53 protein-coding genes and 1 tRNA gene (2 of these 54 cut by a window edge) are annotated in these 57,671 nt (G+C 46.5%); 29 read left to right on the forward strand and 25 right to left on the reverse strand.

Annotated features, from left to right (window positions below):
• Together MF542_RS15775 and MF542_RS15780 are read right to left on the reverse strand one after the other, a co-directional pair.
• Window positions 1-1,976, reverse strand: the 5' portion of a protein-coding gene (locus MF542_RS15775; protein WP_247021213.1) for a TonB-dependent receptor. It extends 205 nt beyond the left edge of the window; only the first 1,976 of its 2,181 coding nucleotides appear in the window; its start codon is at window positions 1,974-1,976; the stop codon falls past the left edge of the window.
• Window positions 1,977-2,236: 260 nt separating this feature from the next.
• Window positions 2,237-4,453, reverse strand: coding sequence for a TonB-dependent receptor (locus MF542_RS15780; protein WP_247021215.1), 2,217 nt, complete (start codon window positions 4,451-4,453; stop codon window positions 2,237-2,239).
• A gap of 200 nt (window positions 4,454-4,653) precedes the next feature.
• Here MF542_RS15780 and sfsA point away from each other — a divergent pair, with 200 nt between their 5' ends.
• The 4 genes from sfsA to MF542_RS15800 are packed head-to-tail and all read left to right on the forward strand — an operon-like array spanning window position 4,654 to window position 7,383.
• Complete coding sequence (sfsA, locus tag MF542_RS15785; RefSeq protein WP_247021217.1) at window positions 4,654-5,346, forward strand: DNA/RNA nuclease SfsA; 693 nt, start codon at window positions 4,654-4,656, stop codon at window positions 5,344-5,346.
• 29 nt (window positions 5,347-5,375) lie between these two features.
• Complete coding sequence (gene map / locus MF542_RS15790) at window positions 5,376-6,203, forward strand: type I methionyl aminopeptidase (protein ID WP_247021219.1); 828 nt, start codon at window positions 5,376-5,378, stop codon at window positions 6,201-6,203.
• A 19-nt stretch (window positions 6,204-6,222) separates the two neighbouring features.
• Window positions 6,223-6,912, forward strand: coding sequence for a RadC family protein (radC, locus tag MF542_RS15795; RefSeq protein WP_247021222.1), 690 nt, complete (start codon window positions 6,223-6,225; stop codon window positions 6,910-6,912).
• A gap of 21 nt (window positions 6,913-6,933) precedes the next feature.
• The gene (locus MF542_RS15800; RefSeq protein ID WP_247021223.1) at window positions 6,934-7,383 is read left to right on the forward strand and encodes an NUDIX hydrolase; all 450 of its coding nucleotides are present in this window, start codon (window positions 6,934-6,936) and stop codon (window positions 7,381-7,383) included.
• On the opposite strand, the gene MF542_RS15805 is transcribed toward MF542_RS15800, so the two are convergent.
• Window positions 7,384-8,283, reverse strand: coding sequence for a LysR family transcriptional regulator (locus MF542_RS15805; protein WP_247021225.1), 900 nt, complete (start codon window positions 8,281-8,283; stop codon window positions 7,384-7,386). It abuts the gene before it with no gap.
• Window positions 8,284-8,375: 92 nt separating this feature from the next.
• On the opposite strand from MF542_RS15805, the gene MF542_RS15810 reads away from it, so the two are divergent.
• A complete protein-coding gene (locus MF542_RS15810) occupies window positions 8,376-8,654 on the forward strand; it encodes a DUF1330 domain-containing protein (protein ID WP_247021227.1) in 279 nt (92 codons plus the stop codon).
• A 36-nt stretch (window positions 8,655-8,690) separates the two neighbouring features.
• Here the strand turns inward: MF542_RS15810 and MF542_RS15815 are convergent, their stop codons facing one another.
• A complete protein-coding gene (locus MF542_RS15815; protein ID WP_247021229.1) occupies window positions 8,691-9,980 on the reverse strand; it encodes an amidohydrolase family protein in 1,290 nt (429 codons plus the stop codon).
• A 204-nt stretch (window positions 9,981-10,184) separates the two neighbouring features.
• Between MF542_RS15815 and MF542_RS15820 the strand changes: the two genes are divergently transcribed.
• The 5 genes from MF542_RS15820 (at window position 10,185) to MF542_RS15840 (ending at window position 15,229) form a co-directional block, all read left to right on the forward strand.
• Window positions 10,185-11,747 (forward strand): alkaline phosphatase D family protein, encoded by a 1,563-nt coding sequence (locus MF542_RS15820; RefSeq protein WP_247021231.1) that lies wholly within the window; start codon window positions 10,185-10,187, stop codon window positions 11,745-11,747.
• A gap of 97 nt (window positions 11,748-11,844) precedes the next feature.
• Window positions 11,845-13,146 carry an adenylosuccinate lyase gene (gene purB / locus MF542_RS15825; RefSeq protein WP_247021233.1) on the forward strand — a complete coding sequence of 434 codons (1,302 nt, stop codon included), beginning with the start codon at window positions 11,845-11,847 and terminating at the stop codon, window positions 13,144-13,146.
• A 127-nt stretch (window positions 13,147-13,273) separates the two neighbouring features.
• Entirely contained in the window at window positions 13,274-13,780 is a 507-nt protein-coding gene (locus MF542_RS15830) for a PAS domain-containing protein (protein ID WP_247021236.1), read from the forward strand.
• A 76-nt stretch (window positions 13,781-13,856) separates the two neighbouring features.
• Entirely contained in the window at window positions 13,857-14,663 is an 807-nt protein-coding gene (locus MF542_RS15835; RefSeq protein WP_247021238.1) for an RNA polymerase sigma factor, read from the forward strand.
• Between the two features lie 173 nt (window positions 14,664-14,836).
• Complete coding sequence (locus MF542_RS15840) at window positions 14,837-15,229, forward strand: YybH family protein (RefSeq protein WP_247021240.1); 393 nt, start codon at window positions 14,837-14,839, stop codon at window positions 15,227-15,229.
• Between the two features lie 31 nt (window positions 15,230-15,260).
• On the opposite strand, the gene fghA is transcribed toward MF542_RS15840, so the two are convergent.
• Window positions 15,261-16,103 (reverse strand): S-formylglutathione hydrolase, encoded by an 843-nt coding sequence (gene fghA, locus MF542_RS15845; RefSeq protein ID WP_247021242.1) that lies wholly within the window; start codon window positions 16,101-16,103, stop codon window positions 15,261-15,263.
• Window positions 16,103-17,206: an S-(hydroxymethyl)glutathione dehydrogenase/class III alcohol dehydrogenase gene (locus MF542_RS15850; RefSeq protein ID WP_247021244.1), complete on the reverse strand. Its 1,104-nt coding sequence runs from the start codon at window positions 17,204-17,206 to the stop codon at window positions 16,103-16,105. The genes fghA and MF542_RS15850 overlap by 1 nt, the downstream gene beginning before the upstream one ends.
• Before the next feature lie 131 nt (window positions 17,207-17,337).
• Between MF542_RS15850 and MF542_RS15855 the strand changes: the two genes are divergently transcribed.
• From MF542_RS15855 to MF542_RS15870, 4 genes are all read left to right on the forward strand, one after another.
• Entirely contained in the window at window positions 17,338-18,222 is an 885-nt protein-coding gene (locus tag MF542_RS15855; protein ID WP_247021246.1) for a LysR family transcriptional regulator, read from the forward strand.
• A gap of 51 nt (window positions 18,223-18,273) precedes the next feature.
• Entirely contained in the window at window positions 18,274-19,023 is a 750-nt protein-coding gene (locus MF542_RS15860; RefSeq protein ID WP_247021248.1) for a competence/damage-inducible protein A, read from the forward strand.
• A 138-nt stretch (window positions 19,024-19,161) separates the two neighbouring features.
• Complete coding sequence (locus MF542_RS15865; protein WP_247021250.1) at window positions 19,162-20,217, forward strand: CPBP family intramembrane glutamic endopeptidase; 1,056 nt, start codon at window positions 19,162-19,164, stop codon at window positions 20,215-20,217.
• A gap of 17 nt (window positions 20,218-20,234) precedes the next feature.
• The gene (locus MF542_RS15870; protein WP_247021252.1) at window positions 20,235-20,645 is read left to right on the forward strand and encodes a helix-turn-helix domain-containing protein; all 411 of its coding nucleotides are present in this window, start codon (window positions 20,235-20,237) and stop codon (window positions 20,643-20,645) included.
• 12 nt (window positions 20,646-20,657) lie between these two features.
• Here the strand turns inward: MF542_RS15870 and purU are convergent, their stop codons facing one another.
• A complete protein-coding gene (gene purU / locus MF542_RS15875) occupies window positions 20,658-21,515 on the reverse strand; it encodes a formyltetrahydrofolate deformylase (RefSeq protein ID WP_247021254.1) in 858 nt (285 codons plus the stop codon).
• 106 nt (window positions 21,516-21,621) lie between these two features.
• A complete protein-coding gene (locus MF542_RS15880) occupies window positions 21,622-22,506 on the reverse strand; it encodes an alpha/beta hydrolase (protein ID WP_247021256.1) in 885 nt (294 codons plus the stop codon).
• A gap of 193 nt (window positions 22,507-22,699) precedes the next feature.
• On the opposite strand from MF542_RS15880, the gene MF542_RS15885 reads away from it, so the two are divergent.
• Both MF542_RS15885 and MF542_RS15890 read left to right on the forward strand, forming a co-directional pair.
• Window positions 22,700-22,786 (forward strand) — tRNA-Leu (locus MF542_RS15885).
• A 66-nt stretch (window positions 22,787-22,852) separates the two neighbouring features.
• On the forward strand, window positions 22,853-23,326 hold the full coding sequence (locus MF542_RS15890; protein WP_247021258.1) for a hypothetical protein: 474 nt from the start codon (window positions 22,853-22,855) through the stop codon (window positions 23,324-23,326).
• Between the two features lie 60 nt (window positions 23,327-23,386).
• On the opposite strand, the gene MF542_RS15895 is transcribed toward MF542_RS15890, so the two are convergent.
• The 3 genes from MF542_RS15895 to MF542_RS15905 all read right to left on the reverse strand — a co-directional run bounded on the left by MF542_RS15895 (window position 23,387) and on the right by MF542_RS15905 (window position 26,247).
• Window positions 23,387-25,528: a TonB-dependent receptor gene (locus tag MF542_RS15895; RefSeq protein ID WP_247021260.1), complete on the reverse strand. Its 2,142-nt coding sequence runs from the start codon at window positions 25,526-25,528 to the stop codon at window positions 23,387-23,389.
• 41 nt (window positions 25,529-25,569) lie between these two features.
• The gene (locus tag MF542_RS15900; RefSeq protein ID WP_247021262.1) at window positions 25,570-25,869 is read right to left on the reverse strand and encodes a hypothetical protein; all 300 of its coding nucleotides are present in this window, start codon (window positions 25,867-25,869) and stop codon (window positions 25,570-25,572) included.
• 78 nt (window positions 25,870-25,947) lie between these two features.
• Complete coding sequence (locus MF542_RS15905) at window positions 25,948-26,247, reverse strand: hypothetical protein (protein WP_247021264.1); 300 nt, start codon at window positions 26,245-26,247, stop codon at window positions 25,948-25,950.
• Between the two features lie 311 nt (window positions 26,248-26,558).
• Between MF542_RS15905 and MF542_RS15910 the strand changes: the two genes are divergently transcribed.
• Window positions 26,559-29,018 carry a M1 family metallopeptidase gene (locus MF542_RS15910; protein ID WP_343264993.1) on the forward strand — a complete coding sequence of 820 codons (2,460 nt, stop codon included), beginning with the start codon at window positions 26,559-26,561 and terminating at the stop codon, window positions 29,016-29,018.
• Window positions 29,018-29,524 carry a DUF6702 family protein gene (locus tag MF542_RS15915; protein ID WP_247021268.1) on the forward strand — a complete coding sequence of 169 codons (507 nt, stop codon included), beginning with the start codon at window positions 29,018-29,020 and terminating at the stop codon, window positions 29,522-29,524. The genes MF542_RS15910 and MF542_RS15915 overlap by 1 nt, the downstream gene beginning before the upstream one ends.
• A gap of 36 nt (window positions 29,525-29,560) precedes the next feature.
• On the opposite strand, the gene MF542_RS15920 is transcribed toward MF542_RS15915, so the two are convergent.
• From MF542_RS15920 to MF542_RS15935, 4 genes are all read right to left on the reverse strand, one after another.
• Window positions 29,561-30,226, reverse strand: coding sequence for a hypothetical protein (locus MF542_RS15920; RefSeq protein WP_247021270.1), 666 nt, complete (start codon window positions 30,224-30,226; stop codon window positions 29,561-29,563).
• 10 nt (window positions 30,227-30,236) lie between these two features.
• Complete coding sequence (locus MF542_RS15925) at window positions 30,237-30,740, reverse strand: RNA polymerase sigma factor (protein ID WP_247021271.1); 504 nt, start codon at window positions 30,738-30,740, stop codon at window positions 30,237-30,239.
• A 113-nt stretch (window positions 30,741-30,853) separates the two neighbouring features.
• Entirely contained in the window at window positions 30,854-31,930 is a 1,077-nt protein-coding gene (locus tag MF542_RS15930; protein ID WP_247021273.1) for a threonine aldolase family protein, read from the reverse strand.
• A gap of 49 nt (window positions 31,931-31,979) precedes the next feature.
• The gene (locus MF542_RS15935; protein ID WP_247021275.1) at window positions 31,980-32,480 is read right to left on the reverse strand and encodes a S24 family peptidase; all 501 of its coding nucleotides are present in this window, start codon (window positions 32,478-32,480) and stop codon (window positions 31,980-31,982) included.
• Between the two features lie 160 nt (window positions 32,481-32,640).
• Here MF542_RS15935 and MF542_RS15940 point away from each other — a divergent pair, with 160 nt between their 5' ends.
• The 6 genes from MF542_RS15940 (at window position 32,641) to MF542_RS15965 (ending at window position 41,250) form a co-directional block, all read left to right on the forward strand.
• Window positions 32,641-34,275 (forward strand): EAL domain-containing protein, encoded by a 1,635-nt coding sequence (locus MF542_RS15940; protein ID WP_247021277.1) that lies wholly within the window; start codon window positions 32,641-32,643, stop codon window positions 34,273-34,275.
• Between the two features lie 238 nt (window positions 34,276-34,513).
• Window positions 34,514-36,625: a flagellar hook-associated protein FlgK gene (gene flgK / locus MF542_RS15945; RefSeq protein WP_247021278.1), complete on the forward strand. Its 2,112-nt coding sequence runs from the start codon at window positions 34,514-34,516 to the stop codon at window positions 36,623-36,625.
• 11 nt (window positions 36,626-36,636) lie between these two features.
• Window positions 36,637-37,569 carry a flagellin gene (locus tag MF542_RS15950; RefSeq protein ID WP_247021280.1) on the forward strand — a complete coding sequence of 311 codons (933 nt, stop codon included), beginning with the start codon at window positions 36,637-36,639 and terminating at the stop codon, window positions 37,567-37,569.
• Window positions 37,570-37,631: 62 nt separating this feature from the next.
• A complete protein-coding gene (locus MF542_RS15955) occupies window positions 37,632-38,132 on the forward strand; it encodes a flavin reductase family protein (protein WP_247021282.1) in 501 nt (166 codons plus the stop codon).
• Window positions 38,133-38,391: 259 nt separating this feature from the next.
• On the forward strand, window positions 38,392-39,510 hold the full coding sequence (locus MF542_RS15960; RefSeq protein WP_247021284.1) for a DUF2336 domain-containing protein: 1,119 nt from the start codon (window positions 38,392-38,394) through the stop codon (window positions 39,508-39,510).
• A gap of 36 nt (window positions 39,511-39,546) precedes the next feature.
• On the forward strand, window positions 39,547-41,250 hold the full coding sequence (locus MF542_RS15965) for a PAS domain-containing sensor histidine kinase (protein WP_247021286.1): 1,704 nt from the start codon (window positions 39,547-39,549) through the stop codon (window positions 41,248-41,250).
• A gap of 81 nt (window positions 41,251-41,331) precedes the next feature.
• Here MF542_RS15965 and MF542_RS15970 read toward each other — a convergent pair whose 3' ends face one another.
• Window positions 41,332-42,081, reverse strand: a complete 750-nt coding sequence (locus tag MF542_RS15970) for a CPBP family intramembrane glutamic endopeptidase (RefSeq protein ID WP_247021288.1) — start codon at window positions 42,079-42,081, stop codon at window positions 41,332-41,334.
• A gap of 128 nt (window positions 42,082-42,209) precedes the next feature.
• On the reverse strand, window positions 42,210-42,968 hold the full coding sequence (locus tag MF542_RS15975) for an NAD kinase (RefSeq protein ID WP_247021290.1): 759 nt from the start codon (window positions 42,966-42,968) through the stop codon (window positions 42,210-42,212).
• A gap of 235 nt (window positions 42,969-43,203) precedes the next feature.
• Between MF542_RS15975 and MF542_RS15980 the strand changes: the two genes are divergently transcribed.
• Window positions 43,204-43,818, forward strand: coding sequence for a M15 family metallopeptidase (locus tag MF542_RS15980; RefSeq protein WP_247021292.1), 615 nt, complete (start codon window positions 43,204-43,206; stop codon window positions 43,816-43,818).
• A 6-nt stretch (window positions 43,819-43,824) separates the two neighbouring features.
• On the opposite strand, the gene moaA is transcribed toward MF542_RS15980, so the two are convergent.
• Complete coding sequence (gene moaA / locus MF542_RS15985) at window positions 43,825-44,853, reverse strand: GTP 3',8-cyclase MoaA (RefSeq protein WP_247021294.1); 1,029 nt, start codon at window positions 44,851-44,853, stop codon at window positions 43,825-43,827.
• Window positions 44,854-44,912: 59 nt separating this feature from the next.
• Complete coding sequence (locus MF542_RS15990) at window positions 44,913-45,242, reverse strand: hypothetical protein (RefSeq protein ID WP_247021296.1); 330 nt, start codon at window positions 45,240-45,242, stop codon at window positions 44,913-44,915.
• 128 nt (window positions 45,243-45,370) lie between these two features.
• Here MF542_RS15990 and MF542_RS15995 point away from each other — a divergent pair, with 128 nt between their 5' ends.
• Window positions 45,371-46,006, forward strand: a complete 636-nt coding sequence (locus MF542_RS15995) for a DsbA family oxidoreductase (protein ID WP_247021298.1) — start codon at window positions 45,371-45,373, stop codon at window positions 46,004-46,006.
• Window positions 46,007-46,132: 126 nt separating this feature from the next.
• Here MF542_RS15995 and MF542_RS16000 read toward each other — a convergent pair whose 3' ends face one another.
• The 3 genes from MF542_RS16000 to MF542_RS16010 all read right to left on the reverse strand — a co-directional run bounded on the left by MF542_RS16000 (window position 46,133) and on the right by MF542_RS16010 (window position 50,710).
• On the reverse strand, window positions 46,133-46,681 hold the full coding sequence (locus MF542_RS16000) for an outer membrane protein (RefSeq protein ID WP_247021300.1): 549 nt from the start codon (window positions 46,679-46,681) through the stop codon (window positions 46,133-46,135).
• A 197-nt stretch (window positions 46,682-46,878) separates the two neighbouring features.
• The gene (mfd, locus tag MF542_RS16005; RefSeq protein ID WP_247021302.1) at window positions 46,879-50,373 is read right to left on the reverse strand and encodes a transcription-repair coupling factor; all 3,495 of its coding nucleotides are present in this window, start codon (window positions 50,371-50,373) and stop codon (window positions 46,879-46,881) included.
• A gap of 34 nt (window positions 50,374-50,407) precedes the next feature.
• Window positions 50,408-50,710, reverse strand: a complete 303-nt coding sequence (locus MF542_RS16010) for an FAD assembly factor SdhE (protein ID WP_247021304.1) — start codon at window positions 50,708-50,710, stop codon at window positions 50,408-50,410.
• A 97-nt stretch (window positions 50,711-50,807) separates the two neighbouring features.
• Between MF542_RS16010 and recG the strand changes: the two genes are divergently transcribed.
• From recG to MF542_RS16025, 3 genes are read left to right on the forward strand one after another with little or no spacing between them, the layout of a single operon-like run.
• Entirely contained in the window at window positions 50,808-52,892 is a 2,085-nt protein-coding gene (gene recG, locus MF542_RS16015) for an ATP-dependent DNA helicase RecG (RefSeq protein WP_247021306.1), read from the forward strand.
• 3 nt (window positions 52,893-52,895) lie between these two features.
• Complete coding sequence (locus MF542_RS16020) at window positions 52,896-53,609, forward strand: CPBP family intramembrane glutamic endopeptidase (protein WP_247021308.1); 714 nt, start codon at window positions 52,896-52,898, stop codon at window positions 53,607-53,609.
• A 4-nt stretch (window positions 53,610-53,613) separates the two neighbouring features.
• On the forward strand, window positions 53,614-55,134 hold the full coding sequence (locus tag MF542_RS16025) for an acyl-CoA carboxylase subunit beta (RefSeq protein ID WP_247021309.1): 1,521 nt from the start codon (window positions 53,614-53,616) through the stop codon (window positions 55,132-55,134).
• A 60-nt stretch (window positions 55,135-55,194) separates the two neighbouring features.
• Here the strand turns inward: MF542_RS16025 and MF542_RS16030 are convergent, their stop codons facing one another.
• The 3 genes from MF542_RS16030 to MF542_RS17850 all read right to left on the reverse strand — a co-directional run.
• On the reverse strand, window positions 55,195-55,794 hold the full coding sequence (locus MF542_RS16030; protein WP_247021311.1) for a hypothetical protein: 600 nt from the start codon (window positions 55,792-55,794) through the stop codon (window positions 55,195-55,197).
• On the reverse strand, window positions 55,787-56,923 hold the full coding sequence (locus MF542_RS16035; RefSeq protein ID WP_247021313.1) for a hypothetical protein: 1,137 nt from the start codon (window positions 56,921-56,923) through the stop codon (window positions 55,787-55,789). The genes MF542_RS16030 and MF542_RS16035 overlap by 8 nt, the downstream gene beginning before the upstream one ends.
• Before the next feature lie 65 nt (window positions 56,924-56,988).
• On the reverse strand, window positions 56,989-57,671 hold the end of the coding sequence (locus MF542_RS17850) for a lipopolysaccharide biosynthesis protein (RefSeq protein ID WP_247021315.1). The gene runs 841 nt beyond the window's last position; the window shows 683 of its 1,524 coding nt (coding positions 842-1,524); the start codon falls outside the window, past its right edge; its stop codon occupies window positions 56,989-56,991.

The raw sequence follows: 57,671 nt of genomic DNA on the forward strand, positions 1-57,671 counted from the left end.
GCATAAAGAAGCAGGTTCGTGTCACCTTGTAGAGCATAATCTGCAAAGATGAAGAATTCGCCATCGTCGCCTACTGGCTGGTGATAGTCAGCTGTGAAGTTAACTGTCCAGTCAGGTGCCTGTGGTAGCGGGTTTCCGTCGATGATAGCAAAGCCATTCGCATCAACAGGGTTCGTTACTGTACACTGCTGCGAGCCACATGTTGGAATACGGATGTTTGTATCGTTGATTTCTGTATTAGCGTAACCAACACCAGCGGTGATTGTCAGGTTCTCAGACGCTAGCCATTCAATGTCTGTCTCGAAACCGTAACCAATAACTTCTTCAAGGCTTTCAAGGCGCACACTGTTATCAGCACCACCAACAGCAGTTACCTGAAGATCAGATACATCGTAGTAGAATACAGCACCATTCCAGCGAAGCGTGTTTTCAGCGAGTACCGCTTTGAAACCAGCTTCGTAAGAAATGATTGTTTCTTCAGGCGCTGTTGTTGGAACACCAAAGAATGCTACGTCACGAGACTGAATTGTTGGTGCGCGGAAACCGCTTGCAACACGAGCGTAAACAGAGAGGTCGTCGTTTACAACGTGGTTCACGGCTGCGTCCCAGCTAACGTGATTGCCGTCTAGCTCAACAGTCGGAAGCTGTGAACCAAATGCACCTGAGAATGCATCAGCTGTTTTTTCGTCGTCTGTGTAGCGAATACCAACTGTTAGAGTAGTATCCTGAGTGAAGTCATAAGCAACTTGACCAAATACCGCCCATGTTTCGTTCTGGTGGCGAACAGTTGAGTCAGGTACAAAGAACGGACGCGTACGAACTGTGAAATCACCATCGAAGTAGTAGAAGCCTACTTGATAGAAGAGATTGTCAGTTGCCTGTTGAGATAGACGAAGTTCTTGAGTGAACTGGTCCAGATCATCAAGGCCATCTTGTGTTGCTGATTGGAATGGGATAACGCCAGGGCCGGTTGGGTTACCGCCATCGATATCACCGCGGCTGAAACCTTCAGCGTTTTCGTAAGCAGTTACAGATGTAATGCTCATACCGTTCTCAAGGTCATACTCCAGTTTCAGGCTTGTGCCCCACTGGTCATATTCTTGAGGGTTATTTGCTTCATCATCAAAGAAAACAGTGTCGCGATCGAAGTTATCATTCAGATCGTTGCTACCTGTTGTCAGGATGTTTGCGCGGAATACCGCAGCTGTACCTTCAATGGAACGTACGTGAACATTTGCAAGTGCGCGGAAATTGTCCGTTGGATCAAATTGAAGCTGTAGACGTGCCGCTTTTTCATCAAAGCCGCCTAGAGCATCGCGTTCGCCTGTGAAACCATTGTCAATATAGTCACCACGGCGCTGATACAGACCAGAAACACGAGCAGAAACTTTTTCAGAAATACCACCGCCGAGAGCAGCTTCTACAGTTGTCGTGCCAAACGAGCCGTAACTTGCAGATACATAGCCTTCAGTTTCTTGAGTAGGCTTGCGTGTATCGAATTTGATGATGCCAGCAGGTGTGTTGCGGCCAAAGAGTGTTCCTTGTGGGCCACGAAGTACTTCTACGCGGTCAACGTCGAAAAGCGGGAAGCTCTTCAGAATTACGTTTTCCATTACCACGTCATCAACAATTACAGATACTGGCTGTGAAGCTGCTAGATCAAAGTCTGTGTTACCGAGACCACGCAGGTAAAAACGTGGGGCAACACGGCCGTTTGAGGATTCAGCATTCAGACCTGGTACGCGTGAGGAAAGAAGACGAATATCTTCACCACCAGCGGAGAAGTTATTCAGCTTTTCACCACCGATTGCAGTGATAGAAATCGGAACATCCTGGAAGCTCTGCTCACGCTTTTGCGCGGTTACAACGATTTCTTCAAGAGCAAGTTCTTGCGCTGAAACTGCACCAGTTGTCAGTGCAAGCATAGAACAGCCCAGAGCCAGCTTGGCTACTTTTGAAAGTGGCGTATTGTTCATGTGTGTTTCCTTATTCAAAGGCAATTTAAACTAAAACTAATTGCTTTAGGGCGGGGTGAAGCAAAACCTAACAGACTTCAATGTCCCCACTTATTCACGCGCGACAGTGTGCATAAGTGTCACTGAATTGCCACGCAAATTTAACAATCAAGGAAGGCTGAGGGTTTCCTGCGTCTGGAACTGTTGCGAAAACACCACGTCTTGATTGGGTTTTGTTTCCTCAGGTAGGGCTATCGCAACCCTACCTGAGGATTTATTTTCTAAAGGCCGCCAAAGCGCTTTGTGAAGCGCAGGCCAAATTCACTGCGGTCATTACTGCGAACAACGCCAACGAAACCGTGGAATGTGTTGTTCAAACGACCTTGGTCATAAACTTCATTGAATACGTTTTCACCGTATAGATCGATGCTCCACGTACCATCTTCGCTAAGATACTGGATGTTGAAGCCAAACAGATCACGAGCCTCTAAGAGTTCAGTTTCTGAATTAACAACCTGACCGAACATATCGTCGCGGAATGAATAGTCAGCCTGGAAACTTAGCTCAGCGCCGTTTGAAAGAACTGTGCGGTAGCCTGTTACAGCAGAAATGGTCCACTCAGGAGCAAGCGGTAGTTTGTCGCCTACTGAAATACCAAGTACTTCACCTTCAAGCTCACGAATTTCTGCATCAAGATAGCCAATGCTTGTGTTGATGTAGAAGCCATTATCGAAGGAAGTTTTAGTTTCCAGTTCGAAACCGCGGCCGCGTGCTTTCGCTGCGTTACCGGCACGTGTAACGAAACCGCCTGCTTGAGGTTCTGAAACCTGTACAACGAAATCATTGTAGTTTGTTGTGAAAGCAGAAGCGAGTAACAGGAAGTTATCTGTGATCTGGCTCTTGAAACCAATTTCATAGTTAATTGCTGTTACTTCATCAAACGGATCAAACTGTGCTTCACCGCCGAACGGACGAGGAGGTACACCACCTGTTTGGTAACCACGTGCAACTGTTGCATATACAGATGTTTTTTCATCAATTGAGTAATTGATGTTGGCATCCCAGGTTACAGCGCTTGAATCAACTTCTTCAAAGTCGCGTACACCGCCAAAGCTTGGGAATAGGGCGTTTGCTTCTTTGCTATCATCAGAATAACGAAGACCACCACCGATCGTTAGCTGTTCGGTTACATGGTATGAACCGTTAGCGTAAATAGCGATTGCATCTGTTTCCTGTGCAAGTTCGAAGAAATCACCATTTGCGATTGTGCCGATTGTATCAACCGCACCGTTGAACGGAGCGAAGTTAAACGGACCAGAGAAATTTTCACCATCTTCATTAAAATAGAAGAGGCCTGTTACAAGGTCGAAGTTATCCCAGGAACCATTTACCTGTAGCTCAACGCTATACTGCTCAGCTTCACCTGTTTCAGGGAATTCAGAGAGATTGAAGGCTGTAGCGTCATCGTCCAGGCCACCAGTATATTCTGTTCTGCGCCAGCTACCGATGAGTTTAGCATCAAGGTTTTCTGTCATTGCCCATTCGGCAGTAACAGAGGCACCAACACCGCTGCTTGAGGTGCTTTCGATGCCTGGAACTGTTGTCGCTAGATCATCTGGATCAGCAGGCAAATCAGCTGCTGTTAGTGTGGGGAGGCCAAAACCTGGAACCGGATCACCAATAATTTCAATAGTGTATGGTGATTGGCCAGAGTTGTTGTCTACACCGTCAAATGCGAAGAGAAGGGAGAAATCGTCAGATACATCCCAAAGAGCTGCAACACGGCCACTGAACTCTTTTTCTTCACCAATTTCAGCTTCAGGATTTGGCAGATTTACTGCTTCACCAACACCACCACGGTGCTTGAAGTTACCTGTAAGGGAAACTGCGAAATTGTCTGAAAGGCGTGTGTTTGCATAAAAACCAGCAGCATAACGTTCGCGAGTACCGATTGTTGCGTCTACTTCAACGCCTTCTTCGTCACCTGGGCGACGTGTCACGATATTTACAGCGCCACCAAGGGTGTTCCGGCCGTAAAGCGTACCTTGTGGACCACGAAGAACCTCAACGCGTTCAATGTTTTTCAGTGTAAGGTTGGAACCCATCTGACGGCCAAGATATACACCATCAATATAAACACCAACGCCTGGGTCTGTGGTGATTAGGTGATCCTGAATACCAATGCCGCGGATAAATACTGCGGCAGCCGATGTGTTACCAACACCAAAACGCGATACGTTTAAGTTAGGTACGTACTTCCCAACATCGTCAAGGTTACTTACGTTCAGAGCCTTCAGGCCTGTTTCACCAAAAGATGTTAGGGATGTCGGGGAGTCAAAAATAGATTCCTGACGCTTACGAGCCGTTGTAACGAGGATTTCCTCGAGTACATTATCAGTTGCTTGAGAGCTATCTTGCGCAGAAACGGGGGAAATGCCAGGAGCACATGCCAACAGGGCTACTGATCCTAGGAGACCTAGGCGTCTAGTTGCTTTCATGAGTTAGTCCTTACTGAGCCATTCATTATAATTTATTCTTGAACAGCGGCCTTTAAATATGCGTTATTCCTCTTTGACGCACACAAGACACAGTTGTCCAAATATGTTTGTAGCAGCGAGATTACAGACCTTGACTAATTAGTCAATAATGCCGCCTTGGGTAATTTGTTAAATAAATATTACAGAAATATTAAACGACTATGATTTACGATATCGCCTTAACCAAAGGTACTTTAATTAAACGCTACAAGCGATTTTTAGCTGATGTTGAGCTTGAAACCGGTGAAGTCGTTACGGCTCACTGCGCAAATTCAGGTTCCATGTTAGGACTAAAGGATGAAGGAAATACGGTTTACCTTTCTCCGAATAACAATCCAAAAGCAAAGCTTGATTGGCGGTGGGAACTGGTCGATGTGGGTTCCAGCCTGGTTAATATCAATACATCTCGTCCCAATGTGCTTGTAGAAGAAGCTATTGCAGACGGCACTGTTGTTGAGCTTCAAAGTTTTGAAAGCATGCGACGAGAAGTGAAATATGGCGGCAACAGTCGAATTGATATTCTGCTCGAAGGGCCGGGCCTGTGTTATGTTGAGGTAAAGAGTGTTACCCTGAAAGAAGGCAAAGGGGCCATTTTTCCTGATAGTGTAACTGCACGTGGTACCAAGCACCTAAACGAACTGATGGATATGGTGAAAGAGGGGCATCGTGCCGTTATGATGTATTTGGTTGGGCGTAGTGACTGTGAATATTTCGCACCAGCAGATGAAATTGACCCGACATATGCAAATACGCTAAGAGAAGCGGTAAAAGCTGGTGTTGAGGTTCTTTGTTATACATGCGAACTTTCACCGCAAGGAATTACAGTAAAAGGCACGCTTCCCGTAAAGCTTTAAGATGCCTCGAATAGTAAGGTTTATTTGAAATGACATATGTTGATGCAGCAACGGCACCGTCATCCCGCACAGGCGCTATTAAGTTATATGGCCCTGAGGCATTTGAAGGTATGCGCGCTGCTGGTCGCTTGGCCGCTGAAACTCTTGATTTTATAACACCACATGTTCAGCCGGGCATTACAACCGAAGAATTGAACACGCTCTGCCATGATTTTATTCTTAAGAATGGTGCTACACCAGCACCGCTTAATTATCGTGGATTTCCAAAATCAATCTGCACATCAATTAACCATGTGATTTGTCATGGTATTCCCGGGCCAAAGAAACTTAAGAACGGTGATACGCTTAATATTGATGTGACAGTTATTCTGGATGGTTGGTTTGGCGATACAAGCCGTATGTTCTTTGTTGGCGAGCCTAAATTGCTCCCCAAACGTTTGTGTCAGGTAACGTTCGAGGCCCTCTGGAAGGGTATCGAAGTTGTAAAACCCGGCGCGCATCTCGGTGATATCGGTGCCGCCATTCAGGAGCATGTGGAAGCACACCGCTACAGTGTTGTTCGTGATTTCTGTGGCCATGGTATCGGGCAGGTATTCCATGATGAACCAAGCGTTATGCATTACGGTACTAAGGGTTCAGGCCCTGAGCTTAAACCGGGTATGTTCTTTACAATTGAACCTATGGTGAATGCGGGTAAACCAGCTTGTAAAGTATTGGGAGATGGCTGGACAGCTGTGACACGGGATAAATCATTGTCGATGCAGTTCGAACATACGCTTGCTGTAACCGAGGATGGCTATGAGGTATTTACCAAGTCTCCAAAAGGGTGGGAATTCCCACCTTACGTACTCGATTAAGAAGGAATAAAGGCTGCTTATGGGGGAAGAAGCCAAAAAAGATCACCGGAGCGGGCATCGTGCCCGCTTGCGAGAACGGTTTTTAAAGGGTGGACCGGAAGGTTTGCCTGATTATGAACTTCTGGAACTTATTCTTTTCCTCGCCATTCCCCGCCGGGATGTGAAACCTCTTGCAAAAGAACTAATTGCTCGCTTTGGTAGTTACGCCGCTGTTCTCTCTGCTGATGTGGAAGCATTGCGCGCCGCACCGGGCCTTGGTGAAACTGCGGTAGCTGCCATTAAATCCGTACAGGCTTCAGCACTGTATCTTTCTCGGGAGCAGGCTAAAGAGAAACCGGTGCTTTCGAATTGGGCAGCAGTTCAGAACTACCTTCAAGGGGCAATGGCACATCTGACACGTGAGCAATTCCGAGTATTGTTTTTGGACAGAAAAAACACGCTCATTGCTGATGAAACACTCAGTGAAGGGACGGTTGATCAAACGGCTGTGTATCCGCGTGAGGTGTTGAAATCAGCACTTCAGAACGATGCGTCGGCATTGATCCTTGTTCACAATCATCCCTCAGGTGATCCAACGCCCAGTAAAGCTGATATGGTGATGACACAGGAAATTAAAGAAGCTTGTGGTAAGCTCTCAATACAGGTACATGACCATATCATTATTGGTAAGTTCGGGCAGACCAGTTTTAAAAAGCTCGGGCTTTTATAATCAAGCTTTGGAGAGCTCAGGGTGTATTGGCAGCAAATCGAAGAATCCAAAATGGATTTGGAAAACCTACCTGTTTCCGCGAAAGTCGTTGTTGTTTCAAAAGATGGCAAGGTGCTCGTACTCCGTAAAAGCAGCGGCATCGTTGATCTACCGGGAGGTAAGGTAGAGAAGGGTGAAGACCTTTTTGAGGCTATGGAACGTGAACTTAAGGAAGAAGTTGGTTTTAAAGCCAAGAACTTCCAGTTCGTAACCAGCTGGGTGAAAACCAATAAATCACTGGGCGACCGCTTGGTCATTGTATTTGAAGCGCACCTAAAGAAAAAAGCCAAAAAGATGGAAGTGAAGCTTTCAGATGAGCATATCTGGGGTAAATTCCTGTGCCCTGAAGGTGTGGATGAAATTGGTGATATGCCGCTTGGGTACGGTAATGCAATTGGCTTGTGCTTCAACCGGTTTAAAGTGAACCAATAATCACACAGCGATTGATCGCCGCATATGTATATTAATCAAATCATAAAGCCTGCTGATATGAGCGGGCTTCTCTCTTTTGTAACCATGTAGAAAATGAAGCGGCCATTCTTTTCCTGAGTATTCAGGCGCTATCGCTTTCAGTTTTCCTGTGAACAGATGCTGGGTAACCGCAATTTTAGGTGCAAAAACGAAGCTTAAGCCATGTAGGGCAAAATGAATAGCTGAGCTTAATGAGTTACACTCACTGGTGCGTTCAGGGGTGATAGCGAGCCTGCTGTCTCGCTGAAAAATTTCGATAGTTTCCTTTTGCCAAGGAGCTTTGGCCCATGATGCGGCCTCTAGTTTTTTTAAGCTGTTATCTATTGAGAGTTTTTCTATAAACTCTGGTGTTGCGAATAATTGTTCCTTGAGAGGTGGAAGACGAAGAGCTCTGTAGTCACTGTCGGGTAGAGTGCCGCTGAAAAGCGCGACGTCTATATTATCATCGATCAAATCCAGCGGAGCATCAGTGATGTTAAGCTGCGGTATAATGTTTGGATATTCTTCTGCGAACTGTTTTAAGGACGGCAGTAATACACTGGTTTCCAGAGAGTAAGGGGCTGTGATTGAAAGAGGGCCCGTCGGCTTTGTTTGTTCTTTATGAATATCTTGGAGAGTTTCATTTACTTGTGAATTGAGTGCGGAGCAATTTACTGCAAGCTTTGCTCCGAAAGGTGTCAGGGATATCTTTCGTGTGCTTCTGATTATAAGCTGCATCCCTAGTTCTTTTTCTAAACGGGAAATGCTGAGGCTAACAGCAGCCTTGCTGAGGTTTAACTGTTTTGCAGCGCCTGTGAACGAAAGCTGCTGTGCAACTTCAGCGAAAATCAGTAAATCAGATGTAAGTTTTATATTGTTCATAATATTAAACATAGTGTCTTATTTTTGCATATTGTTAAATATATTAGCTCTCCATAAATAAGCTTCAAGATCATTCACTAATGGAGCTTGAAATGACTGCTTATGTAATTGTGGAACTAGAACCTAAAAATCCTGAAAAAATGGCGGAGTATAGCGCGCTAGCCGCGCCGCTCGTTGCTGCCTATGGTGGTGAGTTTATTGCTAAAGGGCCAGCTGAAATATTGACCGGAGAATTAGGTAAGCCTGTAAAAGTGCTGATTTCTTTCCCAAGTAAGGAAAAAGCAAAAGCTTGGTATAATTCTGACGACTATCAAGCGATTGTCCCGACAAGAGATGCTGGAATGGACAGTAATTTTACTCTTATAGGATAAGAACGAAAGAGGGCTGCATGCGCAGCCCTCTAATCTCTATTTGTTACGTGCAGCGATATCTGCGAGTTTTACATCAATATCTGCACGGCTATACCAGCGGCCCGCAGCCATTACTCCAGCCTGTTTGAAAAGGTTTTTAGAGTTTTCAAGAGGGTTGGCATCTAAAAGTAAAAGATCAGCGCGCATACCTGCCTGAATGGTGCCGAATTGATCTTTATCTTTAAAGTATTCCCCAGCATTGCGGGTGCCAATCACGAGTATATCTTCTGGTGTAACACCAGCTTTGATAAGGGCTTCAATCTCTCGCCAGATGGAGAAACCCGGCACGCTGTAGAGCTGTGGTGCATCACTGCCCAGCACTATATTTGCGCCTGATTTATATAGTTCCGCCAGCATACGGTCCCGGTTATCTTTGATATAGGAATTCGCACGTTTGTTGATCGCCTTAATGCGGTTATGCCAGTTATCCCGTGTCTCAGGTGAAACATATTTATTTTCAAAGCGGCGACTAAGGCGGATAACGTCACCACCACCGATAAGGGTGTTGAATAGTGGTTGGGTTGGTACAATCCATGATTTGAAGGTATTATTATATTGTTCAACAACACGCCTGATTTGCTCGTCTGACAGGCTCTCGTCTGAGCCACCAGCAAGCTGAATGAAACCATCCATATGGTCGATAGATGCTTGCCCTTTGTTGAGAGCATGAATAAGGCCAACGTCCGCAGGCACATGACCACCAAAGCCGATGCCAACTTCATGAGCTTTCTTTGCGATTGCATCATATTCTTTAAGCGTCAGGCCAGGGTGGATTTTAAGTAGATCCCATCCCTCGTTATGATAACGTTCAACAAGCATAGCTCCTTGTTCAGGTGAACTTACTGTGCTGCCATTCAAGCTTGGTGCAGCAAGATAAAGTGTAGGGCCATCAAGCGCCCCTTCTTTTATCATCTGCCGCATTTCGAATTGAACAGGGTTACCCAGCATACCGCGTACGGTGGTAACGCCGCCAGCGAGATAGAGAAACAGTGTATCCTTGGCTTGCTGAGAGTTAGCTACCCCTTGTGGCAGGTGTCCGTGCATCTCGGCCAAGCCGGGGATCAGGAATTTTCCTGTACCGTCAATGATTTCTAAATTTGAAGCGTCTTTCGGGTCATAGCGCCCGTTGCCGATATATTCGATCCTGTCACCGCGAATATAAACATAAGCCCCTTCAATAACCTCATCGCCCTTCATAGTGATGGCTGTTACATTTGTAATGAGTGTGTCTGCAAACGCAGAAACGCTAAGCAAAATAGACGCTAGCAGGCTAAACGCCAATCGCATGATATCCTCCCTCAATAATCATGACTGCCAGCATAACACAGCAGGTGTGGAGGTTCTGTCAATAATGCAATGAAGGGTGATCACAAGCTTGCGATGTGAAGACATTATTCAGAGTTGCTTCACCGGCTTCATCAAAGTTTCTTTTGTATTTATCGGTATTTGCCGTAAGTTTCGTGTGATTTGTGAAATTGGTAGAGATGCATCATGGTACTTACACGGCGTAGCCTTTTGAAATCAGCAAGCCTGCTCGGTGCAGCAGCTTTTGCGCGCCCGGTTTTGGCGGCTCCCTGGATAACGAGTAAAGCAAGGTTTTTGGACTATCCTTTTAAACTGGGAGTGGCGTCTGGGGACCCTCTGCCAACAGGTTTTGTCCTTTGGACACGTCTGGCACCATCTCCACTTGATGCTGCTGCTACGGGGAGTGAGCCTATTCCTGTGGGGTATGAGATTGCTGAAGATGAAAACTTCCGCAAAATTGCGCAGCGCGGGACGGTAGTTGCCTATCCTGAAAATGCTCATGCTGTTCATGTAGATGTAACGGGCCTTCAAGCTGGCCGACCGTACTGGTACCGATTTAAGGCAGGTGATGAAATCAGCCCTGTAGGCCGTGCTATTACGACGCCTGCTATTGGAACTGCTGTTGATCAGTTCCGTTTTGCTTTTGCCTCTTGCCAAGAGTTTGAAGCAGGTTTCTTTAAAGCTTACCGGGATATGATCGCTGAAGAAGCAGACCTTATTGTCCATCTTGGGGATTATATTTACGAGAAGAGCTATGGCGGTTTTAATACGCGCCGTGTTCCCATTACAGAGGCGCATAGCCTAACAGATTACCGACAACTTCATGCGACCTACAAGCTTGATCCAGACCTTCAGGCCGGGCATGCGCATACAAGTTGGCTTATGACATGGGATGATCATGAAGTAGCGAACGACTATGCAGCCGACCAAGGTGAAAACTATGAACCCGTACCTGAATTCCTAAAACGTCGGGCAGCAGCTTATAAAGCTTACTATGAACACATGCCATTACGGGCAGCAGCACGTCCAATGGGGCCAGATAGCAGAATTTATCAGCGTACCGTGATTGGTGATTTGCTTGAAATAAACATGCTCGATACCCGTCAGTACAGAACAGATCAACCTTGTCAAACACCAGATAACGGTGGCTGGAAAATCATTGATGGACAGCTGTGCGAGGAGCGATTTGATCCAAACCGCACCATTCTGGGAGAAGAGCAAGAGCGCTGGTTGTTGCGCGGGTTAGGGCGTTCACGTGCTCAGTGGAATGTTCTCGCGCAAGGGATGCTTTTCTCTCAGCATGATTATAGAGTGGGCGCTGGCTCAGAGCACGGCAGTGAATACTGGGATGGTTATACTGCTTCTCGTGATCGTGTATTGAATACGATCGAGCAACGCAGTGTATCAAACCCTGTTATTATCGGCGGTGATGTACATGCGACATATGTGTGTGATGTGAAAAAGGATTTTAACAATCCTGATTCCGCAACGCTAGCAAGTGAGTTTGTGACAACCTCTATCACCAGCGGTAACTGGTACCATGACCGCAATACAGCAACGCTTGTGGATAACCCACACATCAAGCTCTATGAAGGCCGCCACCGCGGGTACACGCTCGCAACCCTTGATAAAAAAGAATGGCGTACAGATTTACGAGTGGTCGATGATGTGAAAAAACGCGATATGAAAGCGCGGACATTAAAGTCTTATGTAATCGAAGATGGTGTTGCTGGTGTTAATGAAGCGTAAGGTCACGTGATAGTGAAGTGTTGCTTGCGATTGAGGCCCGTTTCTGTTAGAGCGGCGGCATAAATATTCCGCACCACTCGTTATAGGAACTGGACACATGATCCCTCGTTACTCACGTAAACAAATGGCAGACATTTGGGAGGCGGAAAACCGTTTCCGCATTTGGTTCGAAATTGAAGCGCACGCTTGTGATGCAAACGCTAAGCTTGGCCGTATCCCTGAAGCAGCTGCAAAAGCTGTATGGGAACGTGGCAAGTTTGAAGTTGCTCGTATTGACGAGATAGAGCGTGAAGTAAAACACGATGTAATCGCGTTCCTTACGAACCTAGCTGAACATGTGGGTGATGAAGCACGCTTTGTGCACCAGGGTATGACATCTTCTGATGTTCTGGATACATGTCTTTCTGTACAGCTTATGCAGGCGGCGGATATCATCATCGAAGACCTTGAGAAGCTTCTTGTGGTTCTTAAGCGCCGTGCGGAAGAGCATAAATACACAGTATGTATTGGCCGTAGCCATGGTATTCACGCTGAACCAGTAACATTCGGTCTAAAGATGGCGCAGGCATATGCTGAGTTTGATCGCTGCTTGAAGCGGATGAAAGATGCTCGCGCTGAAGTGGCAACATGTGCGATTTCTGGCGCTGTGGGTACATTTGCGAACATTGATCCGTTTGTGGAAGAGCATGTAGCAGAGAAAATGGGACTTACTATTGAGCCTGTTTCCACACAGGTTATCCCGCGTGATCGTCATGCGATGTATTTCTCTGTGCTCGGTGTGATTGCAAGCTGTATTGAACGACTGGCTGTTGAGGTTCGTCACCTTCAGCGTACAGAAGTTCTTGAAGCGCAGGAATACTTCTCAAAAGGTCAAAAAGGCTCTTCTGCGATGCCGCATAAGAAGAACCCGATCCTTACAGAAAACCTAACAGGTCAGGCGCGTTATATCCGCGCTATGTGCATTCCAGCAATGGAAAATGTGGCGCTATGGCATGAACGTGATATCTCGCACTCATCTGTTGAGCGTTATATTGGCCCGGATGCAACAGTAGCACTTGATTTCTCACTTGCGCGCCTCACAAACGTGATGGACCAGCTTCTGGTATATCCAGATAACATGCTGGATAACATGAACAAAATGGGCGGCCTGCCAAATAGCCAGCGTGTACTGCTTGAACTAACGCAAGCTGGTGTAAGCCGCGAGGATGCATACCGTCTGGTACAGGAAAATGCTATGAAGGTGTGGGATAGCCGCGGTGAACTGCAGCTTCTTGATCTTCTTAAAGCTGATGAAACTGTAACCAGCAAGGTTTCCGCAGAAGAGCTGGATGAGCTCTTCAATATGGATTATCACACCAAGCATGTAGATACGATTTTCAAACGTGTGTTTGGCGAATAGGTCAAACGAGAGATTTTAAAACTTCTTAAAGCGCTGCCTCTTTGGTAGCGCTTTTTTAATAACTTTCGCGAATAATGATGGGTGATCTGTTCATGTATGCCGATTGTTGGGGGCATGTGGGAGTGCTATGTTACCGAAAGTTGATATCAAGCCTGTTGGAATTGATGGTGGTATCGTAAAATACCTAGATGCGCCAGAAGCACCAATTCCTGTTAAACTGTATGAACTGTGGAAAACAAAATGTGCGGAAGGGCAAACAAGTATCCCTGGTCGCCACGCTTTTGATCCACGAGAGATGACGGTTGATTTGCCGTACATCTATGTGCTTGATGTCCATGAAGGCGCTTCAGACTTCACCATGCGCTTGTTTGGTACGGGGCTTGTTGCAATCTTTGGTAAAGATTACACAGGCATTCAGCTTTCTAAAACTCCTCCTGAGGGACGTTGGCGCGGCGAAGCCTTTCGCAAAGCTGCTTTAGCGCGGGAGCCGCTTTTTTCTATCTTTAAATGTTGTGATGAAAATGAAGTTGTTTTCTTCACTGAAAACATATTTTTGCCTATGATGGCGGCCGACGGCGAAACTCTGATGCTGTTGTGTGCTTCAGAGATAATCGACGATCCAGAAAAAAGTTAGCTTATTTTCAAAAAAAGCTGTCACACATTCTTTCCTCTAACTGTCTAACTATATAAATGTTGGAACAGGAGGACATATGCAGCCTGATATTTTAGATATTGTTAAGCTAGCTCAATGCGGTAATCAGGAAGCTCTTTCTGATGTGGTAGGGCATGTTCAAGACCAAGTATACCGCTTGGCAATGCGTATGCTCGTTAATCCTGATGATGCAGGTGAGGCGACACAGGAGATATTGATACTTGTTGTTACCAAGCTTTCTACATTTGAGGGGCGTAGCCAGTTTTCCACATGGGTTTATAAGGTTGCTGTAAACTACCTTCTATCAGCTAAGAGAAGCTTGGAACGTAACAGGGGGTTAAACTTTGATGTATTTCAGGCTGATTTAGAAGATGGTTTACTGGTAGATCCCACACCAGCAGCCGATGATCTCGTCCTTCTTAATGAATTGCGCATTGCCTGCACGAGCGCGCTTCTTCTTTGCCTACCTGCCGAGCAGCGAATGGCCTATATTCTTGGTGATGTTTTTGAACTGGAACATAACGAAGCTGCGGAAGCGCTTGATATCAGTCGAGAAAATTATCGTAAACGCTTATCGAGAGCTCGAAAGCAGGTGGTGAGTTTCACAGGGAAGGTTTGTGGGCTGGCAAATTCAGCGGCAAAATGCAGTTGCCCTAAACGCCTGCCAAAAGCGAAGGAACTGGGGCGAGTTAATGAGGAACACCTAGCATACGCTGTAGATGATGCGCCTGCTTACAAAACTGTCCAGCAAGACGTTGAAAAGCTTGTTGATGATTTAAAAGTTCTAAAATTGCAGCGGGCTACGGCGCATTACCAATGCCCGCAAAAATTGGTGAAAAGGGTAGAGGCCGCTCTCTACGGTTAACATTTAACTTCAATCAAATCTTATTAAGCCGTTTCAGATGAATTCTGGAGACAGCTGATTATTGCCGAAATCAAATCAGAAGGAGCAATACGTTGAAAATAATAACGTTTTTCATGCTTGTGTTTTTGCAAGCTTTTTTAACCACAACTGTTAATGCAGAGGATAATTTGAAAATGAATACTGAACAGATGGCTGTACTAAATGCCGTGAAATCTATGACTGCATCATTCCATGAAGGTAACCTGGATGGGGTGATGAACAGCTATGAAAAAGATGCTGTGATTGTCTTTGAACCGGGCAAAGGAGTGTCCGATGCTGAGGTAATTAAAGAAGCATTTAAAGGCTGGTTTGCTGTCAATCCGCATTTTGAATATGCGGGACATGATGTAGTAATTTCCGGAGATATTGCTGTGCATTTTGCACCTTGGAAAATGAACGGAACAACGCCAGATGGTCAGAAAATTGAACAGTCAGGCCTTTCTGTAGCGGTGCTGAGACGACAAGAAGATGGTAATTGGTTGATGGTTATTGATAACCCTTACGGCGCAGCGCTTCTTGAGCAGTAAAGAAAAGGGCGGTTATGACCGCCCTTTTTAATCAAGTTCGTAATGCGGCAGCATGATGCCACAGGTGATCCTCAACAAAGCTTGCAATAAAGAAATAGCTATGATCATAGCCTTCTTGCATACGCAAGTTTAGCTTTTGTCCTGTTTTCTCGCATGCTTCTTTAAAGAGTTCAGGCTTCAATTGCCCCTCAAGGAAGTTATCGACAAGCCCTTGATCAATCAGAATTTCAGTATCACTTGCCCCGTGCTTTTCAAGGAGTGCACAGGCATCATACTCTGCCCAACCTTCGCGATTTTCGCCAATGTAACCGGTGAGGGCTTTTTCACCCCACGGGCAATTCATGGGCGATACGATTGGGGCAAAGGCAGAAATGCTTTTGTATGTATCGCGGTTTTTCAGCCAGATTGTGAGCGCACCGTGGCCGCCCATAGAATGACCCGTAATGCCTTGGCGATTCATATCCGCTGCAAACTCATTTGCAATTAAGGCAGGGAGTTCTTTGGTGATGTAGCTATACATCTGGAAGTTCTTTGCCCACGGCTCTTCGGTTGCATTCACATAAAAGCCTGCACCTTTTCCGAAATCATATCCTTCATCATCTGGCACATCATCGCCGCGTGGGCTGGTATCCGGGCAGATAATCATAAGGCCTAGTTCGCTAGCTATACGCTGGAAGCCTGCTTTCACTGTGGCATTATCTTCTGTGCAGGTAAGGCCGGACAGGTACCAGAGAACTGGTACCTTGCCGTTTTTCGCCTGTGGTGGTGTGAACACGCTAAAGCGCATCTCGCACCCCAGTGTTACGCTTACGTGGCTATAATAGCCCTGCATGCCGCCAAAGCACTGGGTTTCACTTACTGTTTGAAATGACATTAAAATTCCACCACACTGCGGATGCTCTCGCCAGCATGCATCAGGTCAAAAGCTTTGTTGATGTCATCCAGTGGCATTTTATGAGTGATGAGATCATCAATGTTGATTTTGCCGTCCATGTACCAATCAACAATTTTCGGAACGTCTGTACGGCCTCTGGCACCGCCAAAGGCGGAACCGCGCCAAACACGGCCCGTTACTAGTTGGAATGGACGTGTGGAGATTTCCTGCCCAGCGCCTGCAACACCAATGATAATGCTTTCACCCCAGCCTTTGTGGCAGCATTCAAGCGCCTGACGCATGGTGTTTACATTACCAATACATTCGAAACTGTAGTCTGCCCCGCCGTTTGTGAGATCCATGATCGCTTCCATCACATCGCATTCCTGCGGGTTGACGAAATCTGTCATGCCGAACTGTTTGCCCATTGCAGCGCGTTCGTTGTTGATATCGATACCGATAATTTTATCAGCGCCAACCATACGTGCGCCTTGGATAACGTTTAGACCAATACCACCTAGCCCGAATACAACAACATTTGAGCCGGGTTCTACCTTTGCATCAAACGCTACCGCGCCAACGCCTGTTGTTACACCGCAACCGATGTAGCAAACTTTATCAAACGGCGCATCTTCGCGAATTTTAGCCAGAGCGATTTCCGGAAGTACGGTGTGGTTGGCGAATGTTGAACAGCCCATATAATGCAGAATTGGTGTACCATCGATTGAGAAACGGCTGGTGCCATCAGGCATAACACCACGGCCTTGGGTTTCACGGATGCTTTGGCAGAGGTTTGTTTTTGGGTGCAGACAGTAATCACACTCACGGCATTCAGGCGTATAAAGCGGGATTACATGATCTCCCGGTTTCAGGCTTTTCACACCTTCACCAACCTCTACAACAACGCCAGCACCTTCATGGCCTAAGATAGCAGGGAAGGCGCCTTCAGGGTCATCACCAGAGAGGGTAAAAGCATCAGTGTGGCACACGCCAGTCGCTTTAATCTCTACAAGTACCTCACCAGCTTTTGGGCCTTCAAGGTCAACAGTTTCAACGGAAAGGGGCTTACCAGCGCCCCATGCGACAGCTGCACGGGTTTTCATTTTCTATGCCTTTATACTTTAAAAAACAGGGAATACTGTGAATTTTGCTACAATGTACAATGTACACTGTTGCTGTATAGGTAACAATGTGTTTATACAGCACCTCTGTGTTTCTATATGGATACAATAAAATGCAAGTTTGGGACGGTGTTGTTGAGTTTGTGAAAGTGGTGGATGGCGGTTCATTCAGTCAGGCCGCACAGCATTTAGGGGTGTCTAGGTCTCATGTTTCAAAGAAAATAAAAGAACTGGAAAACCGGCTCGGGGTTGAGTTGTTGAAACGTACAACAAGGAGCGTGCATCTAACCAATCTTGGCGCTGAGTTTTACCCGAAGTGTAAACATCTGCTTGTTGAGATGGCAGAAGCACAAGCTTTACTGATTGATGAGGCTGCAAAGCCGCAGGGTATAATCCGTCTCACAGTTGCGGGCGCTTTTGGGGAGCAGATGCTTGCACCAATCCTTTCGGAATTTGCTATTCAGTTCCCCGATATTTCTGTGGAGGTGGAGTTCACCAACCGCCTGATCAATTTGGCGGAAGAGCAGTTTGATATAGCCCTTCGGTCAGGCTTCGAGGAAGAGATTATCAGACGGAATGAAATTGCTGAACGCGTATATAATTTTGATCTGCTTACGGTCGCCAGTCCGTATTATCTCTCTAAGCATGGAAAGCCGATGGCCGCAGGGGATTTGCCAGAGCATAATTGCCTTGCAGGTACGCTGCCTCATTGGAGATTTCAAACCGAAGACGGGGTGGAAAATGTTGTTGTACGTGGCAGGTGGAAATCCAATAACGGGCGAGCGTTGGTGGAAGCTGCAAAACAAGGGCTAGGTATTATTCAGGTGCCGCATTTTTATGTGGAAAATGAAGTTGCAGATGGTTCCCTTGTTCCGCTATTGAACCATATAGCATTGAGGGAGCTTGGCTATTTTGCTGTTGTGCCAACAGAGCACCCACCACGCAGGGTTTCTATCCTGCTGGATTTTTTGAAGGAAAAACTGCTCGCTTGTTCGTGAGTAGTGAATTTATTGATTAGTACCGGTTTCGGTGATGTCGGAGAGTTATTTATGTCTGTTAATGCTGCGCTGTTGATTATTGGTGATGAAATTCTCTCTGGCCGCACACAGGATGCCAATCTGGCGTATCTTGCAAAATGGCTTAATGAAACGGGTATTCAGTTAGTTGAAGTGCGGGTGGTGCCTGATGTTGAGCAGGAAATTGTTGAAGCAGTGAACGCGCTGCGTACCAAGTATGATTATCTGTTCACAACAGGCGGTATTGGCCCAACCCATGATGATATCACCGTGGATAGTATCGCGGCGGCTTTTGGTGTGCCGGTTGTGGTTCATGAAAAAGCCTATCAGATGCTTCTGGATTATTACGGTGAAGAAAACTTCACGGAAGCACGTAAACGAATGACACGTGTACCTGAAGGTGCAGAGTTGATTGATAATCCGGTGTCTATCGCGCCGGGGATCAATATCGAGAATGTATTCATTATGGCAGGTGTGCCAAAGATCATGCAGTCGATGCTTGAAGGCATTAGACCACACCTGCGCACTGGTCGGAAAGTTTGGTCACAGTCCATGACTGTTTATGCGCCCGAAAGCAAGATTGCAGAAGAACTGGGGGGTATTCAGGAAAATAACCCTGATACTGGTATTGGAAGTTACCCATTTTATTATAGCAACACGGCGGGCGCACAAATTGTTGTACGTTCAGCGGATCAGTGTGCGCTTAAAAAGGCTATGGATGAAGTACAGGCACTTTGTTTTGCAAAACGTTTTGAGACAGACGAGCCATCTGAACTGAGTTGACAAGCCTGTCCCTAAAAGGATGTCGCCGACATGTCGTCAGGTGTTTGGCTAGTGAATGTCGGGCACTTTTCGTGGTGAGGCTCAAGCTGAGTTGATAGCTGTTTGAAAAAAAACACTATCAATACAGCGAGGTTCACCATGGTATCCCTTTTAAGTTTTTTCCGCCGGGCTGCGGAGAGTTATCCGTTCCTATTTTTCGTATCAATTGCGTATGCTTGGTCATGGCCTTTTTGGTGGTTTGCCTATTTTGGTGAGCTGGTCCCAGGTATGAAGTTGGCACTTGTGCTACTGGGTGTGTTTGGTCCCGCTCTTGCTGGCATAACACTTCTACACTTGCGAAATAATCAGGAAAAAACACAGCAGTCAGGGCGCGGATCTTTTTTCTGCCTTGGGGCAATCTTGGCAGCTCTGGCAATTGCCGCCTTCAGGTTTGATTTTATGGGGGTTATGGCGCTGGTGCCGTCAGCCGATCACGGTGTGCCGGACGAAACCCCGTGGTATGTTTACATTATGTTTGCAGGGGTAGTTGCGCTTTCCGGGTTTGTTATTTCGCAAGCCCGGTCAAATTATCCAACTGTGCGCTCTTTTCTAACTGGGCTGGTGCCTGACAGGCGTACCTTACTGTTATCAGTTCCTGTTTTACTTTTCCTTCCGGCTTTGATGATTACAGCTAACCTGTTAGCTGATTTGGCAGGAATACCTTATGATACGCCGTTATATCTAACCATGCCACTGGCGGAGTGGTTGCCTCTGCTGGCAGTGAAGTTATTTACCGTTGCCATGCTCACGGGAGGTAATGAGGAATATGGCTGGCGGGGTGTGTTATTGCCGCTGATGCAGAAGAAATATAGCCCCTTGGTGGCTACGTTACTTATCGCGCTTTTATGGGAGCCTTGGCATATCCCGCTTACACTAGATATCGTTGGAGCAAAAGAAAACTACTGGCTTATTGTTTTTGCTCGTTATATTGCCATTCTGCCTATCGCGTTAACATTTACCATTCTCTATAATTTCAGCCGGGGTTCAATTTTCCTTTGTGTGCTAATGCATGCCGGCTTCAACACCCATGCGCGTTTGTTTGCTGGCAGTGAACTGTTTGCACTTGGTTTGCTTATCGCAGTTGCTATTGGGATCATTGCGCTTAAGATGTGGCGAAAGGGCCGGGGCTATGTTCCGGAGGTAGCGGGTAAATGATACACACGAGCGCTGAAATGGATATAAAGCATCGAAGGTTAGCTAAAAATTGGTCTCAGGAACAACTAGCTGCAATAAGCGGTGTGAGCAGTAGAACAATCCAGCGCATTGAAAATGGTGCTAAACCGGGTATGGAAACTTTGAAAGCCCTAGCTGCGGGGCTGGAGGTTTCTGTTACTGAACTTCAGGAAGAAGAGATAGAAATAAAAAAAAGCACCGAAACAAAAGGTTCGATGCTTTTGGGCTTTATTCCATCTTCATGGAAAGCGTTCGTTCTCAACCTTGTACTTTTTATGGTTGTTGAAACCTGGGTATTAGTGCTGACCCGTTACTTCGAAGTAGGCAAGGAAGTTCCGGGCGCTGTTGCTTTTTTATGGGGCGGCGTTTTAGCATTTCATCTGGTTACGGTTGTCCGCAAAGATCCGTAAGGCTGACTGCGGTTACCGCTTAAATACCACTGTTTTGTTGCCGTTTAACAGCACACGGTGTTCAAGGTGTAGTTTCACAGCTTCTGCCAGTGTCACTCGCTCTACATCACGGCCTGTTGTCACCAGATCAGTTACTGACATAGCATGGTTTACCCGCGCTACATTCTGTTCGATGATTGGACCTTCATCCAAATCAGGTGTTACATAGTGCGCTGTGGCACCAATCAGTTTCACACCTTTATGGAAAGCCTGCTGGTACGGCACAGCGCCTTTGAAGCTTGGCAGGAAGCTGTGGTGGATATTAATCACCTTACCGGCCAGTTTTTCACATGCTTTATTTGATAGAACCTGCATGTAACGAGCAAGAATAATGAGATCAATTTCTTCTTCTTCAATCAGTTTGATCAGTTTTTCTTCCTGTTCCAGTTTGTTGTCTTTGGTTACAGGCCAGTGCTGGAACTGAACATCATAGGAAGCAGCAAGCTTATAACTATCCCGGTGGTTAGAAACCACAGCGCGTACATCCATGTTAATCGCACCGCGTTCTTTGCGGTACAGCAAGTCCATCAAACAGTGATCAAATTTTGATACCATGATAAGCACTTTTTGCGGTTCGCTTGCATCATGGATATCCCATTCCATCTGGAACTTTTCTGCGAGCGGTTTGAAACGTTCCTTCAGTTCCGCACAGCTAAGTGAAACATTGATCGGAGAAAAAGCCACACGCATAAAGAACTGGCCGCTATCATCATCCGCATATTGATCACTTGATGTAATATTGCAGCCAGCACCAGCCAGCATGTTTGCAACGTCTGCAACAATACCGGGTTGGTCTGCGCACGACCATGTAAGGATAAATTTATCAGCCATTCTTCTTCTCAATCAAAACTCAAAATCAGAATGCGCAAAAGAACAGGCAAAAGCGCCTGATGCAACTGTTTTTGCTGTAACTATTAGAATTTGAAGGCAAGAATTTCTATTCTTTGGCGTCAGGCACTTCTAAATACCAAGGTATTTTACCTTCTGGATATGGTGGTAGTGCATATAGCCAGCGCAGAGCCGAAAGGGCGGCATCGTGATAGATAGTTGCATGGGTTTCCGTTTCACTTAAATCATCATAACGCCATGTAAGGCCATGTGGTGGGTTGTTCTTTAGCGCTGCAACGAGCTTATCAAGCCCCGCCTGCATAGCGAGCCCTTCATTTGCCATGGCAATGAACAAACGGCGATCTTGCTTCGAATGTTCTCCGAGCAGAGCAGGGGCGTTTCGCCCCAAGCGCTGATCATCCCACCAGAGACTAGGGCTAATGGCGATATAATCATCAAACATCTCAGGTGCTTTTAGGAAGGTATCGGTTACAAAAAGCCCTGCAAGCGATTCACCCATAAGGGTTTTCTTGCCGTTTACTGGGTAATTTTTTTCCACAAAGGGCATTACTTCATCCGTTATGAAAGCGCGGAATTTAGCAGCCTGCCCGGAAGTGGGGAATTCATCGCGGTAACGTTTAACCTCAGCGGGGGGAGTAAGTTCGGCGCGGCGATCTTTGGTTTCAATGCCAACGATGATGAGCTTTTCATAGGTCCAGCTTAGGGCACCAAGATGCCCAAGACCTGCGATATGCTGAAAATCCTGCTTCAGGCCGCCATCCAGAAGATAAAGCACGCCGTAAGTCTCGTTCTCCTTGTAAGCGGGAGGTACCCAAATGTTGAGTTCGCGGGTGTCATCCATGATGTCTGATTTAAAATGGACCGTATGCCCGATGTTGATCTCTGAGCGTTTTGTTGCATCGCCTGCATTAATGTTAGGTGCGATGATAGCGGAGCCAACCAGCAGGCAAGCCAGTGTAAATATTTTTAACACGTTCTTTTCCCCCATATTTCCTTGCCTGTAAGCTAAGAGGTAATGTTCGGAAGGACAACAGAAAACTAGGAGAAATGCAGGGCTGTTTGTTCTCAGCAGTAAGAAAATACCCTTCACTGAAAATAAGTTATTGTTTTCTGAAGAATGTTTGTTTTATAACGCCCCTATGAGCGCAACGCGCCACCAATCCTGTGCCCGCATGATGGAATTGGTAGACATACAAGACTTAAAATCTTGAGACCGTATGGTCGTGCCGGTTCGAGTCCGGCTGCGGGTACCAAATCTTCCTTTAAAACGTATTTCATGATATGCTACCCGCTTTAAAATTGCACTGTGGGGGTGTGAAATGAATTCAGAGCAATTCTTGACGAGTACCATCCGTCCCGTGCTTGAAGACATGGGCATGTATTCTAAATCGGCAGAGAAAGTTCTGTTGATGACAGCTTGCCATGAAAGTGGCGGGTTTAGGTACCGCGCACAGGTTGGCGGACCTGCACGATCTTACTTTCAGATCGAACCAAATACTCTGGATGATCTTTATGAAAATTACCTGAGCTACCGACCTGAACGCCGGGAGCTTGTAGATAGTTATTTGCCTGACGATATGGACAGAAAAGAAGCGCTTGAAGAAAGTGATGATTATGCTTGTGCGGTGGCTCGGATGATCTATGCCCGCGTGCCGGAGGCGCTACCCGTTGAAGATGATACAGAAGCTATGGCGGATTACTGTAAGCAGTATTGGAATACGGAATTGGGTAAAGCAACGCCGGAGAAATATCTGGTAGATTATTACAGGTATAAACCACCGGGTTACGATTGAGGAAATAGAGGAAGTAAAAGAAAGCGGGCCGGGGCCCGCTTTTTTGTTGTTTTGAAATGTTTAGAATTCTGCGTGGAAAGAAACCTTGAAGTTGCGGCCCGGTAGTGGTGCTACATCCTTAAGGAAGCTTGTGTGCTGACGTGCGTCAGAATTTGTAAGGTTCGTACCGCGTAGTTCGAAGGAAAGACCTTTGTTTTCGAACGGACGTACTGTCAAATATGTATTCCAAAGTACATAATCGTCTGTAGGAATTTCAAAGTCAGCAGTACGGTTTTGTTCTGCGGCATATTCAAGTTCCGTGCGGAAATCGAATGTTTCTGAACGTGCATCAAAACCGAGCAAACCGCGGAATGGCGGGATGCGAGGCAGGTTGCGAGATGCTACGCTATCATCAAGTTTCGCGCGAACGAAATCAGCTTGCCCATCAAGGTGGAAATCAACATCGCCGAATGTGTCAGTTGATGCTGTACCAAGATGGAATTCAGCTTTTGTTTCGAAGCCATAAAGCTTTGCGTCTTCAGCTCTGAATTCAAAGACAGTAAGGCCATCTTCTTCTTCGCCAGTTGCTGCTTCATAAATGAAATCATCATAGTTTGTGATGAAGCCATTAATAACCATGCTGAATGGACCAGTGGCATAAGTGAAAGTTGCTTCAATACCAAAAGCAGTCTCCAGACCAAGGTCTGGATCGCCTAGTTCAAACGCATCTGTCGCAAGGTGTGGGCCATTAGAGAAGAGTTCTTCTGTCGATGGTGCACGCTCTGTACGGTATACAGAAACACCAAGGAATGCATCATCTGATAGATCATATCCAACACCTGCAGACGCGCTGAAACCATTGAAGTTGCGCTCAACATTTGTACCATCAACTTCATAAGTCGTGCGTTCGTAGCGGGCACCCAAGTCAACGTGCCATGCACCAGTGCGGTAATCTTTCACTGTATAGAAACCATACTGGTTGCTTGTTGTCGGTGGAACAAAAGCTTCCTCACCAACAGCAGAGAATTCGCGGTGGCGAATTTGAACGCCTGTTGTACCGCGCCAGTCTCCGGACCAGTTTTCTACAAGATCAAGGCGACCTTCCCAACCTTCGTTGGCGAATAGAGTGCCGATTTCATCACCTTCAAGCTCTTGGTGCTCGTAATCAGCATAACCGAAGCGAAGCTTCGCTTTTTTGAAGATGCCAAGGTTTGTATCAAGTTCACCAATCAGATCGAAGCGTGTTTGATCAAGGTCGATTGATACGAGTTCTTCTTCTTCCTCGCCTTCTTCCTCATCATGTTCTTCGCCTTCTTCTTCTTCATGTCCGTGGCCACCTGGTACACCGTATGTGCTATCAAGCTTACGTACGTTGAAGCCTAAGAAACCGTTTTCGAACAGGAAGGAAAGCCCAACCGAACCGCCTTTGGTTTCAGTAGCAGAGTTTTCTACTGTGCCGAATGCTTCTTCCTCTTCCTCGTGGCCTTCTTCTTCCTCTTCTTCTTCCATAGCACGAAGAAGTGCTGATTCAGCAAAGCCCGGAATGTCATAATCATCTGTGTCACGGTAAAGACCGTCTGCGTGCAGAACAACTTTTGTGCCGCCGAAATCACCGAGTGTCAGATTAAAAGCACCAGTGAACTCATCGCCATTATCAACTGTAGAGTGACCATAGCGGAATGCACCTTCAAACCCATCTTCTGGTGCAGCAACTGGAATACGGCCGTCAAATACGTTGATGACACCACCAGCAGCTGAACTACCGAATTGAAGCATCGCAGTACCGCGAAGGATTTCGATGCGCTCAGCAAGGGCTGGTTCAACTGCAACTGCATGATCTGGGCTGGTTGAAGATGCATCAATAGAGCCGAGGCCTGAATCTAGAACGCGGATACGGTCACCGCCAAGGCCGCGAATGATCGGACGGCTGGCGCCTGGGCCGAAGAACGTTGAAGAAATACCTGGCTGACGGCGTAATGTTTCACCAATGGAACCATCAAGCTGACGGAGGATTTCATCCTTCTTCAAAATTGTTGTGCCAAGAATTGTTTCGCCAAGTTTGCGGCCTTCATAGGCGCTTGAAACAACAATTTCCTCTAGCTGTTCTTCAAGAGGTGGTGCAGCGCGCTTTGTTGCAAGAGCGGCGCCTGAAACCAGTGTAGTTGACGCCAGAAGTGCAGCGATGCGCCCGCTGTTCCGGAGTGTTTTATTAACTTTAGACATTTTAATTTCCTGTAATCCCTGTGGGTTGTTGTTCATTTGTATTAAGAGAACAACAGGGCGGGAGGAGCCCTGATTGCAGCGCTCTGCAAAGGCTCAGCAATAATCAGGCTGATTAAGGAAATAGGTTCTTTAGGCAGTGCACCACCATCTGGCAGAGCAAGCTGTGGTTCACTACTTATTAGGCCAAGGTCGTCATTGTATGAAGCCGCTATCAAACACTCACCGTGTTGTGGATTGATTTCATGATCAATCGCATGAACGGCGGTAATTGATTGCGACAGTACAAAGCCAAATAGCGCAATAAGCCTTATATAATATGATGTTTTCTTAAGCGTAGGCACGCTTCAATCTCACTGTATTTAACCCAAATATGGCACAGGTTGGCTACATTTCGGGTGTGGTTTCACAAAGGGGTTTCTTTATGAAAGTGAGAGTGGAGGTGCGCGAGCTTGAAGGTTTTCAGCTTGCGTAAATGCAACGCTGTCAACTTCAGTGGCAATGCTGAAAGTGTAGTGTACTTGCTCTTCTATAGAGAAGGAGGCCGGGGCACAGTCTAAATCATCAGCCTGCTTAACTGCCGCTGCGATAATACAAGGGTGCCCATCATGGCTGTGTTCGGTTTCACCGTAAGCAGCAATGTGTGCCGTTGTGAAAATCTGAGCAAGCAGGAAGAAAACAGCGAACAACGAAGCAAGCCGGGTCTGTTTCAGCCCAGCCATAAAAGGTGCTTTTGTTTTTGCTCTAATGCCCACTTCAGTCTCTGTACACTATTGTTCAGATCGAATTCATCTTCGCCTACAGTATAATATAGCCTTGATCAAGAGCAAAGGGATGAACTGATCGTTATATTGTACAATTGTTTTATGATGATAAACGAAAGGTTTAGGGCGAAGAATAATGCTACAAGAATACTTGAGTATATCGTTTTTCCCTATATGTTCATCTGGGATAAATGCGGTGGGCATAGCTTTTTTGGGCGCCGCAGATAATCAAAACTTGGGAGAAAAGCCGAATGTTACGCAACATTCTTATGGTGGGTGCTACTCTCGCTCTCGTAGGCAGCTCTGCTGTTTATGCTGATGCAGTGAAGCAAACCAAGGGGAAGTATGAGGATAAATTCCGCCAGTTGGAAGAAATTCTACCAACCCCTAACGTGTACCGTAATGCCGCTGGTGAACCTGGCCATGCATATTGGCAGCAAAAGGTTGACTATGACATCAAAGCGAACCTTGATGAAGCAAAGCGCCGTATTACTGCGACAGAAGACATTACCTATACAAACAATTCGCCAGACACACTGAAGTATCTGTGGCTGCAGCTTGATCAAAATATTTTCAAGCCAGACAGTATTGCCAATATGGCAAACAACTTTGGTGGTATTGGCCGCCGCGGTCCTGCTGCGGCAGCTGGTGATGCTAGCCGTCCAGCTCGCCTTAGCCTTGGTGAACTTCGCCGTCAGCAGTATCTGACTGACAATGAAGTTGGTTATGATATCCAGGCCGTAACAGCAAACGGTAAGGCACTTAAGCACACAATCGTTGGCACGCTAATGCGTGTTGATCTGCCAACACCGCTGAAGCCGGGCAAAAGCACAGAGTTTACTGTGCAGTGGGCTTTCAATATTGTTGAAGAAGATGCCGTATCAGCACGTTCTGGTTACGAGCACTTCCCTGATGATGAACGCGAAGGCGGTAATGATATCTTCCTTCTAGCTCAGTGGTTCCCACGTCTTGTTGCTTATACAGATTATGAAGCCTGGACTAATAAAGAGTTCCTTGGTCGCGGTGAATTCACACTTGAGTTCGGTGACTATGAAGTGGAAATGACAGTTCCGGCTGATCATATCGTTTCCTCTACAGGTGTTCTTCAAAACCCTAAGCAGGTTCTGACTGCAGAACAACGGGCACGTCTTGAAGAAGCAAAAACAGCAAAACGTCCAGTATTTGTTGTGACAGCTGAAGAAGCGCTGGAGAACGAAAAAGAAGGCACAACAGACACAAAAACTTGGAAGTTTGAAGCTGAAAACGTACGTGATTTCGCGTGGGCTTCTTCTCGTAAGTTTATGTGGGATGCGAAAGGTTATCAGCAGGGCGGTAACGATATGCCGTTCGTTATGGCAATGTCTTTCTATCCGAAAGAAGGCGGTGACCTGTGGAAGAAATACTCAACAGAGTCAATCATCCATACGATGGAAGTTTATAGCCGGTTCTCCTTCGATTACCCAGATCCTGTAGCTCAGTCTGTAAACGGCCCTGTTGGTGGTATGGAATACCCAATGATCACCTTCAATGGTCCTCGTACAACTCTACAAGACGACGGTTCGCGCACATATTCTCTTGCTGAGAAGCGTTTCCTTATCGGTGTGGTAATCCACGAAGTTGGCCATAACTATTTCCCAATGATCGTGAACTCTGACGAGCGTCAGTGGACATGGATGGACGAAGGCTTGAACAGCTTCCTTGATGGTGTTGCTGGCCGTGAATGGGATCCCACTATTCCTTGGGGCGTTGAGCCACGCGATATCACTGGTTACATGAAGTCCAACACACAAGTGCCAATCATGACACAGTCTGATAGTGTGCTTCGTCTTGGCCCGAATGCTTATACAAAGCCAGCTGCTGCGCTTAACATTCTGCGTGAAACTATTCTTGGTCGTGAACTGTTTGATTATGCGTTCAAAGAATATTCAATGCGCTGGAAGCATAAGCGTCCGACACCATCTGATTTCTTCCGTACCATGGAAGAAGCTTCTGGTGTTGACCTTGACTGGTTCTGGCGTGGTTGGTTCTTCTCTACAGACCATGTAGATATCTCACTAGACCGTATCTACAAGATGCGTATGGATACTAAAGATCCAGATATCGATTACGCGCGTCGCCGTGAAGAAGAGCATGCGAAACCTACGTCACTTACGAATATCCGTAACAAAGAGATTGGTAAAACGTGGGTTGAACTAAATCCTGATGTGAAAGACTTTCACGATGAAAATGATCGCTGGACAGTAACAAACAAGCAGCGCAACAAATACAACAGCTTCCTTAAAGGTCTGAAGCCTTGGGAACGTAAAGTGTTTGATCGTGCTGTATCAGAAGACAAGAATTATTACGTTCTTGAGTTCTCGAACAAGGGTGGCCTTGTAATGCCGATTATTCTCGGTCTTACATATGCTGACGGTACAACAGAGAAGCAGTATATCCCTGCTGAAATCTGGCGCCGTACCCCTGATGCGGTTAAGAAGCTGATTGTAACAGACAAAAATAAAGAGCTAGTACAAGTGGTTGTTGACCCTGATTGGGAAACTGCTGATACAGATGTGGAAAATAACCATTACCCACGCCGTATCGTTCCTTCACGTGTTGAAACATATAAGCGTAGCCGTAGCTCCAGCCTTGCAGGTCGTGATCTGATGCAGGAAGCTACAACAAAGCTTAAGAAGGACGAAAAGAAAGACGAAAAAACTTCTGAGAAAAAAGAAGGTGACGCAAGCTAATGCGCGTTTTTCTAGCATCAGTTTTGATGATTATTGTGGGGGTGCTAAGCGCCCCCACTTTTGCTCACCAGCAGAAGACAGCGATCTCTCGGGTTTTCTTTAACCCGCGCACTCAGAATATTGAAATAGAACACCGTTTCTATATTCACGATGCGGAGCATGCTGTGAAACAGCTGTTTGACAGGAATGCAGATATCCTTAGCAGGGAAGAGACACGCTCCACCTTTGCTGATTATGTGGCGAAGACGTTTACTATAGCAGGCGCAGACGGCACAGTAATACCGCTTGAAGATGTTGGTTATGAAATGGATGGCCGATATTTTTGGGTATATCAGGAAGCAAAGCCGCAACCAGAATTGGCTGGGCTTCTGGTGAAAAGCGATACCCTTAGAGAAGTTTGGCCTTCACAGATTAACACTGTGAATATCGAGGGTAACGGGGATATACAGACCGTTACGTTTGAAGGTGATGCCGAAGTTCTTGGTGTCGACTTTGATGGTAACTAAAAGTTAAAAAGGCCCGGCAATGACCGGGCCCTTTTATTATAGGCTCTTGAAGCTTTCCAGTTCTGATAACTGTTCTTCCAATTTTTTGAAGCGGCTCCCCGCAAGGCCATCAGCAATTTTTTTCATTACTGAATTTTCTGCAAGAAACTTACCGTATTTCCGTGAAGCGTATATCGCCGTAATAGATGCAGTGATCGCCAAACCAATATTTACCCACAGCCAATCAGAAGGTAGATGGGGCATAATATCAGCGCCGAATATGCCTTTAGCTACAACCAGTAAAATGGATACACCAATTATCGGAGATAAGCAGAATACACCGGTAATAAAACGTAGCTGAAACCGTTTTAGTTTTACTACTCTTTCCTGAAGTTCGGTTACGGGCGCGCTGAAATCAAATTTCGAAATATGGGTTAACTGGTAAGCGCCTGCTATGATCATTACGATCCCGCCTATGTGAAGCAGAATAGCTGGAAACTTATAGCTACCGATAAAATCATCAGAACCAATAAAACTGCCCATCAAAAACACTACAATCACGCCGAAGATGATATCAAACCATGGTTCAATCTGCAGGCCAAAGGCGCTTTTCTCCAGTTTTTCTTTCTTCAGGCTGCTAATAAGCTCTGCATTCAAACGCATGGATTTTTCTAACTGGGTGTTTTGTGCATCCCATGCCTTTTTCATCTCATCCAGATCCATTTTTCTATCCTTATGCTGTTTGTTTTTCTTGTGCGTGCTGTTTCGCAAATTTTGTTTTCAACCGGTGGAGTTTGCTTGCAACGTTGCTGCCGCTGATGCCCAGTATCTCTGCTATTTCTGCTTGATTGTTGCCTTCGAGATAAAGAATAACCAGCGCTCGATTAAGAGGTGTTTCTTGTTGTAATATTTGCTTCAGCAGATGATTTTGTTCGCTATTTTCAAAATTATCTGGTGCAGCGATTGATGAATGATCATCAATCGTTTCAGTTGCTTCTTTATGCTTTCGGTTTTTACGGTAATGCGAAACCGCTACATTGATGGCAATTCGGGTCATCCAGGTGCTGAGTTTATATTCTGGATCGTAACGGTTGGCAGATTTCCATACCGCGATGATCATCTCCTGCACCAGATCTTCTCTATCGTTTCTGTCGTGACAATATTGATGAGCAACCTTGAAAAGCAGGCCCTTGTTGGCTTCAATAACCTTGATGATATCTTGTTCGCTTAGCTGCACTGGTCATCTCATTGTTTTTGATATTTGACCTATTATTCGCGCAGTATGAAAAAAAATCACACGTGAGCCAAAAAATATCTCAAAAAAATACAATGCAGGCGGCTAATAGTAATTTAAAGGGCTGCGACCATGGCGGTAACAGCCTTTTTGAAAGCATCAATTTCCAGCGCTAGAGCTTTCTCTCCAACGGTAATCTCAAGTGAACATTTGTTCGGGCCTTCGTATTCCCAAAAGCGATTACCCAGCCAAACACCTGTTTCAGTTGCGGCTTTATCTCTTGCAGCCTCTGCCTTTTCAGCGCTGCAAGGAAGGTTGATGTGGAACATGTTGGTGTGCGGTTCGTTTGGGCTGATCTTCAGGTTCGGAATATCTTGAAGGGCAGTAACCATTGCTTTGGCTTGTTGAATGAACTCGGGCATTTGCTGAAGCCGTGTATCAAGAAGGCGAAGAGCATCACAAATCATTGGCCAAGGTTCTATCATCAAACCACCAAGGCGGTGCTGCCAAATCTCTGCCTCTTTGATGAAACCCTTGCCACCAATCAGAACAGCCCCACCGATTGCGCCAATGTCTTTATAAAGCGATACATAGATAGAACTAAAACCTTCTGCAATTTCAGCATAACTGCGATTCTGGTAATAATCGCGGCATGCCCAGATGCGAGCGCCGTCCATATGCAAGGGCAGGTTACATTCTTTCGCTTTTTTCTTAACAGCATTAAGTTCTTCCCAAGTTGGAAGCAAGCTGCCGTTATGGCGCTGTGGTAGCTCAATGAATATACCTGCAGCATCAGGGTTAAGTTGCTCATGAGAAACTGTTGATGCCCAGCTGCCGTATATTTCAGCTTGTAGGTTATGCGCTACCTCATACCCATCCGCTTCATGCAGTAATAGATGTGAAGTTGGGTGCAGTTGGATAGTGTTATGGCCAGCGTGCTCGGCATAAATACGCCCAGCTACCGCTTGAGCCATAGTGCCGGTAGGGAACCATAAGGCAGCTGCTTTGCCGAATAGTTCTGCTACCTTTTTCTGTAATAAGTTTGCTGCATCACCGGAGGTGAAAAGCTCTTTATCAAAGCCGTTCTGTTCCATAAAAAACTGTATGGCAGCAAGTCTGGCCGGACCACTTTCCTGAGTATGTAGAGGAAAGCTGAGGTCGTGGTTACATTGTTCTTTGAGCGAAGCGGGCATAAGATTAACTGCTTAGATATGAATGTTTTTGAGAGTGACTTCTTAAGGTTTAAGCGTCAATGCTGCCAATCACAAGCATAACCCGGCGCACATCTGCTCTTGGAATGCGGATTTCCTTGTGGGGGTTATATTGCTGCAAAACTAGCTCGTCACTGTCCCAGCGTTTAAATTGTTTAATGAAACCGGCGTGACTTGAGGTTTCTACCAACACATGGCGGCCAGCTCTTGGTTGTTTATGAGGGTGGATGTAGGCGATGTCCTGATTTGCGTATTTAGGCTGCATGGAATTACCTGTAACAAATACAGCAAACGCGCCGTGTACACCCTGGAGATCAGCAGGTCTGAATGTCCAGTCGATTGGTTGTTCTTCAATGATCATATTTCCGTCGTCACCACCTTGTGCTCTGCCGCGGATAGGCAGGTCCTTCATTTTACCAAATAGGGGATGCCCATTATCGATTTGATAACTGCGTTTAAGGCTTTTTTCAGGATCAATATGAATAACAGGATAGGATGTTTTAGGGGGCTGTTTCAGATACTGTTTCATCATATGTTCTCCTTTTGTTCTATTATCGCACAATAGTTGAAAAAGAAAACCGCAAAATTCGAAAAAGCCTTAAAAAAATATAGATAGATGAAACAGAATTCTTGTTAACCTTTGATTGGTAAGGTTTTATGGGGGCGTGAGATATTTATCTTCGGTGGGGTTTATGGGCGAGCTGGTTGAAACACATTATGATCGTATGGCAGGGCTTTATGAAGCTTTGGCCCCTATGGTTATAGAGCTTGATGCAGATGACAATGTTACGTTGGTTGTTGGAAAAGCAGGAATGCTTTTAAATGCCAGTGAGAATACATTGTTATCATCTCGCTTCGAAGAGCATCTTCATGAGAAAGACTTACCTATCTGGCGTTTGCTTCGCCATAAAATAACGCAAGTGAAACATATTGGCCCTTTACCACTGCGCCTAAGAAATCCTGATTATAAAACGCAGGCGTTTGAGGTTATTGTGGCGCGCTGTAACAGTGTTGCGGGCCGTTTGCATCTTTCTCTTACCCCGTATCAAGGGAAAATCAGTTTTGGTGAAAATAAACGGCCAGCCAGTAATGCTGCGCGTAACTTCAGCAAAGACGATTTTTCCAAACTCGCAAAAAAACTGGCTGCCTATGGTGAAGCTTCGAGTGTTTCTGCAACAGAAGCATTGTTGCAGCTTGCCGGTGTTGAAGATGTACAGGATAGCCCTGAAAGCAATTTAATGGCGCTTTACTCTCTCTTGCATAGTGCTGCTTCAGAAGAGGTAGCTGCTGTTAAGCGGGAAGAAATCCCGGAAAAAGTAGATGACGAAAGAGCGCCGGAGACCAAAGATGTTAATGCTGAAGTTGGAATGAAGGCTGCAGTACGTGGTGCATACCAGAAAACTGGTTCTGAAGTGAATTATGTTACCGTTGGTGGCGAAGATGGAATTTCTGAGCAAGACGCCGTAAAAGCAGCTGTATATGCTATGAAAAAGGCTGCCACCTCAGGCGGCGTTAGAACGATGGAGGCCTTAACCGGAGGGTATGAAAAGCGTTTGGAAACGGTGCGTGGGCAACTGAAAGCTTTTAAAAAGATTGTCCTTCAGGAGCGTTTTGAAATTGCCCTTCAGCCAATCGTTAATATTGCAGACGGTAGCCTGCATCACTTTGAGGCGCTGACAAGATTCGACAATGAATACTACAGTGGCACACCATATGACTTTATGCGCTTTGCCGAGGGAGTAGGTGTGATCCAAGAGTTTGATCTGGCGATGGTGATGAAGTGTGTTTCACTCCTTAAGCGCATGAAACGAATGGGGTATAATATTGGCGTGGCTGTAAACCTTTCAGGTCGATCTATACAGTCACCTTCCTTTTTAAGGCATTTCTTTCGAATTCTGGAGGATTGTAGCGATATCAGGGACCTTCTGATGTTTGAACTAACTGAATCCAGCCAAATAGATGATCTCGAAACAACCAATAGCACATTATCGCGTATAAGAGATTTCGGTCATAAAGTTGCGCTTGATGATTTTGGTGCGGGCGCTGCAGGTATTCAGTACCTAAGGGTGCTGAAGGTCGATGTTGTGAAAATAGACGGTATTTACATTCGTAAAGGTATAGAAAACCAAGAAAACCGCTCTTTCCTTCGGTCAATGGCTGAGCTTTGTAACGGGCTTGGCATTGAAACGGTTGGGGAGTGTGTTGAAAATGAAGAACAGCGCGATTTTTTGAGTGAGATCGGTATTACCTATGCTCAGGGTTGGCTTTACGGCAAGCCTCTGCCAGTGGATGAAGCGCTGAAAGCTATTCCTTCCCGATATACCTAATATAATCTTTGGCATACATATTGCTTTTATTCTTGTGAAACGTGGTGATGAATTAATGATTGCCACACGGTAGCAAAGATAAAAGTGTACCTAAGTGTATGAATTATATTAATAAAATTGCTGATTTCATTGTTGGGATAAAAGGTGTGTCTTTGGCGTGTCTTCAGATCTCGATGAGGCAATTTATGTTTATTTGGGTACAATCTGCCGCCTTTGCTGTGCGTGAAGGAGAGATTTCATGAGCTTAAACGGTATCATCTCTACCTCGTTAACTGGTTTGTTCGCGAACCAGGCAGCATTGAAGGCGACATCTAATAACATTACCAACGTAAATACTCCCGGTTTTAACCGTGGGCAGGTGCAGCTTGAATCACGTGTAAACAGTGGTCAAAGCTCGGGCGTGGATGTGAATGTTACGCGAGTGGTGGATGAATTCCTGGAAACTGCCCTAAGAACGGCTACGTCAAATACATCAGAATTTTCTGTTCAAAGTTTATACCATGATCGCTTGCAAGGTATTCTTGGGGATCCTGCGTCTGACTCTTCGCTTTCAGCGCGTATTGAAGATGTTTTTTCTTCTGTCGCTGATTTGGCCCTGAACCCAGCTGATGTGCTGCGTCGTCAACAGACAATTTCTGAACTCCAGAGTTTTCTTGATCAGTCGACGGCAATTGCTGAAGAAATACAGAACTTAAGAAGCGACGCCAGCCAACAGCTGGCTGAAGATGTAGATAACATCAATGAATTGCTGCGGGAAATCCACGCAATTAATCCACTTATTGCGTCTCAGCAGGTTCTGGGTAACGATAGCTCAGGGCTTGAAGGGCAGCTTTCACAGGCGCTTAAAAGCCTTTCAGAGATGATAGATATCAGGGTGGATAGGCAGCCGAATGGTTCCGTTGTTGTTTCGTCCAGTGATGGTTATCCTTTGGTGGATTCAGGGCTGAACCAGCTTTCGTACAATCCTCCTGGCGTTGTAAGTTCTGGAACGACTTTCCCTACCATTAATGTTCAACGTGTAGATCCGGACACTCTGGATCCTATCGCTTCGGTCGTTGATTATACCCCACATATCAAAAGTGGTGCTATTAAAGGTGTACTTGACCTTCGTGATAATCAGTTACCCGACCTAGCAGAAACGCTTGGTGAGCTTTCGGGGCGCGTTGCTGACGAATTTAATGCAATTCAGAATAGGTTTTCTGCAGTTCCTGCGCCCAATTCCTTGACTGGTAAGGCGACGATTGTGGATGGTGCACATCCAACTGGCTTTACCGGGGTTGTTACCTTTGCAGTTGTTGATACGAACAATCAGCTTGTGGCTTCCACTACGGTTGATTTTGATAGCGCCCCACCAGCAAATTTTAATGCCCTAATTTCACAAGTAAATACAGGGCTGGGCGGGGCAGCTACACTGGCCTTAAATGATGGGGTTTTAAGTTTTGATGGGGCAGGCACCAACGGTGTTGTGGTGGCAGATGATGAAGCGACACCATCTGACCGAGGTGGGCGTGGATTTAGTCACTTCTTTGGGCTGAATGACCTTATTATTGCTGATCAGCCTGGGGTGTATGAAACTGGCCTTACTGGAGCTGAAAATCATAACCTTGTGGCTGGGGGAACAATTGATTTCCGCGTAACTGACGGTAATTCCCGTGAGCTGACAACTATCTCGGTACCAGTTACAGGTACTTCTTATAATGATATGATCGCGGCCCTTAGTGATCCTACCTCTGGGCTGGGTAATTTCTATACATTCTCGCTTGATAGTAATGGTGCATTAGTTACAACGCCTGTGAACCCAAACCAGAATATCGAGTTTGAAATTACAAGTGATACAACTCAGATAGGTAACTCCGGCCTCAGTTTTTCACATGCTTTTGGTATTGATGAGGATAGCCGCGCAGATGCCGCCATTGGCCTTCAGGTAAAAGATGAAATTCAAAGTAATCCAATGCTTCTATCGCTTGGTGTATTTGATGTTTCGGGCTCAGTTGGTGATGTTGTTCTTACAAGTGGTGATCAGCGCGGAGCCCTTGCGTTTCAAAATATTGAAAACAAGTTGGTTTCTTTCGAAGAGGCTGGAGAGCTTACGGAGGCTTCTGTAACTCTCTCTCAGTATGTGGCGCGCTTCCTTGGTAATGCAGGGCTACAGGCAGCAAGAGCAACTAATTTTGAAGAAGATAATCTGGCTCTGCAAAATGAGATCAGTACCCGGAATTCAAATATTTCTGGTGTTAATATTGATGAAGAGCTGTCGAACTTGATTGTGTATCAGAATGCATATCAGGCGGCCGCAAGAATTCTTTCCAGTGTTCAGGAGCTGTATGACTCGCTCCTGCAGGTGGTATAAGGAGTTAAACAATGGTTGGACGCGTATCCAGTTTTGGTCAACAGCAGCTACTTATTCAAGGACTGCAACAGAACCAGCGAGATGTTTTTACTGCTCAGCGACAAATTACCACTGGTAAGGAAACTAATGAATACAGAGGGTTGGCCGGCGAAACTGGCACAGTTCTCGGTGCGCGCTCAACTCTTTCACGTGTTGAAACTTACCAGCAGACTATTGATACGGTTGGTGGGAAGCTGGATGCCAACGATGTGCAGCTTGGTGCTGCAATTGAAAGTGTTGAGAGCCTGCTTGATCAAATCAGGTTAACGATTGCCAACAATCAGGCCGCTGGCTTTACTGAGCAGTTAGAGACAACATTCTCATTTGTAGCAAATGGGTTAAATACCAACATTGATGGTACCTTCTTGTTCTCTGGTGCAGAAACAGGCACGCAGCCTGTTAATGTCACTGAAATTCAGGATTTTGTCGCATTAATTGATGGTGGCGGTACCACTGCTGATGCTTTTGACAATGCTCCAGTTGCATTCCAGGCACGTATTGCTGATGGGGTGGATCTAGAATTTGGTGTTTTAGCGAGCGAAATTGGCACCGAGATTTTTGAAGAGATTGAAGCGCTTTACCGCGCTGATCAGGCGACACCTTTTGATGGTGAGTTAACGGACGCACAGCGTACGTTCCTTTCTGGACAGATTGCATCTATTGAAGCCGCGATTGATGGCGTGCGTCAACATCAGGTGGATAATGGGTTAGGGCAGGAGCGCATCAAAGTGCTTGATGAGCAGCACAGGGATACAGCTATCTTCCTTGAAACGTTTATTGCCGATATCGAAGATGTTGATATTGCTGAAGCTGTAACGCGCCTTAATAATGATCAGGTGGCGCTTCAGGCTTCTTATCAGTCAATTGGATCACTTTCTCAGTTATCGCTCTTGAACTTCCTCTAATTGGTTGAAATTCCATACAGCGTGGCTACATTGGCGGTGGTTGCTGAATGGAGTGTGAGCAGATGACAATTACCCCGGAAGATTTTCGGCAGGGTATGCGCCGCCTTGGCGGAGCTGTAAATATCGTAACAACCGCACATAATGATGTGTTTGCTGGGCTTACCGCAACGGCTGTAACCTCGCTTTCCGCTGAACCTCCACGTTTGTTGGCTTGTATTAACCAAGCGGGCGCGACTTATGAGGCTATATCCAAGGGGCGCTGTCTCAGCGTTAATGTGCTTGGGGCAAAGCATAAAGAGCTTGCGATGAAATTTGCCGGGCTTGATGGCAGTCCGGAAACGGACCGTTTTTCGGAAGGGGAATGGTCTGTTGGGTGTGGAGGGGCGCCTCTGCTCAAAGATGCGCTTGTGAGCTTTGACTGCATTGTAGATAACATCATGGATGTTGGCAGCCACGGCATTGTTATAGGGCTTATTCAGAATGTGGTTTTGAACGATACCTCTGTTAAAGACCCTTTGTGTTATTTAGACGGTGAATGGACCACGATGGTGCCCGTGGAATAACATTTTTCCTCGATTTCCTCTTTCATATCTCTCTTTTGTAGCCTTTCAGTTAAGGCGGCTAAATCAATATGTTGACTCTCGGAATCTCCGCGAATCGATATCTTGTGTTTAACCTGCGACTCGTGAACTTTCTTAGAGTCGAATCGAATAAAGTGTTGATTCTTTGTTAAGATTCCGTATTCTTAGGCTCAAGATTGGTCAGGCAAATGTACCGAGTCGCATAAAAAATAAGGCCGGACAGCCCTAAGGGAGATGACGGGTGGTCAGTAAAGAACTGCAAGATCTATTGATGCTTGCTCGGGAGAAATCTTCCGATGCACGTAATAGGCTTGTGGAGAATATTACAGACCTCTTCCTTACCGATCATGGGCGCTTAAGTGAACACGAGCGCGCTCTTATGTCGGATATCCTTGGTAAACTTGTTACGCAGGTTGAGAAGGATATCCGCAAAGAGCTGGTAAATGCGCTTACCGTTACCGGTATTGAATTACCAGATATTGTTACCATCCTTGCCAGTGATGAAATCGAGATTGCAAGACCTCTTCTTGAAAAGAGTGTGTTGTTGAAAGATCCTGATCTCATTGAAATTATTCGCATGCGTACAGATGAACACCGTATGGCAATAGCTATGCGGGAAGATGTATCTGAAACCGTAAGTAATGCGCTTGTAGAATACGGGAGCGAGGATGTTGTTGAAATGCTTCTGAATAATCATGACAGCACATTGTCAAAACGCGCTATGGAGTATTTGGTTGCCGAAAGCCGCCGAGTTGACCGTTTTCAAGAGCCACTTCTTGGGCGTACTGACCTTCCAGATGATCTGGCATATCGCATGTACTGGTGGGTATCTGCTGCTCTGAGGAAACAAATACTAAATGATTATGCGGTAGACCCAGTGATTTTCGAGCAAGCGGTGAAACGAGCCGCGAATAGCGCCATTATTGATCAAGGTGATGATCAAGGCGCTTATGTGCGTGCGCAGCGTCTGGTTCGCAAAATGATGGAAAACGGTGAGCTTACAGTTCAGTTTCTTATCAATGCGCTTAGGCAGCAACGCGTAGCAATTTTTGTCGCTGGAATGGCTGAGCTTAGCGGCATTAATTTCCGCACATCATGGCGTATTTTCTCTGATAAAGGTGGTGAAAGTTTTGCGATCCTTGCCAAAGCTGTTGGCGTGGACCGTAACCAATTCACATCAATATACTTACTTGTTGTACAGGCCCGGGAAGGGGGGGCTGTGAAATCCCCTGGGGTTCTAAAAGATATATTGGCACTCTTTGATAAAATTACTGAAGCAAATGCCAAAGGTGCTTTGCAGGTTTGGCAGCGTGATAGTGCCTATCAGGAAGCTATCGAAGAATTAGAAAAAGTGGGGTAGCGAGGCAAGTATGGGGCTTGTTGAGCAAGGGATAAAATGGCAGAAAAACCTTTTCATGATCAAAAGATCGTAGACCTAGCAAACCACAGGGCTGACCCTGCGGACGGAGCTTTTGGCGCGTCCATTACACGTGGGCAAGAACATACCTTGGCGGCGAACGAGCAGGTGATGGACCTGTTGAGTCATATTTTGGTTGATGAAAGTTTGCCATTTTATGTAACCGCGCTCGACGGTACGGTTCTACAGGTTAATGATTTTTATAAAAAACTCGATGAGGCCTTACGTGATGTAAGTTTGGCACCGGGGCAGGTTGAACATGTTGGCAAATACGCTGTTCCTTCACTGAAACCTGTTGTTGAAGATGTGCTGGCGAGTGATACAACAGTAAGATCTGAGGAAGTTGTTCATATTAATGGCCGTGAGCGTGTGTTCCTTGGCCGGCATTCTCCTATCCGCAATGAACGTAAAGAAATTATTGCAGTTGCAGGCACATACGAAGATGTAACTGTTCAAGTGCGAGGCATAGAAGAGGCGAATAAAACGCAGGCGCGTTTTCAGGATTTTGCCCGTGCGAGTTCTGACTGGTTTTTTGAATGTGATGATAATATGCGCATTCGCTCACTCTCTGATCGTTTCACAGCGATTGTAGGGCAACCAGCGAGCTTGTTTGTTGGTTCAAAGTTTGAACAATTCGGTCGGCTGGGCGAAAACCTTGATGGCCGTATCGACGGGCCTAAGGCTATTCAGTCACGCAAGCCGTTTCGCGAGCAGCTGTTTATTATCAATGAACCAAATGGATCGGAACTGAAGTTCCATCTTTCAGCAGTCCCTGTATTTGACCGGACAACCGGTGATTTCAGTGGTTACCGCGGTGTTGGTATGGATGTTACCAGCCGCTATGAACAGGTTGAAGAAGCGCGTGGCATTCGCGAAAACCTGGAAAGCTTGCTTGCTGAATTAACACGTAAAAATATGGCACTTGATATCGCGAGCGAGCAGGCGACAAGTGCGCTACGCGCGAAGAATGAATTTCTTGCTGCTATGAGCCATGAGCTCAGAACACCGCTTAATGCGATTATCGGTTTTGCTGAAGCGTTTGAACAGCAAACCTTTGGAAAGCTTGATGAAGCTTATATTGGTTATGCTAAAGATATCAGGAAATCTGGGCAGCATCTTTTGGGGCTTATTAACGATATTCTTGATGTTGCTGTTATTGAAAGCGGTGGCTTATCGCTGAAGATCGATGATCTTTCGCTTGATGTACTTATTGAAAAAGCTGTTCATATGAATATGGAAGCTGCACGCCAGAAGGGGCTGAATATTGATGCCCTTGAGGTTGTTACAGAGGCTGTTGTACGGGCAGATGATCGCCGTTTGACCCAGATTTTGGTGAACCTGCTTTCCAATGCTGTGAAGTTTACAAAAGAAGGCGGCTCAATTGGTATTAGCTTGTCTGAGGATAGTGTGAAGAAGCAGGTTGATATTACGGTGTGGGATACTGGTATTGGTATTTCTGCAAGTAACCTTGCGCATGTATTTGAAAAATTCCATCAGGTGAAAGACCATATTTATTCACGTTCTCAGGAAGGTACCGGCCTTGGTCTTCATATCTCTCGAGAGCTGGCACGTAAAATGGGTGGTGACCTGACAGTTGTTAGTGTGGAGGGCGAGGGGAGCCGTTTCACAGTAACTGTACCACTTGCCGATGGTGTATCTGCTGACGATCTGGACTTTATCTAAGAATTAAAAAAGCCCAAAAGGGCATTCCCTATAAAGGGACGGGAGCAGGCCTCTGTGAGATATCACGGAGGCCTGTTATTTTTATGTTGCTTTAAGATCAGCCTTCTTAAGGCAGTAGATGCCCGGCAGACCACATGCGATAAATATAATTATTACTGCTACTGCATAGCCGCCAATATCACCTGCGCTTTGTTCATAACCGGGCAGGAAGAAGCTATTGATGCTGCCGCTGGCATTTATGAGGGTGTGAGCAATGATAGGTATCCAGATATTGCGGGTGTAGGCTGCAATTCCCGCAAAACATATACCGAAGATGGTAGCATAGATAACCTGAGCTCCGGTATCTACGAGAGGTGCTTCTGTTAGATTGAGAAAGTGCAGGATCCCGAAAATCCCTGCTTGTACCAGCGCTGCTTTAAAAAGCCCTGAACGGGTATCCGCCCAGGCGTTAAAGAGCAGGAAGAAACAGAAGCCACGGAGTAGTGTTTCTTCGAAAAGGCCCGTTGAGAAATTCCCTAATATCCACCCTGCAATACTTGTGGTGCTGAATTCCAGAGTGCTAAAATCAAAGGAGGCCAAGTTTAGTGAACAAACAAGCGCCGTTGGGATGATAGCTAGAAGCCAGTACCGGAACTGGCGACCAGTGGGTTTGGTGAACCATGCATCTCGAAGCCAATTTAGCTTGAATAGTGTGATAATGATGGTGATGGCTATAAAATACCGAAGGATAGCCTTGGTGATATCCTGATCAATTCCCATGTTGCCGAACAGTTTCGGAATAAAAAGTAGAGAGAGGATGGATGCGGTGATGCCAGCTATTGAGCTGATCACCGGACGTGATCTTAATGTATGTTTAAGGTTCATTTTCGCTAGTCGTATATGTGTTTTTGTTATATCGGCTTAATGTCGTACCTACACATATAAGATAAATATTATTGTTTTGCGATAATTATTTTATGTTAATTAGCAAATTGCTCTGTAAAGATACGTTCCGCGAGAGTGTGTTCAGCATCAAAAAGAAGGTTCAGTTTTGTTTGTCTGTCCTCTTCAATAACCACATGGCGTACATCGCGCACTTCATGCATATCTGCCACAGCAGATACAGGGCGTTTCTGTGGTTGATTGATTGTAAGCTCAACAGAAACGTGGTGTGGAAGCAAGGCCCCACGCCAGCGGCGCGGCCGGAATGCGGAAATTGGAGTAAGTGCCAAAAGGTCAGAGCCCAGCGGAATAATGGGGCCATGGGCGGAGAGGTTGTAAGCCGTGCTGCCCGCGGGGGTGGCGACAAGAACCCCATCGCCAACTAGCTCGGGAAGACGTACCTTACCGTCAATGGCAACACGGATATTAGCGGCTTGCCGTGTTTCCCTGAGAAGAGAGATTTCATTAATTGCAAGATGTTCAATGATTTCACCATCACATGTGGTGGCACGCATTTTAAGGGGGTGCAGGGTGAATTGATCTGCCTTTGAGATACGGTCGATAAGGTCTTCTTCAGAATATTCATTCATCAGAAAGCCGACTGTTCCTTTATTCATGCCAAAAATTGGTATATCGCGGCCCATAAATGCATGAAGCGTTTGCAGCATAAAACCATCACCGCCAAGGGCAATAATAACATCAGCCTCACGTGTGCTCACAGCCCTAAACCTGCTACGCAGTGCCTTTGCTGCATTTGTTGCTTCACCAAATTCGCTCGCAATAATCGCGATCTTCATACATCCAACCCCTTACGAATTGGTCATTACTATAGGTCAAAATCTCTTATGTGCGAGAAGTATTTCCATGTGGAGCAGTAAACAGCGAAGAAAGCTGTTGTACTTAGCCTTCAGGCACGTATCCTCATACCTCTATGGGAATTTAATCTAAATCAAATTTTGTGTGACCATGGCTAAAAAATTTCTATTGATATAGGTTTTTCTCAGTAGCCTGAAGCTACTTGCTCAAGAGACTATGCCCGATGGTTTTGTGGACATCAGTGAAGCTATTCCAACTATTCAGGTTGAAGCGCGTTATGCAGGTTTTGATAATTTTGTAGGGCAACCGATAGACGGTTATGATGCGCATAAAGTTATTGTATCTCAAGAGGTTGCTCTAGCATTAAAAGCCGTGCAGGCTGAGTTGGTACAGCAAGGCATGTCGCTTAAAATATACGATGGATACCGGCCACAGCGTGCTGTGGACCATTTTGTAAGGTGGGCGCAGGATGAAAACGATACGCTTAACAAGCATAAATTTTACCCAGCTGTGCCTAAGTCAAAATTGTTTGAACTTGGTTATATAGCTGCACGTTCTGGGCATAGCAGGGGCGGGTCAGTGGATGTAACCATTGTGCAGGTAACTCATGATGTGTGGGTTGATCTGGATATGGGGAGTTCCTGGGATTTATTTGACCCGAAATCACACCCATCTTCTGATGAGGTGTCTGAAACAGCTCGGCAAAACAGACAAAAACTAGCAAACCTAATGATAAAGTATGGGTTTAAGCCCTATGCGGAAGAATGGTGGCACTTTACACTGAAAGCTGAGCCTTATCCCGAAACCTATTTTAATTTCTCTATTAAATAGAGAGCTCTAACCGCCGGTCTGGCTCATGTGGCGGCCAACTTTACCAACCATTTTGCCATCTGACATAGCAAAATCATGGGCACGTGGTTTGTTGCCGGTTGCCTTATTCAGGCATTCAGCTAGGGTATCATCAGCGTTTCCGCCTCTAAGCGCTGCACGCAGGTCAACATGATCATCCTGTCCAAGGCACATGTATATGCGCCCGGTGCAGGTCACTCGCATGCGGTTGCAGCCATCGCAGAAATTGTTGGTAAGTGGTGTAATCAACCCAAGCTTGGTGTTTGTATCATCTACCTTAAAATATCGCGCAGGACCACCGGTATGATAGCTGGAAGGTGCAAGAGTGAATGTTTTCTCTAGGTCATCCTTCACTTTGGAGAGCGGGAGATATGTATCCTCCCGTGCATCGGCAACATCACCGAGGGGCATGGTTTCAATCAGCGTGAGATCAACATCCTTTTCAGTGGCCCATTTGAGAAGAGCTGGAAGCTCATCTTCGTTTTTACCGCGCATGGCAACAGTGTTGATCTTCACACGAAGGCCAGCTTTTATTGCTGTATCAATACCTCGCAGCACTTGATCAAGTTGATCGCGCCGAGCAGTTTTTTTGAAGGTTTCTCTATCAAGCGTATCAAGTGAAATATTCACCCTGCGTACGCCTGCGTCATAGAGAGCATCAGCCAATAAAGGTAGTTGGGTGCCATTAGTGGTGAGAGTTATCTCGTCCAGCTCGCCAGCTTTAACCTTGTCGCCAAGCGCTTTAATCAGCCACATAATGTTTTTACGTACGAGGGGCTCACCGCCTGTAAGCCGGATGCGCTTCACACCACGTTCGATAAAAGCTTCAGAGACTTTGAGCATTTCTTCCAGTGTCAGCACGTCCTGTTTTGGCAAGAAGACCATATCCTCTGCCATACAGTATGTGCACCTCAGGTCGCATCTATCTGTTACCGATAGGCGCAAATAGGTGATAACCCGGCCAAATTGATCGGTGAGCCTGTTTGTACTGTTTGAATTACTTTGAAGTCCTGACATGGCGCTAAAGTGGCGATGAGCACCCGTTTCGTCAAGTCATAGCTGCGTGATTAAAAGAATTACCCTTCATCATCCAACAGGGAGCCGAGAGTTTCATCAATAGCCTGAAAGGCTTTGGCGTTGGCCGCGAAAGATTGTTCTTCGGCTCGGAGGTCTGCAAATTGCTGGATAAGAGAACCAACAGAAGCGCCGGAAAGGTTGGTGTTATTAACTGTTTGTGCAGTAGTTGGTGCCTCCGTGCTTGTATTCTCACTAGGTGAGCTTTCGACAGCATCCGAAAAAGAGGAAGAGGCTGCACTGGTGCTGTTCAGGATATCGCGCGCGATTTCTGTTGCGCGGCGTTCCGCCTGCAGTAGCCCATTCTGTGCTGTATTCAGTGCTTTGATCATGAAGTTGTTATCTCACTTTTCCGAGTTTCCATTATATGGTCGCATCTGAAAATCACGTAAAGATTTATGTACAATTTTATGTAATGCGCTATTTGACGTAAAAATACGCATGAAAGATGGAGCGAACGATGCAGCTTGATGTGGTGATAGATGTTGTCTGCCCTTGGTGTTATCTGGGAAAACGTCAGCTTGATAAAGCAATGGAAATGCGTCCTGGGGTAATAACTGATCTCAGGTATCGTCCTTATCAACTAGGCCCGGATACGCCGCCTGAAGGTGTTGACCGTGCGGAATATTATGCGAAGAAATTTGGTGATAGTCCCCAGCTGAAAGCGGGTCGTGAGCATCTACTGAAGGTTGGAGAAACACTGGGTATTACCTTCGATTTTGAAAGCAAATGTACCATTGGTAATACGCTTGATGCTCATAGACTTATCCGCTGGGCATACTCGTCAGGGGTGCAGGCTGAAGTGGCAGACCGCATCATGCAGCTTTATTTCGAAGAATGTCAGTTTATTGGTGATCGTGAATTATTGGTATCGATCGCGGTTGAAAAAGGGATGGACGGTACGCTCGTTGCTGATCTTTTGGCATCAGATAAAGATATCGCCGAAGTAAAAGGTGAAGTTCAGGCTGCACAGCAAATGGGTGTTACCGGTGTGCCTATGTTTATCTTTGATAACAAAGCAGGTGTTTCTGGCGCACAAGAAGCAAATGTGCTTGCGGGTGTTATTGATAAATTGCAGGCAGAAAAACGGGCCTAATTAAATGAAGAGACGGCTCCGGGGCAGAGCCGTCTCAAAAGCCCGCAACTAAGCAGAGACATCACTGGGCGTTTGACCATAGGGAACGTCAAACAGGGAACGTGATGAGTTGCGGTGCTCCCTTATTTAGAATTTGAAGATCAGGCCCGTTTTAGCGGCCCAGCCACTGGTGTCGTTACCATATGTTGTGTAATCACCGCTCAGGCGCAGGCTTACGTTTTCGTTGATGGCACGTTCATAACCACCACCAAAGCGCCAGCCGCCGTCGTTAAAGGCATTGTTTTCGCCTGCTGGGTTGAAGCGAGTTCTGGCATAGCCTGCTTTACCGTAAATTAGGTTTGCACCATCATCGCCGAAAGCTGTACCAAGTGTTAGAGATGTGCTCCATTCATACTTGGTTGTGATACCCGCCGCATTGTTATTATAGCCAGTGTCACCAAATGTACCTTCAAGGCCAACTACAAGGCCGTTATCCATCTGGCTTCTGAAACCAAGGATACCACCATAATAGAGGCTACGGTCGCGCTTAACGTCGCCACTGCGTTTCGTTAAATCAAGTCCGGCTTCAATACCGCCATATAGACCGTCAAATTTTTTGTCGTCGTCAGCTTGTGCTGCGCCCGCTAAACCAAAAGAAACTACTGCTGCTGTCAAAATTGTTTTTGTAAATTTCATTATGTCCTCCTCAGGTACATCTTTGTTGGCCACATAATCGTTCGGCCTCGATGAATTTGAATATCAGGGTAGACTAGGGCAGAGATTGGGACGGAAATTGACGATATAAAGAAAGATTAGGGCAAATTGGGGCATTTTGCTGAACATCTGTTCAGAAATAGAAAAAGCGCCACATGAGCGCCTTATTCCGTGAAATATTATGCCACGGCTATCTGTGATAGCTTCTTGGTAAGTGCTGATACAGTTTTTAGCCGCAGCCCAATCTTATCCATTTTGCTGTAATATACCAGTTTATGGTCAGGCCTTACTTTCGCGGTGTTACCGGTGCCAGAGATAAATTGAATAAGCCCCGCAGGGTTGGCGAACTTGTCTTCCCTGAAGCTGATCACTACACCTTTTGGCCCAGCTTCAAGTTTTTCAATGCCAGCACGTTTTGAATGGCCTTTGATAATCATAATATGCGCAAGTTGTTTTACTTCATTTGGCAACGGGCCGAAGCGGTCAATCAGTTCAGCACAGTAAGCGTCTATATCCTCGCGGCTATCAAGGTCAGCCAAGCGGCGGTAAAGGGCCATCCGCTGCGTAAGGTCGGGCACATAGCTTTCCGGGATCATCACGGTAGCGCCGAGATTAATGGTTGGTGACCATTCTGTATCTTCAAATTCCTCGCCGCCACCAGCACGTGCTTCTGCAACAGCTTCTTCAAGCATTTTCTGGTAAAGTTCTACACCCACTTCTTTTACGTGGCCTGATTGCTGGTCCCCGAGCAAATTACCAGCACCGCGAATATCCATGTCATGGCTCGCGATGGTGAAACCAGCGCCAAGCGTATCAAGTGTAGAAAGTACCTGAAGGCGCTTATCCGCACTATCAGTAAGCTTTCTGCCAGCTTTTGTGGTTAGGTACGCGTAAGCACGGGTTTTAGAGCGACCCACACGACCACGCAGTTGGTAAAGTTGTGCAAGACCAAACATGTCAGCACGGTGCACCACCATTGTATTGGCGGTAGGGATATCAATCCCGGATTCAATAATCGTAGTACTGAGAAGTACATCGTAACGCCCCTCATAGAAGGCAGTCATCACGTCCTCCATTGTGGAAGGTGTCATTTGCCCATGGGCAACGATGAACTTAATCTCCGGCACGTAATCCCTAAGGAACTGTGCAATCTCTTCAAGGTCGCTGATACGCGGGCAGACATAGAAACTTTGTCCGCCTCGATAATGTTCCCTCAGAAGTGCTTCACGGATTACGACCTGATCAAACGGTGTTACGAACGTACGAACAGCAAGGCGATCAACAGGTGGTGTGGCAATGATCGATAGATCGCGAATGCCAGACATCGCCATTTGTAGCGTGCGTGGAATAGGAGTTGCGGTAAGCGTAAGCACATGTACGTTGGTTTTCAGCTCTTTGAGCTTTTCTTTGTGGCCCACCCCGAAATGCTGTTCTTCATCAACAATCAGAAGGCCGAGGTCTCGGAATTCAACGCCCTTTGCGAGAAGAGCATGGGTACCGATTACGATATCAATCGTGCCGTTCCGCATTTCATCTTTGGTCGCCTTTACATTTTTTGAACTAACAAGGCGCGAAAGCTGTCCGATGCGGATAGGAAGGCCTTTAAAGCGTTCTGTGAAATTCAGGAAATGCTGGCGTGCGAGTAGGGTAGTTGGTGCAACCACAGCAACCTGGTGCCCGGCCATCACTGCAAGGAAGGCAGCCCTGAGAGCAATTTCCGTTTTGCCAAAGCCTACATCTCCACACACAAGGCGGTCCATTGGCCGGCCGGAGGCTAGATCAGCGGCGACATCACCAATGGCACGAAGCTGATCATCAGTTTCTGTATATGGGAAGCGGGAACAGAATTCTTCGTAAATTCCCTCTGGTGTTGGAATACGCTGGCCTTCACGCATTTCCCGCTGCGCAGCAAGCTTAATGAGCTGCTCGGCTGCCAAACGGATGCGTTCCTTCATTTTGGCTTTGCGGGCCTGCCACGCTACACCGCCAAGCTTATCCAGTTGGCCACCAGATTCTTCGCTGCCGAAGCGGGAGAGAATTTCAATGTTTTCTACAGGTACATAAAGTTTGTCGCCACCATGATAGCTTAGAAGAAGGCAATCATGCGCTGCGCCAGAAACCTGAACTGTCTCTAGCCCCTCGAACTTACCAATACCGTGGCTTGTGTGAACTACAAGATCACCGGGGTTAAGGGCCGAAGCTTCTTTGAGGAAATTATCGGCGCGCTTGTTTTTTCGAGATTTACGAACAAGGCGGTCACCCAGTACATCCTGCTCGGAAATAATGGCAATATCACCGGTTTCAAAGCCCGTTTCGAGCGGTAGTACGGTAACAGCGATCCCCACTTTATTTGCAGTGCGAATATCTTCCCATGTGTCTGCGATGCCAACGGGGGATAGATCGTGGTCTTCAAGCACTGTTTTCATGCGGTCCGCGGAACCAGCTGAATAGCAGGCGAACACAACACGCTTGTCAGCTTTCCTAAGCTCTACAACGTGATCACGTACGGCATCATAAACGTTGATTTCTTTGTTGTTGCGCTCTGGGCCAAAGTTGCGGCCAGCCTTGGCGCTATAATCTACAACATCAATATTCTCTGGCTCAGTGAAAGGGGACAGACGACGAACGTTCTGTTCTTCCAGCGTGCTTTTCCATTCATCCTCGCTCAGGTAAAGGCTGATAACAGGAACAGGTTTATAGGGCGGTGTGGATGTATCCTTATTGCTTTGCTGGATTTCCCATGCTTCTTTCCGTGCGCCAAAATAATCTTCAAGAGCCGTAAAGCGTTCACCAGCGGCTTCATCCGCCTGGTGATCAAGGGATAGAACTGGATTATCAATATAATCAAACAAGGTTTCCATACCGTCATGAAAGAACGGTAACCAGTGTTCTGCGCCTTGGTGCTTGCGGCCTTCACTGATCGCTTCATAAAGCAGGTCTTCACCTTTGGCGGGGCCAAACGTGTTTACATAATTCCGGCGGAAGCGCGTGATGCCTTCTTCAGATAGGGAAAATTCGCTGGCAGGTTTCAGGTGCAAGATTTTTGATTTGCCTGTGGTGCGTTGATCAAGCGGGTCAAATCGGCGGATTGTATCCAGTTCATCCCCGAAGAAATCCAGCCTGATTGGTTCTTTGTATGCCGGCGGATAAATATCAATCAAACCGCCGCGCACAGCAAATTCACCCGGTTCCATCACCTGGCTTGAACGATTATAGCCGTTTGATGCCAGAAAATCTGTGAGCGCGGCCATATCAACCGTATCGCCCGGTTCTGCATGGAAGGTAGCTTCCTTCACCGCCTTCATCGGTGCAACACGCTGAAGGATGGCATTCACGGTAGTTAGAACAAGCCTTGGCGCTTTTAGCCGTTTCACTGAAAGGCGCGAAAGTGCCGCCATACGCTTGGAAACAATATCAGGCTGCGGGCTTACCCGGTCATAAGGCAAACAATCCCATGCTGGAAAATCTATAACATCAAGAGAAGGGGTAAAGAACTTTACAGCGCCCTTGAGGTTCGCAAGCCTGCTGTCATCCCGCGCAATATGCAGGAGAGGGCGTTTGCTATCTGCAAAAGCACGCTCACAGACGGTGGCAAGCAGCATGGCGTCATAGCCGCTTGGCACGCTAGAAGCTGTTAAAGGTAAATCTTCGCTGACAAATTTATCGAAAAGCATGGTTTGTTATTATTCTTAAAGAAAAGGGAAGTGCTTATTTGGCTTTCAAGGTCATAAAATCAAGCTTCTGAATGCGAGCTATCATTTCATCATCGAATTTTTCAGGCACATTTTCACCATTTGTAACCCAACCAAGGATTTCCTGATCATTTTCCTCAAACAAACTTTCGAACCAAATGATATCCTCAAGCGTGAAATCCTTAATGTTGGCTTCCACGAAATTCCCAAAAATCAGATCAAGCTCTTTGATGCCGCGGTGCCACGCCCGGAATAAAAGGCGGCGCTTGCGGTCTTCAAGGTTGATTTCCTTGTGTGGGTTATATGTCAGATCAGTCATTTTTACTTGGCCCTTAAAGCTACCCATTGGCGGGGCGCACACCATAAGCTATGGTCACACATCATTAAAGGGGATTCTTCGAAGTTGATGAGGGTTTATGCGTCCTGCACTGTTAAATGAGTATTTTGCGGATATAGAACGTTTGCCGGGAATTGGGCCGCGCAGCAAGCTGGCGTTTGAACGGTTAGCAGGCGGGCGCACTGTTGACCTCCTGTTTCATATGCCTTCTGGCCTTGTTGACAGGCAGTATCGGCCCAAAGTGGCAGAAGCTGCACCGGGTTCCCTTGTTACACTTGAGGTAACGGTTCATGAACACAGGCCCGGGCCAAACCGCAGGGTGCCATACCGCGTAGTGTGTAGTGATGATACGGCAGAGCTAACGCTCGTGTTCTTTAATCCGCGCGCCGATTGGCTGAAGAAACAATTGCCTGAAGGTGAGAAACGGATCATCAGCGGCAAGCTGGAGCATTATAACGGCAAAGCACAAATCACCCATCCAGATTATATGGTAGACCCGAACAGCCCAGATGATATGCCGCTTCTAGAAACTATTTATCCGCTTACGGCAGGCGTTTCAGGGAAAGTGCTAAGGAAAGCGATCGGGGGTGCGGTGGCAAGCGTGCCTGAACTTCCTGAATGGCATGATGAAAGCCTTATGAAGCGTGAAGACTGGCCTGATTTTATGACGGCGCTTGAGCGTATGCACAAGCCCGAACACGCAGATGATTTGGAACCATCCAGTGATTTTAAGCGCCGTTTGGCGGCAGATGAACTGCTCGCTACCCAGCTTGCGCTTGCCATTGTGCGGGAACGTACCCGCAAGAAACGAGGCCGTGTGCTGAAGGGCGATGGTAGCATCCGTAAGAAACTGTTTGATGTTCTGCCGTATGAACTAACGGGGGACCAGCAAAAAGCCCTGTCTGAGATTATCCATGATCTGGAAAGTGAACGTGCCATGCTTCGGCTCGTGCAGGGGGATGTTGGTAGCGGCAAAACCATTGTGGCGCTACTTGCGATGGCTGCTGCCACTGAAGCGGGTGTGCAGTCTGCCATTTTGGCACCAACAGAAATCCTCGCGAACCAGCACTTGGAAACCATCAGTGAGTTCGCCGATAAAGTTGGGCTTAAAATCGCATTGCTTACGGGGCGGGTGAAAGGCAAACCGAGAAAAGCACTTCTCGAAGCGCTTGCGAATGGGGAGATTGATATCCTTATCGGCACCCATGCTATCATTCAGGATGATGTGGCGTTTAAGGATTTGGGGCTCGCAATCATTGACGAGCAGCACAGGTTTGGTGTGCAGCAGCGTCTTGCCTTAGCGGCCAAAGCAGAGCGCGGGGTTGATGTGCTGGGTATGACGGCAACCCCAATTCCCCGCACACTTACGCTTACCGCTTATGGCGATATGGATACTTCGCTTATACGAGAAAAACCGCCGGGCCGTTTGCCTGTAGACACTCGAGTTGTTTCCCTTGACCGTATCGGTGACGTGGTCGCAGGTATTCAGCGTGCGGTGGCAAGTGGTGCGCGCGCATACTGGGTGTGCCCGCTTGTGGAAGAAAGCGAACAGCTTGATCTGGCTGCCGCGGAAGATCGCTTTGAAAGCCTTAAACAGATGTTTGGGGAGCGTGTTGGCCTTGTGCACGGTAAAATGAAGGGTGCAGAAAAAGATGAGGTTATGGGCCGCTTCCAGCGTGGTGAACTAACTGTACTGGTTTCCACCACCGTAATTGAAGTGGGCGTGAATGTGCCTGAAGCCACTATTATGGTAATTGAGCACGCGGAACGTTTTGGCCTTGCCCAGCTTCACCAGCTTCGTGGTCGCGTGGGGCGTGGTAGCGGTAAATCAAGCTGTATCCTGCTGCGGACGAACCAGATTGGTGAAGTGGCAAGCAGCCGCTTGCGGATCATGCGCGAAACCGAAGATGGTTTCCTGATCGCGGAAGAGGATTTGAAATTGCGTGGTGGCGGAGAAATCCTTGGTACCAAACAGAGCGGCCTGCCAGAATTTAAAATGGTGGATTTCACTGAGCATGCAGATTTGATTGAACTGGCCCGGGATGACGCGCGCTTGATCATCAACAAAGACCCTGAGCTTAAAGGTAAACGCAGTGATGCACTCAGACATCTTCTGTATCTCTTTGAGCGTGATGAAGGTGTACGCTTGATGGGGTCGGGGTGATACATGATTGGCATTATTATTGGTTTATTGCTTTCATGGGGGCTATTGAAATGGCTCACTAACGGTGGGGTAAAGCAGCTTTTTGAAGGTGGGTGGTTACGCAGCACCAGGCTGCTGTTTACAGGGGTTGCTTTCGGTTTATTAGTTTCTACGATAGCGGCTGCAATACGGTTATGGTTGGTTGGAAGTGTTCTCTCTTTAAACCCTGATGTATCGAGCTGGTTATTGCTGGAAGGTTTATCGTTTGTTGTAAAGTCCGTCGCTTATGAAGAGCTATTATTTCGCGGAGCAATTTTCTTAATTGTTATGCAAAGGTTTGGCGCTTGGCCTGCATTATTTACTTCTTCTGTATTATTCGGGATATATCACTGGTTTACAATGGGGATTGTAGGGCAGATCATTCCGATGATAGCCATATTTTTAATGACAGGATTTATGGGGGCAGTTTGGGCATATGCGTTTGTTAAGTGCAAAAACATTCTGTTACCCATTGGGCTTCATATTGGCGCAAATTTAGTAAGCGTGGTTATTTTATCGTCTAGTGCACTTGGAGCCCAGCTCTTCATAGAAAACCAAGGGATGCCGCTCTTTGAATATGCTTGGGTGGTGACGCTGTTGATTAGTTTATTTCTTGTACAGCTATTGACCTTATTCTTCGTCAAAATAAGTCATTCAAGGAATTTGTTTAGTGTAAATGGCGATGAAGTGACGAGGTAATTCTATGGCGTGGGACAAAGAGCTGGCTGAAAAGCGAAAGCGCGAAGAATTAGCGGAAAAAATGGGCGGGGAAGAAAAAGTTGCTCGCCAGCATGCGCGCGGCAAGCTTGATGTGCGTGAACGCCTGCGCTTGATGGCAGATCCTGGTAGTTTTCGTGAAATTGGTAAGCTTGCAGGGAAGGGGCATTATGGTGCTGATGGTGATTTGGAAGATTTTACCCCTGCTAATTTCCTGTTTGGTAAAGCAAAAGTAGAAGGCAGGCACACGGTGTTGGCAGCCGATGACTTCACTGTGCGCGGGGGTGCGGCTGATGCTGCAATCTGGCGTAAGGCTATGCTGGCCGAGCAAATGGCGCACGAATGGAAGCTCCCGCTTATCAGATTGATTGACGGCACCGGTGGTGGTGGCTCTGTGAAAATGCTCGAAGATATGGGCCTTACGTATGTGCCGTATTTACCGGGTTGGGAACATGTGGTGAAAAACCTGGATACAGTGCCTGTGGTATCCTTGGCGCTGGGTTCTGTTGCAGGCCTTGGTGCTGCACGCGTTGTAGCTAGCCACTATAGTGTAATGGTGCGCGGCATGAGCCATATGTTTACCGCTGGTCCCGCGGTTGTAGCCGCCATTGGTGAAAATCACGATAAAGAAGCGCTTGGTGGTGCTGATATTCACGCTCGTAACGGCGCGGTGGATGATGTGGTTGAAAGCGAGAAAGATGCGTTCGTGGCAGCTCGCAAGTTCCTTTCTTATTTACCGCAAACAGCAGGCAGGCCTGCGCTGCGCGGTGATACATCAGATGGGGTAGAACGCCGTGATGAAGCACTCCTTGATGCGGTACCGGAAGACAGGCGCGCCGCATACAGTATGCGTAAAATCCTCGAAAGTGTATTTGACCGGGAAAGTGTGTTTGAAATTGGCAAAATGTGGGGGCAATCAGCCATCACAGCGCTTGCACGGCTGGATGGCTGGCCTGTTGCAGTCCTCGCTTCCAACCCATCTTTTATGGGCGGCAGTTGGTCAGCGGATGCTGCGCGCAAGATTGAACGTTTTGTAAAACTTGCCAACACTTTCGGCCTGCCTGTTGTGCATCTGGTGGATAACCCCGGCTTTATGATCGGCCTAGAGGCTGAGAAAGCGGCAACTATCCGCCACGGCGTTGATGCACTGAACGGTATTTATAACTCGAAAGTGCCTTGGGCGACGGTGATTATCAGAAAAGCATACGGCGTTGCAGGCGCAGCTATGAACAACCATACTGATTTTCAATATAGGTTCGCGTGGCCATCAGGTGATTGGGGTAGCTTGCCGCTCGAAGGTGGTATCGAAGTGGCTTATAAATCGGAGCTTGAGAAAGCAGAAGATCCAGCAGCGCATTTGGCAGCGATCAAAGAACGTCTTGATAAGGTACGCAGCCCGTTCAGAACTGCAGAAGCCTTTATGGTCGAGGATGTAATCGACCCGCGCGAGACAAGACCACTGTTATGTGAATTCGCCAATCTCGCACAGGAACGTATGTTTGAGTGATTTACGTAAAAGTGAGGCTAGTACAAAGAAGGTCATGTAAAAGCTTATTTTTAATTCCAATTATATTGATGCATTGTTAGATGGATTATTTTCAAGCCATTGAGCGACTATTTTAATAATGTGTTCTATGATTTGCTGTTTTGTTTTAGATTTTGATAAATGAGTGTAACAAATGGTTGGCAATCCATTGCAGCAATCTGAAATTTCGTGCGACCAAGCAAATAGAGTTTCTAATTCATAATTGTTAATTTTAAGTTGTTCTACAGACTGCACTTTTTCAAGTATAGGATAATAAAGTTCATATTGGATGTAATCTATTCCAACCTCAGGATCTATTTCTCTAGAGATGATCATTTCTAAAATTTTGCGAAGGAGAAAATCCGCAGCGGTTATTTTAGTGTATTTAGGTGCACCATGTTTACTTAAAAAATTACTGAATTTGGGCTTAATATCTGAATGGTCTTGGCCCATTAGGTCATATATTTCGGCTAATTCTTCCTCAAAGGAGCCGCTGTTTAAATAGTCGTTGGCGAATTGAACCATTTGATCTGACGTAACTTGATCAAGTTCAATTAAAGCTGAGAGCTCTTCATATGAAAAAACTCTGAGGTCATAGACCCCTCCATAACCTTTGAGATAAAATTCGGTTGGTTTATCCAATTTTCTTCTCATAAACCCGGTAGGTTTTGTAAACCTTACAGCCGATTTCAAGAAGAATGCTGTTCATGCCGTCGTTATCTTCCAGAATCCAGCCAAGTTCGCCAAAGTAAGCACCACGTTTTTCTACGTGCTGACGGCTGACATCAATCATCCACATGGACATTGCAGCCCCAAGTGGGCCTTTCTGGAACTTTTTGCGAACACCCATAAGCGGCACACGGCAGCGATCTTCCTTGCCGTTAAACATGCGGTATAGCAGTTTGAAAATACCTGTTGGCAGCAGGTTACCGTTCAAATCACGCAGTTTGTGGTTTACGTCTGGGATCGTAAGCATGAAAGCAACAGGTTCACCATCATATTCGCAAATATAGGTGCGGTATGCTTTTACCACGGGTTTTAGGTTTGCGGCTGCATGTTTTGCTTCAGCATCGGTAAATTTTACGTATCCCCAGTTCTCAGACCATGCTTCATTGAAAATGTCCATGATAATGGCGAGTTCATTTTCAAAATCTTTCATGTCGATCGGGCGCATGGTAACGCGCTTGTTTTTTTCTGCCATCTTCACGATGCGCATAGCGCGGTCTGGCATCGGATTACGAAGGTCGATAGAGTAGGCAAACATATCTTTAGCTTTTTCAAAGCTGTGATCTGTAAGCCAGCCATTATATTGAGGGCGACCGTGCGGCATCATAATGCAGGGCGGTGTATCAAAGCCTTCAACCAGTGTACCCACTTCTTCGTTAGCGGAGAATGACCACGGGCCTTGCATGCGTTCCATGCCTTTATCTTTGAGCCAAGCTTCAGCTGATTGAAGTACGGCGTTTGCAGCTTCTTCATCTGCCGCTTCAAAGAAACCAAAATGACCCAGGTTTGGGCCCCACTGCTTTTGAGCAAGTTCATCTATTTGAGCTGAGATACGGGCTACTGGTTTGCCATCACGTTCCGCAAGGAACAGGGCAACTTGAGCATGCTCATAATATGGGTTTTTATCTGCACGCAATACATCCATACGTTCAATGGTAAGCGGCTGAATCCAGTTTGGATCATCTTTATAAATTTCACGGGTCAGGTTGATGAATTTCTTCAGGTCAGCTTTTTCACTAATCTGTCTAACGGTAACACCTGCCACGATCTGATCCTTTAATTGAATAAACCTATGATGAAAGGGATAATGCGAGTTCACTAAAAAGCAAGTTAGCTTTTTGGTTTGGGGCGAATTTTTACAGCAAATTTGCCGAGAGCTTCTGCATCAGCATCGTTCAGGCCGTACCGGATAACCAGTAATACCGCTGTGATAAGAACAGCTGCGGAAGCTGTAATACCAATGGGAGGTGCCCAGCTGAAACTTGAGGGCACAAGGGCCATAATGCCACCAGCTAGCAGAGCTGATGTGAGAATAGGGCGAATAGCAGCACTTGTATATGGGAACAAGCCAAACAGTATTCTGGACTGGATTAACGATAGAATTGCTGTGATGTTAAGGCCGGAAGCTGCGGCGATTGCTGCACCCGTTACTTTATATTCTGGGATCAGCCAGAGACCAATTCCAAGCATGCCGAGAAGCCCGGCGATTGAGTTGACTGTTGGCAAAAGCTTATGACCAAGCATTTCAATAATCGCAGATGAGGGGCCTGTTGCCGCTTCAAATATACGGCCAGCTACAAGGATTGCGATTGCGGCTGTCGCTGCTGCAAATTCTGGCTGCATGGTTGCTAGAATATCATTACGAGCCAGAATAAGGGCAGCACCAAACGGGAGGGCGATCGAAACTGAAAGTCTGGTGGCATAGGCAAACATATCTTCAAGGGCTTGCCTGTCCCCGGTGCCTTCTTTTTCGGCGGCGAGTGGTGCTATTACATATTCGAAGGTAAGCCTGA

This window comes from Kordiimonas laminariae (assembly GCF_023008165.1).
In the GTDB taxonomy this organism is placed as follows: Bacteria; Pseudomonadota; Alphaproteobacteria; order Sphingomonadales; family Kordiimonadaceae; genus Kordiimonas; species Kordiimonas laminariae.

Bases quoted from the DNA above. Each gene is read 5' to 3' on its own strand.
- MF542_RS15780 (WP_247021215.1), bottom strand. From the start codon at position 4,453: ATGAAAGCAACTAGACGCCTAGGTCTCCTAGGATCAGTAGCCCTGTTG.
- sfsA (WP_247021217.1), top strand. From the start codon at position 4,654: ATGATTTACGATATCGCCTTAACCAAAGGTACTTTAATTAAACGCTAC.
- map (WP_247021219.1), top strand. From the start codon at position 5,376: ATGACATATGTTGATGCAGCAACGGCACCGTCATCCCGCACAGGCGCT.
- radC (WP_247021222.1), top strand. From the start codon at position 6,223: ATGGGGGAAGAAGCCAAAAAAGATCACCGGAGCGGGCATCGTGCCCGC.
- MF542_RS15805 (WP_247021225.1), bottom strand. From the start codon at position 8,283: ATGAACAATATAAAACTTACATCTGATTTACTGATTTTCGCTGAAGTT.
- MF542_RS15810 (WP_247021227.1), top strand. From the start codon at position 8,376: ATGACTGCTTATGTAATTGTGGAACTAGAACCTAAAAATCCTGAAAAA.
- MF542_RS15815 (WP_247021229.1), bottom strand. From the start codon at position 9,980: ATGCGATTGGCGTTTAGCCTGCTAGCGTCTATTTTGCTTAGCGTTTCT.
- MF542_RS15820 (WP_247021231.1), top strand. From the start codon at position 10,185: ATGGTACTTACACGGCGTAGCCTTTTGAAATCAGCAAGCCTGCTCGGT.
- purB (WP_247021233.1), top strand. From the start codon at position 11,845: ATGATCCCTCGTTACTCACGTAAACAAATGGCAGACATTTGGGAGGCG.
- MF542_RS15830 (WP_247021236.1), top strand. From the start codon at position 13,274: ATGTTACCGAAAGTTGATATCAAGCCTGTTGGAATTGATGGTGGTATC.
- MF542_RS15835 (WP_247021238.1), top strand. From the start codon at position 13,857: ATGCAGCCTGATATTTTAGATATTGTTAAGCTAGCTCAATGCGGTAAT.
- MF542_RS15840 (WP_247021240.1), top strand. From the start codon at position 14,837: ATGAATACTGAACAGATGGCTGTACTAAATGCCGTGAAATCTATGACT.
- fghA (WP_247021242.1), bottom strand. From the start codon at position 16,103: ATGTCATTTCAAACAGTAAGTGAAACCCAGTGCTTTGGCGGCATGCAG.
- MF542_RS15850 (WP_247021244.1), bottom strand. From the start codon at position 17,206: ATGAAAACCCGTGCAGCTGTCGCATGGGGCGCTGGTAAGCCCCTTTCC.
- MF542_RS15855 (WP_247021246.1), top strand. From the start codon at position 17,338: ATGCAAGTTTGGGACGGTGTTGTTGAGTTTGTGAAAGTGGTGGATGGC.
- MF542_RS15860 (WP_247021248.1), top strand. From the start codon at position 18,274: ATGTCTGTTAATGCTGCGCTGTTGATTATTGGTGATGAAATTCTCTCT.
- MF542_RS15865 (WP_247021250.1), top strand. From the start codon at position 19,162: ATGGTATCCCTTTTAAGTTTTTTCCGCCGGGCTGCGGAGAGTTATCCG.
- MF542_RS15870 (WP_247021252.1), top strand. From the start codon at position 20,235: ATGGATATAAAGCATCGAAGGTTAGCTAAAAATTGGTCTCAGGAACAA.
- purU (WP_247021254.1), bottom strand. From the start codon at position 21,515: ATGGCTGATAAATTTATCCTTACATGGTCGTGCGCAGACCAACCCGGT.
- MF542_RS15890 (WP_247021258.1), top strand. From the start codon at position 22,853: ATGAATTCAGAGCAATTCTTGACGAGTACCATCCGTCCCGTGCTTGAA.
- MF542_RS15895 (WP_247021260.1), bottom strand. From the start codon at position 25,528: ATGTCTAAAGTTAATAAAACACTCCGGAACAGCGGGCGCATCGCTGCA.
- MF542_RS15905 (WP_247021264.1), bottom strand. From the start codon at position 26,247: ATGGCTGGGCTGAAACAGACCCGGCTTGCTTCGTTGTTCGCTGTTTTC.
- MF542_RS15910 (WP_343264993.1), top strand. From the start codon at position 26,559: ATGGTGGGTGCTACTCTCGCTCTCGTAGGCAGCTCTGCTGTTTATGCT.
- MF542_RS15915 (WP_247021268.1), top strand. From the start codon at position 29,018: ATGCGCGTTTTTCTAGCATCAGTTTTGATGATTATTGTGGGGGTGCTA.
- MF542_RS15920 (WP_247021270.1), bottom strand. From the start codon at position 30,226: ATGGATCTGGATGAGATGAAAAAGGCATGGGATGCACAAAACACCCAG.
- MF542_RS15930 (WP_247021273.1), bottom strand. From the start codon at position 31,930: ATGCCCGCTTCGCTCAAAGAACAATGTAACCACGACCTCAGCTTTCCT.
- MF542_RS15935 (WP_247021275.1), bottom strand. From the start codon at position 32,480: ATGATGAAACAGTATCTGAAACAGCCCCCTAAAACATCCTATCCTGTT.
- MF542_RS15940 (WP_247021277.1), top strand. From the start codon at position 32,641: ATGGGCGAGCTGGTTGAAACACATTATGATCGTATGGCAGGGCTTTAT.
- flgK (WP_247021278.1), top strand. From the start codon at position 34,514: ATGAGCTTAAACGGTATCATCTCTACCTCGTTAACTGGTTTGTTCGCG.
- MF542_RS15950 (WP_247021280.1), top strand. From the start codon at position 36,637: ATGGTTGGACGCGTATCCAGTTTTGGTCAACAGCAGCTACTTATTCAA.
- MF542_RS15955 (WP_247021282.1), top strand. From the start codon at position 37,632: ATGACAATTACCCCGGAAGATTTTCGGCAGGGTATGCGCCGCCTTGGC.
- MF542_RS15965 (WP_247021286.1), top strand. From the start codon at position 39,547: ATGGCAGAAAAACCTTTTCATGATCAAAAGATCGTAGACCTAGCAAAC.
- MF542_RS15975 (WP_247021290.1), bottom strand. From the start codon at position 42,968: ATGAAGATCGCGATTATTGCGAGCGAATTTGGTGAAGCAACAAATGCA.
- MF542_RS15980 (WP_247021292.1), top strand. From the start codon at position 43,204: ATGCCCGATGGTTTTGTGGACATCAGTGAAGCTATTCCAACTATTCAG.
- moaA (WP_247021294.1), bottom strand. From the start codon at position 44,853: ATGTCAGGACTTCAAAGTAATTCAAACAGTACAAACAGGCTCACCGAT.
- MF542_RS15990 (WP_247021296.1), bottom strand. From the start codon at position 45,242: ATGATCAAAGCACTGAATACAGCACAGAATGGGCTACTGCAGGCGGAA.
- MF542_RS15995 (WP_247021298.1), top strand. From the start codon at position 45,371: ATGCAGCTTGATGTGGTGATAGATGTTGTCTGCCCTTGGTGTTATCTG.
- MF542_RS16000 (WP_247021300.1), bottom strand. From the start codon at position 46,681: ATGAAATTTACAAAAACAATTTTGACAGCAGCAGTAGTTTCTTTTGGT.
- mfd (WP_247021302.1), bottom strand. From the start codon at position 50,373: ATGCTTTTCGATAAATTTGTCAGCGAAGATTTACCTTTAACAGCTTCT.
- MF542_RS16010 (WP_247021304.1), bottom strand. From the start codon at position 50,710: ATGACTGATCTGACATATAACCCACACAAGGAAATCAACCTTGAAGAC.
- recG (WP_247021306.1), top strand. From the start codon at position 50,808: ATGCGTCCTGCACTGTTAAATGAGTATTTTGCGGATATAGAACGTTTG.
- MF542_RS16020 (WP_247021308.1), top strand. From the start codon at position 52,896: ATGATTGGCATTATTATTGGTTTATTGCTTTCATGGGGGCTATTGAAA.
- MF542_RS16025 (WP_247021309.1), top strand. From the start codon at position 53,614: ATGGCGTGGGACAAAGAGCTGGCTGAAAAGCGAAAGCGCGAAGAATTA.